Origin of the sequence: Agreia sp. PsM10 (assembly GCF_030433855.1) — a bacterium.
Classification (GTDB): domain Bacteria; phylum Actinomycetota; class Actinomycetes; order Actinomycetales; family Microbacteriaceae; genus Agreia.
In genome coordinates, this window is the sequence record NZ_JARUXC010000004.1 from 284,198 (window position 1) to 332,631 (window position 48,434).

44 protein-coding genes and 1 pseudogene (1 of these 45 cut by a window edge) are annotated in these 48,434 nt (G+C 66.3%); 19 read left to right on the forward strand and 26 right to left on the reverse strand.

Translation table 11 applies throughout. From position 1 onward, the window contains the following. The 4 genes from QCD70_RS07335 to QCD70_RS07350 form a co-directional block, all read right to left on the reverse strand. Positions 1 to 69: the 5' portion of an excinuclease ABC subunit UvrA gene (locus tag QCD70_RS07335; protein WP_301214676.1), read on the reverse strand. Its footprint begins 2,418 nt before the window's first position; 69 of the gene's 2,487 nt are visible here — the first part of the coding sequence; it begins with the start codon at positions 67 to 69; its stop codon lies beyond the left edge, outside the window. Positions 70 to 178: 109 nt separating this feature from the next. Further along, entirely contained in the window at positions 179 to 1,624 is a 1,446-nt protein-coding gene (locus tag QCD70_RS07340) for an MFS transporter (protein ID WP_301214678.1), read from the reverse strand. 203 nt (positions 1,625 to 1,827) lie between these two features. Then, positions 1,828 to 2,376, reverse strand: coding sequence for a nuclear transport factor 2 family protein (locus tag QCD70_RS07345; RefSeq protein ID WP_301214680.1), 549 nt, complete (start codon positions 2,374 to 2,376; stop codon positions 1,828 to 1,830). Then, on the reverse strand, positions 2,366 to 3,385 hold the full coding sequence (locus QCD70_RS07350; protein ID WP_367316704.1) for an SDR family NAD(P)-dependent oxidoreductase: 1,020 nt from the start codon (positions 3,383 to 3,385) through the stop codon (positions 2,366 to 2,368). Before QCD70_RS07350 ends, QCD70_RS07345 begins: the two co-directional genes overlap by 11 nt. 223 nt (positions 3,386 to 3,608) lie before the next feature. On the opposite strand from QCD70_RS07350, the gene QCD70_RS07355 reads away from it, so the two are divergent. Next, positions 3,609 to 4,586, forward strand: a complete 978-nt coding sequence (locus QCD70_RS07355; protein WP_301214682.1) for a cyclase family protein — start codon at positions 3,609 to 3,611, stop codon at positions 4,584 to 4,586. A gap of 160 nt (positions 4,587 to 4,746) precedes the next feature. After that, complete coding sequence (locus tag QCD70_RS07360) at positions 4,747 to 5,229, forward strand: hypothetical protein (RefSeq protein WP_301214684.1); 483 nt, start codon at positions 4,747 to 4,749, stop codon at positions 5,227 to 5,229. A 77-nt stretch (positions 5,230 to 5,306) separates the two neighbouring features. Here the strand turns inward: QCD70_RS07360 and QCD70_RS07365 are convergent, their stop codons facing one another. Beyond that, entirely contained in the window at positions 5,307 to 6,074 is a 768-nt protein-coding gene (locus QCD70_RS07365) for an SDR family NAD(P)-dependent oxidoreductase (protein ID WP_301214687.1), read from the reverse strand. A 36-nt stretch (positions 6,075 to 6,110) separates the two neighbouring features. Further along, positions 6,111 to 7,514, reverse strand: a complete 1,404-nt coding sequence (locus QCD70_RS07370) for an MFS transporter (RefSeq protein ID WP_301214689.1) — start codon at positions 7,512 to 7,514, stop codon at positions 6,111 to 6,113. Positions 7,515 to 7,745: 231 nt separating this feature from the next. Here QCD70_RS07370 and QCD70_RS07375 point away from each other — a divergent pair, with 231 nt between their 5' ends. Continuing rightward, complete coding sequence (locus QCD70_RS07375; protein ID WP_301214691.1) at positions 7,746 to 8,531, forward strand: HpcH/HpaI aldolase family protein; 786 nt, start codon at positions 7,746 to 7,748, stop codon at positions 8,529 to 8,531. Here QCD70_RS07375 and QCD70_RS07380 read toward each other — a convergent pair. After that, positions 8,528 to 9,658 carry a PucR family transcriptional regulator gene (locus QCD70_RS07380; protein WP_301214693.1) on the reverse strand — a complete coding sequence of 377 codons (1,131 nt, stop codon included), beginning with the start codon at positions 9,656 to 9,658 and terminating at the stop codon, positions 8,528 to 8,530. The two genes, QCD70_RS07375 and QCD70_RS07380, sit on opposite strands and share 4 nt — an antisense overlap. A 212-nt stretch (positions 9,659 to 9,870) precedes the next feature. Further along, positions 9,871 to 10,617 (reverse strand): SDR family oxidoreductase, encoded by a 747-nt coding sequence (locus QCD70_RS07385; protein WP_301214695.1) that lies wholly within the window; start codon positions 10,615 to 10,617, stop codon positions 9,871 to 9,873. Between the two features lie 359 nt (positions 10,618 to 10,976). Here QCD70_RS07385 and QCD70_RS07390 point away from each other — a divergent pair, with 359 nt between their 5' ends. Further along, positions 10,977 to 11,465, forward strand: coding sequence for a TetR/AcrR family transcriptional regulator (locus QCD70_RS07390; RefSeq protein ID WP_301214697.1), 489 nt, complete (start codon positions 10,977 to 10,979; stop codon positions 11,463 to 11,465). 29 nt (positions 11,466 to 11,494) lie between these two features. On the opposite strand, the gene QCD70_RS07395 is transcribed toward QCD70_RS07390, so the two are convergent. Continuing rightward, complete coding sequence (locus QCD70_RS07395; RefSeq protein WP_301214699.1) at positions 11,495 to 12,937, reverse strand: XRE family transcriptional regulator; 1,443 nt, start codon at positions 12,935 to 12,937, stop codon at positions 11,495 to 11,497. Between the two features lie 113 nt (positions 12,938 to 13,050). Here QCD70_RS07395 and ppsA point away from each other — a divergent pair, with 113 nt between their 5' ends. Continuing rightward, positions 13,051 to 15,438: a phosphoenolpyruvate synthase gene (gene ppsA / locus QCD70_RS07400; RefSeq protein ID WP_301214701.1), complete on the forward strand. Its 2,388-nt coding sequence runs from the start codon at positions 13,051 to 13,053 to the stop codon at positions 15,436 to 15,438. After that, a complete protein-coding gene (locus tag QCD70_RS07405; RefSeq protein WP_301214703.1) occupies positions 15,435 to 16,190 on the forward strand; it encodes an adenylate kinase in 756 nt (251 codons plus the stop codon). Before ppsA ends, QCD70_RS07405 begins: the two co-directional genes overlap by 4 nt. 51 nt (positions 16,191 to 16,241) lie before the next feature. On the opposite strand, the gene QCD70_RS07410 is transcribed toward QCD70_RS07405, so the two are convergent. The 4 genes and pseudogenes from QCD70_RS07410 to QCD70_RS07425 form a co-directional block, all read right to left on the reverse strand. After that, positions 16,242 to 16,436 (reverse strand): hypothetical protein, encoded by a 195-nt coding sequence (locus QCD70_RS07410; protein WP_301214705.1) that lies wholly within the window; start codon positions 16,434 to 16,436, stop codon positions 16,242 to 16,244. Positions 16,437 to 16,512: 76 nt separating this feature from the next. Beyond that, positions 16,513 to 16,701, reverse strand: a pseudogene (locus tag QCD70_RS07415) (aldehyde dehydrogenase (NADP(+))); the annotation flags it as partial. Between the two features lie 29 nt (positions 16,702 to 16,730). Then, complete coding sequence (locus QCD70_RS07420; RefSeq protein WP_301214707.1) at positions 16,731 to 17,717, reverse strand: aldo/keto reductase; 987 nt, start codon at positions 17,715 to 17,717, stop codon at positions 16,731 to 16,733. 2 nt (positions 17,718 to 17,719) lie between these two features. Next, positions 17,720 to 18,652 carry a helix-turn-helix transcriptional regulator gene (locus QCD70_RS07425; protein ID WP_301214709.1) on the reverse strand — a complete coding sequence of 311 codons (933 nt, stop codon included), beginning with the start codon at positions 18,650 to 18,652 and terminating at the stop codon, positions 17,720 to 17,722. A gap of 153 nt (positions 18,653 to 18,805) precedes the next feature. On the opposite strand from QCD70_RS07425, the gene QCD70_RS07430 reads away from it, so the two are divergent. After that, positions 18,806 to 19,150 carry a carboxymuconolactone decarboxylase family protein gene (locus tag QCD70_RS07430; protein WP_301214711.1) on the forward strand — a complete coding sequence of 115 codons (345 nt, stop codon included), beginning with the start codon at positions 18,806 to 18,808 and terminating at the stop codon, positions 19,148 to 19,150. A gap of 46 nt (positions 19,151 to 19,196) precedes the next feature. Here QCD70_RS07430 and QCD70_RS07435 read toward each other — a convergent pair whose 3' ends face one another. Genes QCD70_RS07435 through QCD70_RS07480 form a run of 10 tightly spaced genes read right to left on the reverse strand, consistent with a single transcriptional unit; the run spans position 19,197 to position 31,270 of the window. Then, positions 19,197 to 20,684 carry an aldehyde dehydrogenase (NADP(+)) gene (locus QCD70_RS07435; RefSeq protein ID WP_301214713.1) on the reverse strand — a complete coding sequence of 496 codons (1,488 nt, stop codon included), beginning with the start codon at positions 20,682 to 20,684 and terminating at the stop codon, positions 19,197 to 19,199. Continuing rightward, positions 20,681 to 21,805 (reverse strand): mandelate racemase/muconate lactonizing enzyme family protein, encoded by a 1,125-nt coding sequence (locus QCD70_RS07440; RefSeq protein ID WP_301214715.1) that lies wholly within the window; start codon positions 21,803 to 21,805, stop codon positions 20,681 to 20,683. Before QCD70_RS07440 ends, QCD70_RS07435 begins: the two co-directional genes overlap by 4 nt. Next, on the reverse strand, positions 21,802 to 22,728 hold the full coding sequence (locus QCD70_RS07445) for a 5-dehydro-4-deoxyglucarate dehydratase (RefSeq protein WP_301214761.1): 927 nt from the start codon (positions 22,726 to 22,728) through the stop codon (positions 21,802 to 21,804). The genes QCD70_RS07440 and QCD70_RS07445 overlap by 4 nt, the downstream gene beginning before the upstream one ends. An 11-nt stretch (positions 22,729 to 22,739) precedes the next feature. After that, positions 22,740 to 23,684, reverse strand: a complete 945-nt coding sequence (locus tag QCD70_RS07450; RefSeq protein ID WP_301214718.1) for an NAD-dependent epimerase/dehydratase family protein — start codon at positions 23,682 to 23,684, stop codon at positions 22,740 to 22,742. Further along, on the reverse strand, positions 23,681 to 24,634 hold the full coding sequence (locus QCD70_RS07455; RefSeq protein ID WP_301214720.1) for a nucleoside hydrolase: 954 nt from the start codon (positions 24,632 to 24,634) through the stop codon (positions 23,681 to 23,683). The genes QCD70_RS07450 and QCD70_RS07455 overlap by 4 nt, the downstream gene beginning before the upstream one ends. After that, positions 24,631 to 27,399 carry an alpha-L-rhamnosidase gene (locus QCD70_RS07460; protein ID WP_301214722.1) on the reverse strand — a complete coding sequence of 923 codons (2,769 nt, stop codon included), beginning with the start codon at positions 27,397 to 27,399 and terminating at the stop codon, positions 24,631 to 24,633. Before QCD70_RS07460 ends, QCD70_RS07455 begins: the two co-directional genes overlap by 4 nt. 3 nt (positions 27,400 to 27,402) lie before the next feature. Beyond that, a complete protein-coding gene (locus tag QCD70_RS07465; protein ID WP_301214724.1) occupies positions 27,403 to 28,038 on the reverse strand; it encodes a hypothetical protein in 636 nt (211 codons plus the stop codon). Positions 28,039 to 28,051: 13 nt separating this feature from the next. After that, on the reverse strand, positions 28,052 to 28,951 hold the full coding sequence (locus tag QCD70_RS07470; protein ID WP_301214726.1) for a carbohydrate ABC transporter permease: 900 nt from the start codon (positions 28,949 to 28,951) through the stop codon (positions 28,052 to 28,054). Next, positions 28,951 to 29,925 (reverse strand): carbohydrate ABC transporter permease, encoded by a 975-nt coding sequence (locus tag QCD70_RS07475; RefSeq protein WP_301214728.1) that lies wholly within the window; start codon positions 29,923 to 29,925, stop codon positions 28,951 to 28,953. The genes QCD70_RS07470 and QCD70_RS07475 overlap by 1 nt, the downstream gene beginning before the upstream one ends. A 43-nt stretch (positions 29,926 to 29,968) precedes the next feature. Next, entirely contained in the window at positions 29,969 to 31,270 is a 1,302-nt protein-coding gene (locus tag QCD70_RS07480; protein ID WP_301214730.1) for an ABC transporter substrate-binding protein, read from the reverse strand. 257 nt (positions 31,271 to 31,527) lie between these two features. On the opposite strand from QCD70_RS07480, the gene QCD70_RS07485 reads away from it, so the two are divergent. The 10 genes from QCD70_RS07485 to QCD70_RS07530 all read left to right on the forward strand — a co-directional run bounded on the left by QCD70_RS07485 (position 31,528) and on the right by QCD70_RS07530 (position 43,499). Further along, on the forward strand, positions 31,528 to 33,195 hold the full coding sequence (locus tag QCD70_RS07485; RefSeq protein WP_301214732.1) for a glycoside hydrolase family 43 protein: 1,668 nt from the start codon (positions 31,528 to 31,530) through the stop codon (positions 33,193 to 33,195). Continuing rightward, positions 33,192 to 34,523, forward strand: a complete 1,332-nt coding sequence (locus QCD70_RS07490; RefSeq protein ID WP_301214734.1) for a Gfo/Idh/MocA family oxidoreductase — start codon at positions 33,192 to 33,194, stop codon at positions 34,521 to 34,523. The genes QCD70_RS07485 and QCD70_RS07490 overlap by 4 nt, the downstream gene beginning before the upstream one ends. Positions 34,524 to 34,611: 88 nt before the next feature. Then, entirely contained in the window at positions 34,612 to 35,667 is a 1,056-nt protein-coding gene (locus tag QCD70_RS07495) for a LacI family DNA-binding transcriptional regulator (protein WP_301214736.1), read from the forward strand. Then, complete coding sequence (locus QCD70_RS07500) at positions 35,664 to 36,770, forward strand: M24 family metallopeptidase (RefSeq protein ID WP_301214738.1); 1,107 nt, start codon at positions 35,664 to 35,666, stop codon at positions 36,768 to 36,770. Before QCD70_RS07495 ends, QCD70_RS07500 begins: the two co-directional genes overlap by 4 nt. Before the next feature lie 164 nt (positions 36,771 to 36,934). Beyond that, the gene (locus QCD70_RS07505) at positions 36,935 to 37,924 is read left to right on the forward strand and encodes an alpha/beta hydrolase (protein WP_301214740.1); all 990 of its coding nucleotides are present in this window, start codon (positions 36,935 to 36,937) and stop codon (positions 37,922 to 37,924) included. A 9-nt stretch (positions 37,925 to 37,933) separates the two neighbouring features. After that, positions 37,934 to 39,679, forward strand: coding sequence for a circularly permuted type 2 ATP-grasp protein (locus tag QCD70_RS07510; protein ID WP_301214742.1), 1,746 nt, complete (start codon positions 37,934 to 37,936; stop codon positions 39,677 to 39,679). After that, positions 39,673 to 40,605: an alpha-E domain-containing protein gene (locus tag QCD70_RS07515; RefSeq protein WP_301214744.1), complete on the forward strand. Its 933-nt coding sequence runs from the start codon at positions 39,673 to 39,675 to the stop codon at positions 40,603 to 40,605. The genes QCD70_RS07510 and QCD70_RS07515 overlap by 7 nt, the downstream gene beginning before the upstream one ends. Next, complete coding sequence (locus QCD70_RS07520; protein ID WP_301214746.1) at positions 40,602 to 41,447, forward strand: transglutaminase family protein; 846 nt, start codon at positions 40,602 to 40,604, stop codon at positions 41,445 to 41,447. Before QCD70_RS07515 ends, QCD70_RS07520 begins: the two co-directional genes overlap by 4 nt. 74 nt (positions 41,448 to 41,521) lie before the next feature. Continuing rightward, complete coding sequence (locus tag QCD70_RS07525; RefSeq protein ID WP_301214748.1) at positions 41,522 to 42,367, forward strand: alpha/beta hydrolase; 846 nt, start codon at positions 41,522 to 41,524, stop codon at positions 42,365 to 42,367. A gap of 82 nt (positions 42,368 to 42,449) precedes the next feature. Then, positions 42,450 to 43,499 (forward strand): lipoate--protein ligase family protein, encoded by a 1,050-nt coding sequence (locus tag QCD70_RS07530; RefSeq protein WP_301214750.1) that lies wholly within the window; start codon positions 42,450 to 42,452, stop codon positions 43,497 to 43,499. A 20-nt stretch (positions 43,500 to 43,519) separates the two neighbouring features. On the opposite strand, the gene QCD70_RS07535 is transcribed toward QCD70_RS07530, so the two are convergent. Next, a complete protein-coding gene (locus QCD70_RS07535) occupies positions 43,520 to 43,804 on the reverse strand; it encodes a GNAT family N-acetyltransferase (protein WP_301214751.1) in 285 nt (94 codons plus the stop codon). Between the two features lie 43 nt (positions 43,805 to 43,847). Here QCD70_RS07535 and QCD70_RS07540 point away from each other — a divergent pair, with 43 nt between their 5' ends. Beyond that, positions 43,848 to 44,726: a DNA-methyltransferase gene (locus QCD70_RS07540; RefSeq protein WP_301214752.1), complete on the forward strand. Its 879-nt coding sequence runs from the start codon at positions 43,848 to 43,850 to the stop codon at positions 44,724 to 44,726. Positions 44,727 to 44,835: 109 nt separating this feature from the next. On the opposite strand, the gene QCD70_RS07545 is transcribed toward QCD70_RS07540, so the two are convergent. Continuing rightward, positions 44,836 to 46,374 (reverse strand): MFS transporter, encoded by a 1,539-nt coding sequence (locus tag QCD70_RS07545; protein ID WP_301214753.1) that lies wholly within the window; start codon positions 46,372 to 46,374, stop codon positions 44,836 to 44,838. Positions 46,375 to 46,510: 136 nt separating this feature from the next. Here QCD70_RS07545 and QCD70_RS07550 point away from each other — a divergent pair, with 136 nt between their 5' ends. Further along, positions 46,511 to 47,155: a TetR/AcrR family transcriptional regulator gene (locus QCD70_RS07550; RefSeq protein WP_301214754.1), complete on the forward strand. Its 645-nt coding sequence runs from the start codon at positions 46,511 to 46,513 to the stop codon at positions 47,153 to 47,155. A 31-nt stretch (positions 47,156 to 47,186) separates the two neighbouring features. Here the strand turns inward: QCD70_RS07550 and QCD70_RS07555 are convergent, their stop codons facing one another. Continuing rightward, positions 47,187 to 48,236 (reverse strand): LacI family DNA-binding transcriptional regulator, encoded by a 1,050-nt coding sequence (locus QCD70_RS07555; protein WP_301214755.1) that lies wholly within the window; start codon positions 48,234 to 48,236, stop codon positions 47,187 to 47,189. Between the last annotated feature and the right edge of the window lie 198 nt (positions 48,237 to 48,434).

A 48,434-nucleotide genomic window follows, 5' to 3' on the forward strand; every position in this document is an offset into this window, starting at 1 on the left:
GTTCAGCGGAAGATCCACGTCGAGGTCGACGAGATTGTTGTGGCGGATGCCTCGCGCTTCGATGGCCAACGGTGGCGGTACTCGAGGGGTTCCGTAGTCACGGACTGCCGAGGGGCTCGTATCACTGGACATGACACCTTCTTCGTTCGTCGCACTCTGGATCAACGTGGGCACGCGCCTACTTCGCTGATGAGGCTCGTTGCACGACCACCGCAATCACGCAGACAATTGCTGCTATTGCCAGCAACACCATGTTCGTTATCAGCGCGGTATGGAGCGCGTCGGACGCCGTCATGCCGTCGTTGAGCTGGCTGATGAAGATAGCGCCGAGAACAGCCGGACCGAGCGCACCGCCATACTGCCGCAAAGCGGTGTTGGCGGCCGATGCCATCCCCGCCTGCTGCCACGGCACCGAGTTGATCGCGACGACGGAGACCGGTGTCAGCATCAGCGATAGAGAAAGACCAAATATGGCAAGCCTCCAGACCAAGTCCCCGAAACTCGTCGTGGTGTCGAATCCCGTAAGGAGGAAGAGCGCAACAGCGCAGAGCGCTAGACCGGACACAAGAATATGGAGCGGCTTGACCTTTGTCATCAGGCGCGCAACCAACGGGTTGGCGACAGCCGTCACCCCGGTCACGAAGAGCAGACGAATGCCGATGTCGAGAATATCGAGGTGCAGCACCGAGCCAAAGAACACACTGAGAAGGAACATCGTTCCCACCACCGAAAACAGGGCCACGAGCGCGGAGAAGCCGGCCGCGGTGAATGCTGCAGACCGGTACAACCTGAGGTCCATCAGCGGCGCTGTCGAGCGTGATTCGACGACGATGAATGCAACGAAGGCAACGGCACCAATGCCGAGACCACTGATGGATTCGATCGAGTCCCAGCCTTTCGACCCACCCTCGATCACGCCGAAAATCGACGATGCGATCGCGATGGTCGCGGTGATCTGACCAGGCCAGTCAAGGTGGCGGCCAGCTGCGTTCTTCGACTCCGGAAGAGTGAAGTAGGCAAGGATGCCCGCGCTGAGAGAGAGGACGATACTCGGAGCAAAGATCCAACCCCAGCCTGCAAAGGAGAGGATCGCGCTTGATACGAGGGGGCCGACGGCGAGTCCGACCGCCATGCCCGTCGCCCACATTCCCACGTATTTTCCACGCTCGTGGGGATCGGGAACGGCGTAGGCGATCAATGCAAGGGTGGTCGGCAGGAGCAGCCCTGCTCCGAGTCCGGAAACGGCCTGACCACCCCATAAGACGTAGATCGCCGAGTCCCCCGTCACACTCGACAAGCCTGAGATCATCGCTCCGACGACGGTGAGTAACATGCCCAGCGAGTAGACCCGACGGCGGCCGTGGATGTCGCCGAAAACTCCCGCGGACAGCACGGCCGCTGCCATAGGGATGACATACGCGTCCGAGATCCACTGAAGATCGGATGTGCTCGCGCCCGTAGCGCCACTGATCGTGCTGAGCGACGCCGCAACTCCGGTGATCGGAACATAGGTGACAAAAACACCCAGGACTGCCAGGCCCATCGTCGCCCCGAGTCTGGCAGATTTTTCGGGTTGTGGCGAAGCATCCGCGTTCGTCGGCGCAGTAGACATTGAACTGCTCATGAAGATTGTCCTTTCGAGACGATACGACACGTGCAGCGCGAACTTCTTCGCGAGGGCACACGTGGTAACGACCGAAGGACCGGTGAGCGGCAGGCACAAAACCCACACGAGTAGATCGCCCCTCTGCGGATCACTTCCTCAGGTACCAGCGATACTAGCTGATCTGGTTGGCGACGCGCACGTGAGTGTCCGGACAGCCCTGCTTACGAACGCAGCCCAAGGTGTTTGAGGAGGCGAAGGGCGGGGTCGTGCTCGTCTCGCGTGACCTGCGCGAACCCCTCCTGCAGCCGCGGTGCCAGTTCGGTGATTTTCATCGCCGACCCTGGAACGACGGCACGGGTCTGGATCGCCCAGCGCCCGTTCTTACGACGGAAGTGGTCGACGTATCGGCCGGAGGACAGTATTTCGAAGGCGCTATCACCGCCGCCAGCGAACATTCCCGACTGCGGCGTGACGCTCTGCCACACCATGACGTAGGTCTCGACGAACGCGTCGTCTTGTCCAGAGAACTCGATCATGATGTTGCCGAGCTGGTGGTTCGAGTATGGAACGTTCTCGTGCCGGTTGCGGGTGAACTCGATGAAGCCGTCTATATCTCCCTTGTATACACCGTGGTCATGGTAGGCGTCATCGTGAAATGCCTCGTGCAGGAGCTCGAGTTCCAGTCGATCGATCGCATGCGCGAATTGTTGGATCCGGTGCTGGATTTCTAGGCGATCCTGCACGCGCGCGAGAGAAAACTCATCGGTCATGATTGCCTCCCTTCGCATCTGCGACCGATAGCTCGGGTGATTCGGGCTCATTGGAGACCTCATAGGGATTCCCCCCGGTGTCTGACGGCTCCCATCCCATGAGCTGGCCGACGATCAACCCTCTTTCGAAAATGGATGTCGGGAAGAGCCAGTCCTGGTCATCCATAACGGATGGGAGCAGATCGTGAACGGCGTCGATGTCTTCTCCCATTCCGAGAACACCGTGAGACTCAGCGAGGGTGATCCGAGCCACGCGTCCTCCTCCGACGGAGAAAAACTGTCCGTTGACCGAGGCGGCCTCGCTGACCAGATAAGCGACCGTGGGTGTGACACGTTCGGGCAGCATCGTCTCGAAGAGCCAGTCCGTGTAGTCCGAGGCCTGCATCCGCTCGGTCATTCGCGTGCGGGCGGTGGGCGCGATCCCGTTTACGAGGATGTTATGTTCGACGCCTTCGAGGGAGAGCGAGTTGACTAAGCCGATATACGCGGCCTTCGCCGTAGCGTAGGACACGGATTGCGGTGTGCCATAGATGCTGTGTGACGAGACCACGACGATGCGTCCGAAATTCTGTTCGATGAAACGCGGCCATGCGGCTTTGACCATCAGGAACGCAGCGTAGATGTTCACTCTGGCAGTGCGGTCAAAGAGTTCCTCGGGCATCTCGTAGAGCGGCACGGCGTCGGGCGAGGTGCTGGCGTTGTGAATGATGCCATCGATTCGACCGAATGCAGCGATGGCTGCCTCGACGGCCCCGATGGCACCCTCGCTGGTCGACAGGTCGCCGTGATACGCGACGGCTGTACCTCCCGCGGCGACGATCTCTGCCACCACATCGTTTGCTGGGCCCTCGTCGGACCCGGTCCCGTTCATTGTTACGCCGCGGTCGGCGACCAGAACCTGGGCACCACGATCGGCCAAAGCCAGAGCGTGTGTCCGTCCCATTCCTCGTCCCGCGCCTGTAACGAGAATGGCCCGCCCGTCGTAGCGTACTCGGCCGGTACTCATCATGACTCCTCCATTGGGTCGTTGCTGTCCGCAGGGCGCCGAAGCGTCCAGCCAACCGTCGTCTGAAGCTATCGGAGCTGACCGGAGGAGGGAGAGCACTGACGTAGCCTGCTCATTCGATTATGGGCTACAGGTGTTCACCGCCCAGGCCCTACATTCAGACCAACAGATCATCCGTGAGCGCCATGCACCCGAGGCGACATGAGTTCAAAGAATTGAGGCACACATGGTCGACCGCAGCGAAGCAGACGCCATCCGTGAGTTAGAGAGCTACCTGGTATCTCTATCGAATTGGGGACGATGGGGAGACCAGGACCGACTCGGCGCCTTGAATCTGGTGACTCCCGAAATTCGAATGCAAGCCATGGCGGCTGTGCGGACCGGGCGCACTGTCTCGCTCGCTCGCAACCTCGATCCCACAGTTCCGGATCCGTTGCATTCCGGTGTGACGAACGTTCAGCGCAAGTCGGTCGTCGGAGAGGTGAAGCATCACTTTGGTGTTCCCGCGCGCTGGGATGCCGTCGGTGAGGAGATCACTCTGAGCCCACACGGAGGAAACGCGCACCTGGACGGCCTCGGCCATTACTACTGGGACGGGAGCTTCTACAACGGTTATCCTGCGTCCGAGTCGAACGACGAAGTCGGTTCTGCGCATCTTGCGGTCAGCGATGCGGCAGATGGCATCATCACGCGGGGTGTTCTTCTTGATATTGCGGGCCTCTTCGGGGTGGAGCACGTCGAGCGTGGATACGCGATCCTGCCCGAGGATCTGCTCGCCGCTGAACGCAGGCAGAACGTGACAGTCCGGGCGGGGGATGCGCTTCTGATCCATACCGGAAACGCTGCGGCGCTCGAAAAATTCGGGCCGCACTACACAGGTGAGTCGCGGGGCATTCTGGATGGCGCGCAGGCAGGTCTCGACATCTCCTGCCTGCCATACCTTCGTGAACGCGACGTCGCAGTGATGGGTGCTGATGGTACTCACGACGTTCAACCATCGCCGTGGGAGAACTTCGATATCGCTCGTCCCATCCATACCGCCTGCCTTGTCTCGATGGGTATATGGCTGATGGACAATCTGGATCTGACTGCGCTTGCGGCCGCGTGTGCCGAGCAGAATCGGTGGGAGTTCCTTTTGACCGCTCTGCCTTGGCGGTTTGTCGGCGCGACCTCGAGCCCGCTCAACCCGGTGGCCGTGCTCTAGTCGCTCAACGGCACTGCGTCACCCTCTGTTATCCAGACTTGGCTTGCGTTTGCGCACGTCGAACGCCCCACACTCGTGACTTTCGTCGAGTCGACGGGCAACCAATGGGAGGCAATAGAGCTTTCCTGATCAATGAAAGCAACCTGAAAGGCAGTGCAAAGTGGCACATCGCATCATTTCTACCCATGACGCTCAGGGCTGGTCGCGCGTCGGCTCTCGAGAAGAGCTTGTCGCAGATACCTCTATCGCGACCAGCGGTGTATTGAATCTCTGGCGCACTCTTCCGAACACGAAGATCCCTGGCCCTGTCGACGCGCCCGATCTCCTGCCCGACATGGGCAACGTTCTGCCCGGCGAGGTTCTCGTCTTCAAATGGACGGTGAACGCGAATACGGCGGCGACAGAGGGCGGCGACGTCCTCGAGTTCACCGACACCGCACGTCCGGGTTTCCACTCCACTGCGACCATCGATGTGCACACCGTGCTGTCCGGCCGGGTGGTCTACCGACTCGACGCGGAAGACGTCGAACTAGACACCGGCGACATTGTCATCATCCGTGGACAATCGCATGCCTGGGCCAACCCCTGGGAGGACGACGCGATAATCATGGTCACCGTGATCGGTGCAGCAGCCGAGGAATAGACAATCGAAGACACGTATGGCCTCTTCGTTCGAAGAACGAAGAGGCCATACGTGTTAACTGTCAGACAACTGAAACGTCAGTGCGTGATCCAACCGCCGTCGATCACGAGCTCTTCGCCCGTGATGTACTTCGCCTCATCAGAAGCGAGGTACACCATTCCGTAGCCGATGTCGTTCGGTTCTCCCACATGCGGCGCGAGGGGGACCTTGTCGGCAAATGACGCTGACATGCTGTCCCAGGTGCGTCCAGCGGCTCTCGCGAGCCCGGTGTACACCGCGCCGGGGTGAATCGAATTCACGCGGATCCCGTCTTTCGCGAACCACTGGGCAGCATGCTTGGTCAGCGACCTCACGGCGCCTTTGGACGCTGAGTACGCCGCGCCGCCCGAGTCTGCATCTCCTCCGATGATCCCTGCAATCGAAGAGATATTCACAATGGATCCGCCACCCTGTGTCTGCATATGGGGAATGACAGACTTCATGCCAAGCCAGACGCCGGTCGTGTTGACCGCCAGCACCCTGTTCCAATCGTCGAGCTCTGCCTCGAGGATGCCCTTTTTTATGTGGATCCCGGCATTGTTGACGAGCACGTCGATCCGACCAAAGTGAGTTACTGCACGGTCGACGACCGTAGCCCATGATTCAGCAGTCGAGACATCGTGCACGAGTGCGAGGACCTCTCCGCCCTCTTTCGTGATCTGCTCTGCAGTAGCATTCAGTGCTTCCTCGGCCACGTCGGTCATGACCACCGATGCTCCCTCGCGCGCGAAGAGCTGCGCCCCTGCCAGCCCCATCCCGCTTGCCGCGCCGGTGATGATCGCGATCTTTCCCTCGAGTCGACCCATGAGATATTCCGTTCCTTTCCTTGATGCCCAGAAGGCTCAGTGTGATTGTTCAGTGGTTGCTGCAGAAGAAAGAGCGTCGGCCGCGATCGCCTCGAGCGAGCGGTTGGTGGTTCGCACTCCGAAAATGAACAAAGTAGCTCCGGTCAAGACGAAGAGGGCTGCGAGCATGAGGTACAGAACCTGAAATCCCCATGCGGTATAGACGGCCGCCACGACGACTCCTGACAGCACGCCGGCCACACGCCCGACGCCGTTCACCATCCCGACACCGATGCCCCGGAGGGCGGTCGGGAACACTTCGGGAATGTAGGTGTAGAACGGCGTCGTCATGCCTGTCGACGCAAGGTGCGCCACGGACGCAGCAATGAGGGTCACCACCGGGTCACCTGTCAGTGCGAACACGCACAGCGCTGCCGCTGTCACGATCGTTCCCACGAGAATGACGCTCTTGCGTTCGATTCTGTCTGCCAGCGGGTAGAGGATGAGGGGTCCGATTATCTGCGCGATCGACATGATGGTCACGAATTGCAGCGCGGCCGGCTGGCTCATGCCCCGATCCACCAAGATGGTCGGAACCCATGAGTAGAACCCGTAGAGACAGAACAGGTATGCGAAGAACGTGCCGGATGTGACGACAAGCCGTCTGAGCGCTTCGCCGCGGAACAGATCACGCAGGCGAGGGCGAACAGGGTTGCTGTCTTGTTCGGGCACCTCCTCGGGCACGGGCAGCTTCGTCCCTTTTCGTTCGGCGAGATTCTCAAGTGCCTCGACTGTTCGCGATGCAGCGTCGAGCCGTCCATGCGACACCTGCCACCGCACTGTCTCGGGAAGGAACCAAGCGATCAGCGCCGCGACGATGACCCCTGACGCGCCGATCACGAAGACCCACCGCCATGCACCTGGCGCAAGGGGAACGATGTTGAGAGCGATGACAGCGGTCACGGGGCTGCTCATAAAACCGATCATCGTGAGGACAGCGAAAAACCGCCCCCGAGCGAGGCGGGGAAACATCTCACTCACGACGACCATCAAAACGCCGACGGCAGCCTGCATGCCGAAACCCGTCACAATGCGCGAAAGAGCCAGCAGTTCCCACGTCGGTGCGATGGCTGAGACCAATGATCCAACAGAGAACACCAAGCAGGCGGCGATGAGAATCGGCTTACGCCCGATCTTGTCGGATAGACGACCGCCGAGAATCGCGCCGAACAGTGCGCCGACGAAGACCGACGAAATGATGAGGCCTATCTGGGGGATGTCCAGTTCGAACTCGGCCCGCACTGCTGGGGCCAGGAGGGAGAACGAGACGTTGTCGAAAATTTCGATGAAGTAGGCAGCGCCAAGAATGACGATCCACAGGATGTGGCGGCTGGTGACGGGAACTTTATCGAGGCGCGCATCCAGCGCGCGCGCTTCGTGGTCGGTCAGCTGTGCAGTCATCTTGTCCTCCTTGACGGTGATGCATCTGTTCTTCAACGTTAACGAGCGGCCTGGATTCGCAGCGCTACGACAGTCGCCCGTCTCAACGAAAGCGCGCGACGGTCGTCTGCGCGGGCAGCGGTGCTTCGCGCCTAAATTCGTCGTGTCCAAAGTTCTCAGTGCAGTGAGGGCAAGCCAACCAGTGACTCGCCGGCATCCGGTGGGGTTATCGAACACGGGAAAGATGAACTGATGTCCCCTCGTCGAGCACGATCCACATTCGAAAAGCTGATCTCTCGCGGGCAACGACCGACAGGTGTTTTTGTCATGTCGACCGACTCAGCCACAACAGGCATCTTCGGCGCCTCCGGTTACGACTGGGTATTGATCGACCGAGAGCACGGGGTGATGGACAACAGCGATATGCGCGCGCACCTTATGGCGGCCGAAGCTCATGGTCTCGTGTCGGCGGTGCGAGTGCTGGAGAACAATGCGGCCATGATCCAGCAGGCGCTGGACGCAGGCGCGCAAGCAATCATGGTCCCGAAGGTGGATTCGGCTGAGAGTGCCCGTCGGGCCGTCGTCGCCTCCCAGTACAAAGCCGGCGGACGTGGGATGTGCCCCGTGGTGCCAGCCACCAATTTCTCGGGCGCGCAGTGGGGCGAGTACGCCGCCGAACTGAACGACAACGTCCTCATCATTCCCTTGATCGAGACGATGAAAGGAGTTGAGAATATTGCCGAAATTTGCGCGGTCGACGGTGTCGACTACATCTTCTTTGGACTAGCCGACCTGTCACAAGATCTGGGGATCGACATGACGTTAGACATCGACCGACTGGTAGAGCTGTGGAAAGTCGTGGCGACGACCGCGCGCTCGAAGGGGGTCCGCGCAGGAGCACCCTTGGGATACGGGTTCGACGATCTGGCCGACTTCGGAACTCTCGACAGCGACCTCATGACACTCCGCGCGGCTGCAGAAGAAGCATTGGCCGATTTCAAGAAATCCATCCTGGGTGGTGCACAAGCGGCCGGCTAATCGGCCGCGACCGTCACACCTGAGAGGCTTGCGAGCCGCAAGCCAAGAACCGTCGACAGGCGATCGTCTGGATCTTCCCAGTCGAGCTTGAATTCGACCTGAATCTTGCGGAGCCGCGAGTACAGCGTCGTTCGATGCATATGAAATTCGTTCGCAACGTCGTCACTGCCTTTTCCTGGTTCAAGGTGCATCCGAATCATGCGTAAAGTCTGTTCATCTTGGTTCGCGATCAGTCGCGCGACCCGGGCGTCGGTCAGTTCTGCGCCCTCTGTCTGGTCGATCGCAAGGAGCATGCGCCACGGCCCGAGTTCGTCCCATACGAGCGGGTTGGTCGCGGGGAGGAAGGCTGGGTCGCGCGCCAGGCGAAGGGCGCGGATGGCGTCGGTGGATGAACGTGAAATATCGGTCAGCTGGGCCACTTTTCTTCCCACCGCGGCCCTCTGGCCCGCGCCGATCGATCGACCACGACGCTCCAATGCGGCAATGCTGTCGTCTTCGCTCGGCATGATGAAGATGACCGACTGCTCTACGGTCGCCCACGGATTGCGATAACCGAGCTCGCGAATCCACGGGGATACGTATACGCCGGACTTCCTCTCGACAGCGACGGCTCGGACATCTCCGTCGAATCTCTTACCGAATTTGTTGCCGATGTGAGTGGCCGCCCGCCGGCGCTTGTCGGCACTGCCGCTCGCCAACAGAATACGTACCGAGTCCTCGATCTGTGGGCGCGAAAAGAGCTCGAGCTCTAGTTGAAGCGCTACTTCGTCGAATTCGTCCCGAAATCCGTCCAAGGCGTGATCGTCGACCCGATGATCGGGGTCGATGAGGTACAGATATCCGACGACTCCTGACGGCACAGCCAAGGGCACGATCAGCCGTTCGAGCATGTTCGAGCCCGCAGGTGGAATGAAGCGAGTGATTGCAGCATGCTTGTGCGCGAGGACGTTGACGAGCTGCGAACCAGTGCCTGCCTCTCGAGCAAGCACAGTCTCTCTTCGCACCGAATCCGTCAGGCGGGTCGGCTGCGCGGAAAAAGCGATCAGGCGCTCATGAGCATCCGACAGGGTGACGGGGGTTTCAAACGCCTTATAGATTCCGTCAACAAGTTCTTGGTATCCCATCATTGCGATTCCCCGTTCGAAGCCGTGCCCGATCGCGAGTGCATTCCGACGGATACGGCTGTAGAAGGTGTAGTCCTCAACTCTTCACGGACGGACGGGCGTGAGCGGGCCCGGCTGATCAGTGTCGCCCACAGTCTACGATGAGCCAGGCCGCCCATGCCGGATCTCTCGAAAGGAGGAGAAGGCCTGAGCTGCTCCGCCTCCCGAGACATCGCTCAGGACTGTTCGATAGCCGCAGACTCTCCGGCGGTCTGGCCGCCGTCGATGACGAGCTCGGCTCCGGTGTGGAAGCTGGATTCGTCGCTGGCGAGGTAGACGATGAGGTTGGAGACCTCTTCGGGCTCGCCCACGCGGTGCAGGGCGCCGAGGTGGTCGCCGAGCTCGAGACCGGCGGTCATCGGGGTTCGGATGGCCCCGGGATGCACGGAGTTCGCTCTGATGTTGTGCACGCCGAGTTCGAGTGCCACGGACTTCGTCAACCCGCGAACGGCGAACTTGGAGGCGACGTACCCGTGCATGGCCACTGTGCCGACCAGCCCGGCCGTCGAGGATATGTTCACAATCGACGACGGAGCAGAGGCGATGAGCGCATCCTTTGCCGCACTGATGCCCAGGAACGGCCCGGTCGCGTTGATGTTCATGATCAGGTTCCACTGGTCGCGCGTATAGTCGCCGAGCTGACCGAAATTCACGATTCCCGCATTGTTGACGAGGACGTTCAGCCCGCCGAATGCAGACACGGCGAGGTCGACAGCCTTCTTCCAATCCTCGGGCGATGTCACATCGAGGTGTGTATAAACTGCCGCTTCACCGAGTTCTGCAGCGAGGGCGGCGCCGTCGTCGTCGAGGAGGTCGCCAATGACGACCTTGCCGCCTTCCGCCACGATCGCCCTGACATGCGATGCCCCCATGCCGCGAGATCCGCCGCTGACCAGCGCGATTTTTCCTTCAAGCCTTGCCATGATGTTTTCCTTCTTGTGGTTGAACAGCGCCCGGGAGGGCGTTGAAACGACCAGATGGTGCCATCTCAGGTGAGATGGCGCATCGTGTTCGGTCGTCGTTGACCTGAGTACGTTGCGGAGGCTCGCGGTCACGACAGCGTGACGGGATCGAGCCGCGCAATAATGGTGAACCTGACGGTCCGTGCTCAGCGCGAACGCAAGCCTACGCCTGATAGACACTTTCCACGAGGAGGATCATGCCCGGGCGACAAGCGAATCGTCGAATCGAGCTTCGCGAAACAGCAGATGTTCGAGCGAAGCACACGCGGGATCGGCTTGTGGATGCCTATCGGTCATCGGTCCTGGCCGCGTCGGAGTCCGTGAGCGTGCTTGCTGTGTGTCGCACTGCCGGTGTGGCGCGAAGTACCTTCTACTCTCATTTTGCGACGCTCGAAGACCTTGCGGTCGCGACCGTCGCTGATGCGTTCACGGCCGCGTCTCCAGCCGATGTACGGCGCCGTACCGCGCACGAGACGAGCAGCGCGGACATCACCCGGGAGAGCGTGACCCAGATGATCGTCACGCTCGAGGATCTGCGAACAGTTGTCCTGATGACGACCCGGATGGCGTCGCGAGCGGCTGTCGTCGAGCGACTCATCGCCGCGATGACCGAGGCGGTTCGTTCCGCGATCGAAGTCGAAGATTCTGACCTGGAGGAGCCAGCGTTGGCCTTGACTGCAGACTTTGTCGCGGCAGGCACTGTGTATGCAACCCTGCGATGGCTTGAGCAGGACGAGCGCGACCGACAGGCGATCATCGATCACCTCATGAACCTGTTACCTGCCGTCCTCGTTGGAGGCGCTCGCTGAGATCCTTGCGTGAGACCTGGTCGGTTCGGCTAGGAGCGGGAGTGTCTTTCGAGGTAGTTGTATATTTCGGTCTCATCGACGCCGGGGAAGCGTCCCGTCGGCAGGGAGGCCAAAATTTGAGCGTGAAGGCGCGCGCTTGGCCAGGCCCGTCCAGCCCATTGGGCTTCGAGGTCGCGCGGTGGGCGTCGACAGCACGCGGGGTCAGGGCACGTTGAGGTCTGCCGATTGGCGGTCTCTCTGCCCCGGAAGAAGCGGGCGTCGTCGAAGGGCACGCCGAAGGTAATGGAGAACGGACCCCCAGATGAATGTCCTGTCTGGGTCGAGCTCCAGAAGGTGCCCGCGTGGGTGTCCGTGTATTGCCAGAATTCAGTCGTGCGATGTGCCACTTCCACCGCTCGCCGTGCGCCCCATTTTCGGCAGACGATCTGTCCCTCTACTGCGCCCGTCACATCGACGGGGAGGGGCAGGTTGTTGTTCTCGTATGCCTTGAGGACTTCGCCATCGGGTCCAACTCGGAGGAAGTGGACGCCGATGCCGAAGTGCTGCGTCATGAGATTCGTCATCCGCAAGGCAGCGGCTTCGTGAGTCGTTCCGAACGCATCGCGAAAGTCTTCGACGGCGAGGTCACGGGCTTGCTTGCGAGCTCCGAGAAATTCGACTGATTGGCGTTGCGGCATCAGGCACGCGGCGGCAAAGTAATTGATCTGAAGTCGCTGGTGCAGAAAGTCAGCGTACGACTTTGGTGGGGTGTGCTCGAGCAAACGGTGCGCCACGGCTTGAAGGGCGATGGAACGTAAGCCGTGTCCACCCGGGATGGAGGCCGGCGGTAGGTAGATGCGCCCGTTCTCCAGGTCGGTGATACTCCGGGTGGAGTGCGGAAGGTCGTCGACGTACACCACCTCCAAGCCGAGTTGTTCAACCATGAGGTGAACTTCGCGGTGGGTCAAAGCTCCAGCCTCATGACCGATGCGCTTCAGCTGCTCTTCGGCAATAGCCTCGATGTCTGGCAGGTAGTTGTTCTTGGATCGCATCATGGCGCGTTGTTCCGTGTTTCGTAGCCGCGCTTCCTCCGGAGTCGCCGACGCTGTGGTGGCGCGTCGCTCCAGTTCCCGATGCAACCCGACGAGCAGCCCAAGAACGTCGTCGGACATGCCGCGGCCGATCTTGACCTTGGGAAGGCCGAGGCTGGCGAACACGGGCGAAGCTTGCATACGCCGCAGCTCGAGCTCTTCGCTCGCCCTCTCGTTCGGCGCCGTGAGCACGAGCAAGTCTTCGACCGATACCCCGAGTGCGCGAGCGAATGTGGGCAGCTCCGAAGGGCGCGGCTCTCGGTGGCCGTTCTCTATCAAAGAGATTCGGCTTGGACTTGTTCCCAGTGCCGATGCCAGATCGTCGAGAGTCATTCGTGCCAGCCCTCGAAAATGGCGTAGTCGAGCGCCGAGCAGGTGCGCGTAGGAAACGTCATCGGTCATATTTTGACGATAACGCAAGAATCAACTTTCTTGCGGCCTTATTCTTCGGGAATTCCACCTCTCTTGATGGAGCATCGGAATATCGCATTTGATCTAATCCTGAAGGGCTCGCCATGTCGATCATTCCCCGCGCAGAGGTCAGTACCTATGTCAACGTTCTTCCCTTTGAAGCGGTACGGCTCGTGGATCTGCCTGAAGTGGGTGGTAAGAACGCTTCCTTAGGCGAGATGATCGCCACCCTCACGTCGGCCGGAGTCCGCGTTCCTGGCGGTTTCGCCACAACAGCATCGGCCTTTCGCCGACATTTTCACGTGTCGGGCCTCGCTGATTGGATCGCCCAGCAACTCGCGGTCCTCGACGTCGAGGATCTTGTTGCGTTGGCTCAGACAGGAGCACGCATCCGTGCCCGCATAGAAGCCGTTCCCCTGGAAGGTGAGCTGGCCGAGTCGATTCGGAAGGCCTACCGCGATCTTGGCGTCGACTCAGAGGGCGCCAGTGTCGCTGTTCGTTCCAGCGCGACGGCCGAAGATCTGCCGGACGCCTCCTTCGCAGGCCAGCAGGAGACGTTTTTGAACATTCGTGGGATCGACAACGTCCTCGACGCAACCCGACGGGTTTACGCCTCGCTGTTCACCGATCGAGCCATCTCCTACCGCGTGCACCAAGGCTTCGGTGAGACGGACATCGCCATATCGGTCGGGGTGCAGCGGATGGTCCGTTCAGACCTGGCCGCCTCCGGCGTCATGTTCACTCTCGATACGGAGTCCGGTTACGACGGCGCCGTTTTCGTCACCAGCGCGTATGGCCTCGGCGAAGGAGTCGTTCAAGGAGCAGTCGACCCGGATGAGTTCACGGTGCACAAGCAGACAATGAGTGAAGGGCGCCCCGCCATTCTCTCCCGCCGGGTCGGCTCGAAGGCGCTCCGGATGGTCTTCACAGACGACCCCGCAGTGGGGCGCACCACGGCCTTCGTCGAGACTGACCCGGTCGATCAAAAGCGATTCTCTCTCGTCGACGCGGAGGTCACCGAACTCGCCCAATCTGCCATCGCAATTGAGCGCCACTACGGACGACCCATGGATATCGAATGGGGCAAGGACGCTCTCGATGGCAGGCTGTACATCTTGCAAGCCCGTCCCGAGACGGTCATCTCTCGCCGACCGGTCGGCATCATCGAACGGCATCGACTCCTGGGAACGGCTCCGGTCCTCATCGAGGGCAGAGCGATTGGCCAGAGAATCGGCTCTGGTCGCGTTCGTATCCTCGCCTCGCCTGACCAGATGAGCGACTTTCAGGCAGGTGAGGTTCTCGTCGCAGACATGACTGATCCCGACTGGGAACCGATCATGAAGAAAGCGTCCGCGATCGTCACCAACCGAGGCGGCCGTACGTGCCACGCGGCCATCATCGCCCGCGAACTTGGTGTGCCCGCGGTCGTGGGCACAGGGAATGCGACCGATCTCCTCCTCGACGGTCAAGAGGTGACCGTCTCCTGTGCGGAGGGGGAAACCGGAGTCGTGCTGGCCGGAATCCAGGATGTCAGTGTCGAGCGCATCGAGCTCGACGCACTCCCGGAACTCCCAGGGAAGATCATGCTCAATGTCGGCAACCCTGAGTCCGCATTCGCGCTGTCCGCGCTGCCGAACGATGGGGTCGGATTGGCGCGGATGGAATTCGTGATCTCGCGCCAGATCGGCGTGCATCCACGCGCCCTGCTCGAACTCGAAAATCAGCCGGATGACATCCGTCATGAAATCGAAGAGCGTATCGCTGCGTACGACAGCCCGGCCGACTTCTTCGTGCGGCGCCTCGCGGAAGGCGTCGCCACCCTCGCCGCAGCGTTCACCCCGAAGCCTGTCATTGTGCGGCTCTCGGACTTCAAGTCCAATGAATACGCGGGGCTGCTCGGCGGACGCCCATACGAACCGGTCGAAGAGAATCCGATGATCGGGTTCCGAGGTGCGGCCCGTTACCTCTCGACGGAGTTCTCGGCCGCGTTCGCACTGGAGTGCGAGGCGATTCGGTACGTCCGCGACGAGATGGGTCTGCGCAACGTCACGGTGATGATTCCGTTCGTCCGTACGGTAGCCGAAGCGCGCGCAGTCGTAGAAAAGCTCGCCGATAACGGCCTGCGTCGAGGCGATAACGGTCTCGAAGTCATCATGATGTGCGAAATCCCGTCCAACGCCCTCCTGGCCGATCAATTCCTCGACCACGTCGACGGCTTCTCCATCGGGTCCAATGACCTCACCCAGCTCACCCTGGGGATCGACCGAGACTCCGCACTCGTTGCTGACAGCTTCGACGAGCGGAACCCGGCAGTCATGCAACTCATCGACCTCGCCATCGATGCATGCCGCAAACGGGGACGATATGTCGGCATCTGTGGTCAGGCCCCGAGCGACCACCCGGAACTCGCTCGATACCTCTTCGACCGGGGAATCTCATCCCTTTCGCTCAATCCCGACACGGTTGTCGAGACGTGGAGCAGTTTCGCATGAACCGGATCGTGATCATGGGTCCTCCCGGCGCAGGAAAAGGAACGCAGGGGGCCGTCCTCGCCGCAGCGCTCGGCGTTCCACACATCACGACGGGCGGTCTCTTCAGGGACGAGGTCACCCGCGGAACGCCCTTGGGCGCGAAAGTCGCCCAGATCCTCCAATCCGGCCGCTACGTCGACGATGTCCTCGCGACAACGCTTCTGAAGGGAAGGCTCGAGAGGCAGGATGCTGGCGTCGGTTTCATCCTCGACGGCTACCCGCGCACTATCGAGCAGGCCGAGTCCCTTGACGCGCTCCTCGAAGCGACGAACAAGAAGGTCGACCTTGTCGTTGTGCTCGATGCCGATGAGGCGACGCTATTGAACCGCCTATCGAACCGATCAGAAGACCGTGCCGACGACCGTCCTGAGGTCATTCGTGAGCGACTTGCGAGATACCACGAGGTCACGAATCCTGTCGCAGAACACTACAACGCGCGCGGGCTGCTACAACGCGTAGACGGTGCGCGCTCAGCGAAGCTGGTGGGCGAGGCAATCATCGCGGCCATTCTTGTAGCTCCCGCTGCGGTTCCCACAGGAGAATCACACCACGTCCTCCACAAGAACGACGAGAGGCGTGGGTCAGAGCCATCGCCACACGATGTCCCATTCCCGAGCGTCACCGGAACGCTGGATCAGGCCGTGGATGTGCAGATTTCGACGAGTCCATGGGAGGGCTGGTGGTCGATCACCGAACCCTCGCAACCGCGGTAGCGGGTTCGTCTGGGCTGTGTCGTCGTCACGATCGGATCGACACGGGGCCGGCTACGAGGCAGGCACCTCGTACACCCCGTCGACGCGGCGTGGAATGCCCAGCGGGTTCGACTCCTTCAGCGCATCGGGCAGCGCGCGCTCCGGGGCGTCCTGGTAGGCGACGGCCAGGGGCCTCCGTGCCCTGCGTGAGCATCGCGCCCGAGCCGAGGTGCCGACCGCCGTGTCGAATACGCCATTCGCGGACAAGAGGACCACACCAGGGCTTGGTGCAGACCTGGCCGAAGCCATCGTGAATGACGACGCGAGGCCCGAGGCGCTTCGGGTGCCCCGGGTGCGTCTTCACGATCACCGGGCAGCCCACCGCGAGGGCCGACGCGGTGTCGCCGCCCACGATCGAGAACGCGAACAGAAAGTTCGAGGCCGCGAACACGGCTACGGGCCCGAGCGGGCGAAGCGGGCGCCGGATGTCTGCGTGCGGCGGGATCGCGGATGCGTCGGCATGGTCGGTGATGGTCCGTTTCGGATGTGGATCGGGTGGTGTCAGCGGTTGATGTAGCCCATGTGGACCTCGTTGTAGCGGTCACCGTGCACGCCGACTCTCTGGGCGAGGGTGTCGAGGTCGGCGACCTCGTCGGCGGAGAGACCGACGGATGCGGATGCCGCGTTCTCCTGGATGCGGGACGCGCGGCGGGTGCCGGGGATGGGGACGATCCAGGGCTGCTGGGCAAGGAGCCAAGCCAGGGCTATCTGCCCGGAGGTCACACCCTTCTCGGAGGCCAGCGTCTTCACCTGGTCGACGAGTGCCTGATTGGCGGCGAGGTTGTCCTGCTCGAATCGGGGAACGCGGCGTCGGATGTCGTCGTCGGAGAGCGTCGTGCTGGCATCGACGGTGCCCGTCAGGAACCCCTTGCCCAGCGGGCTGAAGGGAACGAATCCGATACCCAGCTCGGCGAGAGCAGGAAGAACCTCGGCCTCGGGGTCCCGCGTCCACAGTGAGTACTCGCTCTGCACCGCGGTGACCGGATGCACGGCGTGGGCGCTGCGGATCGTCTGTGCCGACGGCTCCGACAGGCCGAAGTGGCGCACCTTGCCCTCGGCGACGAGCTCGCCCACCGTGCCGGCGACGTCTTCGATGGGAACGTCAGGGTCGACGCGGTGCTGGTAGAACAGATCGATCACGTCGGTGCGGAGGCGTTTCAGGGATGCCTCTGCGACGCGGCGGATCTGCTCGGGGCTGCTGTCGAGGCCGACGCTCTGACCGTTCTCGATGCGCCATCCGAACTTCGTGGCTATCTGCACCCGGTCGCGGATCGGTTCGAGAGCCTCGCCGACGAGTTCCTCATTGACGTAGGGGCCGTAGACCTCGGCGGTGTCGAAGAATGTGACGCCGTGGTCGACGGCGGATCGGAGAACGCCGATCATCTCATCGCGGTCTCCCGGATTCGGGCCGTAGCTCTGGGACATGCCCATGCAGCCCAGCCCGATGGCTGAGACCTGAAAGCCCTGGCCGAGAGTTCGTGTGTGCATGATCAAGCCTCCGTTGTCGAGTCGATGTCGGGTGAGGTGCGGTCGTCGGTGTCAGGAGCGTCGTTCCGTGCGTGAACCGAGGCCGCGGTGTCGGACGTGACGGCAAGGCTCGCCAGCAGCCGAAGTCGCTCGTCGCTGGGCGAGCCGACTTCGGCCGTGTAGATGAGCAGCGACAGGCCGGGTTTGGCGACCAGTTCCAATCCTTCGTAGCTGAGGGTCAGCTCCCCGACAGCGTGATGGTGGAACGTCTTGGTTCCCGTGCTGTGCTGGCGCACGTTGTGGGCGCCCCATCGAGTGCGGAACTCGTCGCTTCGGGTCGAGAGCTCTCCGACGAGATCGTGCAGGCCACGGTCGTGAGGGTCGCGTCCGGCTTCTGTGCGGAGAATCGCGACGGTGATATCGGCGGCGGCCGGCCAGTCGGGGTAGAAGCTCGTGGCCCGTTCGTCGAGGAACGCGTACCGAGCGATGTTGCCGCCCCCGGGACCATCGAACGCCTCGTCGTAGAAGATCCGCCCGAGGCTGTTGGTGGCAAGGATGTCCATTCGACCGTTTCGCACGAATGCGGGTCCGCCGGTGATGGCGTCCATTGCCCGTTGCAATCCTGCACGAGGCGCCCATCCCCGAGGGCGTCGGCGCGGCGTGGTGAGAGCCGGACCGGTGGCCGTCCGTGCGAGATCGGCCAGATGGGCGCGTTCTGCGGAGTCCAGCTGCAGGGCGCGGGCGATCGCATCCAGCACGCTGTCGGAGGTGCCGACAAGATTGCCGCGTTCGATCTTCGCGTAGTACTCCACGCTCACCCCCGCGAGCTGGGCGACCTCGCCCCGGCGCAGCCCGGGCACCCGTCGAGTGCCGCCCTGAACGATGCCGGCCTGCTCCGGGGTGATCCGCGCGCGGCGAGAGGTCAGGAACTCGCGTACTTCGTCTCGATTGTCCACACAACGACCGTACGACGACACGGCACGTCGAAGGGTGCCCTGTCAGTACACGTTCCCGTGGAGACTCCCTCTGCCGGGCGAATCGGCGAACCATGGGAACGGCGGCCGCACACCCACGCGGGTGACGCCGCTGACAGACAAGGAGCCGAATTCATGACTGGCAACACTCCCCACACGGGGTGGACGGGCGGACAGAACGCGTTCGGGGACTTCGCCCCCGCTCTCGCCCACTACACCGACCGGATTCTCTTCGACGAGGTATGGGAGAGGCCGGGCCTGTCCAAACGTGACCGCAGCCTGGCCACGGTCACGGCTCTGATCGCCATGGGCAACATCGACCAGCTGAACTTTCACCTGCCGTTCGCCCGAGACAACGGAGTGACCGAGCAGGAACTGGTGGAGACGATCACCCACCTCGCCTTCTACACGGGCTGGCCCAAGGCCATGAGCGCGATGACGCTCGCCAAGAATCTCTTCGCGGACGACCACGAGAACTGACCCGCACGCCCGAGCCGAACCCGATGTCTCTCGGAAGCGGGGGGACTCAGGACCGGGCCGGCACCTCGTAGACCCCGTCGACTCGGCGCGGAATGCCCAGCGGGTTCGACTCCTTCAGGGCGTCGGGCAGCGCGCGCTCCGGGGCGTCCTGGTAGGCGACGGGGCGCAGCCACCGGCGAACCGCCGTGGCGCCGACCGAGGTGAACAGCGATGAGGTCGTCGACGGCCACGGGCCACCGTGCTGCTGCGACCACGTCACCCCGACGCCGGTCGGCCAGCCCGAGAACAGCACGCGCCCGGCGATCGATTCGAGCGCCGAGACCAGCGGACCGACCTCCTCCGATTCTCCGGCGTGCAGAGTGGCCGTCAGCGTTCCCTCGACCGCGCCGACCGCGGCCAGCGCCTCGTCGGGCGTGGAGTACGACACGAGCAGCGTGGTCGGCCCGAAATGCTCCTCGAGCAGTGCCGTCGGGTCGGCGAGCACAGCGGCCGCGGTCGTGCGCAGCACGGTGGTCGATCCTGAGCCCGATGACGCCGACGAGGGAGCGGCCGCCAGAACCTCCACGTCATCCCGAGCCGCCAGCGACGAGATTCCCGAGGCGAACGCATCCGCCATGCCCTGCGTGAGCATCGTGCCCGAGCCGGGAGCGCCGACGGCGGCGACGAGCGCGTCGTCGAACGCGCCATCATCGGGCACGAACACCACGCCCGGCTTCGTGCAGAACTGCCCGACGCCCATCGTGAACGACGAAGCGAGGCCGGCGGCGAGCGAATCGCCCCGCTCTGAGACGGCAGAAGCCGTGATCACCACGGGGTTGATGCTGCCCAGCTCGCCATAGAACGGGATGGGCGACGGCCGGTTGACGGCCAGGTCGTAGAGGGCCCGCCCGCCGCGCACAGAGCCGGTGAATCCGACGGCGGTGATCGCGGGGTGCACCACGAGGGCGAGGCCTTCCTCGAAGCCCTCGACGAGCGCGAACGTTCCCGCGGGCGCTCCCGCGTCGGCCAGGGCGGACACCACGAGCGACGACGCGAGGCGCGACAGCTTCGGATGCCCCGGGTGCGCCTTCACGATCACCGGGCAGCCCACGGCGAGTGCGGATGCGGTATCGCCGCCGGCCACCGAGAACGCGAACGGAAAGTTCGACGCCGCGAACACGGCCACCGGCCCGAGCGGGCGCAGCAGGCGCCGGATGTCTGCGTGCGGCGGGGTCGCGGATGCGTCGGCGTGGTCGATGGTCGCCTCGAGATAGGCGCCCTCGCGCACGACCGTGGAGAACAGCCGCAGCTGTGCGGTCGTGCGGGCCAGCTCTCCGGTGAGGCGCGGGGTGCCGAGGTGGCTCTCCTCGTCGGCCAGCGCGATCAGTTCGGCGGCGTTCGCATCGAGTCGGTCGGCGACGGCCTCGAGCCAGCCGGCGCGCTGCTCGCCCGATGCCGCGGAGAGCACGGGCGCGGCGGAAACTGCTGCTGCTGCGAGGTCATCGAGAGTGTTCGACGAGGTCGAGGTGGTCGAGGCGGGAGCAGTGCTGGTCATGATTCCTCCGAGATAAGAGAAGCAGAAGTGGTCGGGCCGATGCCGGTGGAGACGAAGTCGAGGCCGAGACCGGGCCGCGCGTTCTCGCGCAACCTGGCCCGGGCATCCACGATCTCGACGGGCGACGGCGAGGTGACGAGGCCGAGAGATGAGAAGGACGCCTCCTCGACGTCTTCGACGGCGGTCTCGGCGCCCACGGCGAGGGCGAGCTGGCCCGACAGATCGATGAGCAGGTGCGGCGCGAGCGACGCAGAACTCTCGGTAGAGATGAACGAGGCGATCTCGAGGAACGGAGTGATGCCGCCCACCCGGATGACGTTGGGCTGCAGCACGTCGGCGTACCCGGCGTCGACGATGTCCTGGAACCGCTGCAGCGTGTGGATGTTCTCGCCCAGTGCGATCGGAACGCCCGTGCGCTCGCGGAGGGCGCGGTAGCCGCGGGTGTCCTCGGCGCGCAGGGGCTCCTCGATCCAGCCGAGGTCGAAGCGGCCGAGGGCGTCGAGGGCGGTGCTCGCCTGCTCGAGCGTCCAGCGCTGGTTGGCGTCGATCAGCAGGGTGCGGTCGGGTCCGATGGCCTCGCGCACCGCGCCGACCCGCTCGATGTCGACGGCGAGCGACGGCCCGCCGACCTTGATCTTCACCGTGTCGTAGCCCGACGCGACCCAGCGCGAAGCCTGCGCCACGAGCTCGTCGAGCGGGTAGTGCAGGTTCACGCCGCTGCCGTACACGGGCACGGATGCGCGCTGCTCGCCGAGCAGGGACGCGAGGGGCAGGGCGGCCCGCTGTCCCGCGAGATCCCAGAGCGCGGTGTCGAGTCCGGCGAGAGCGATCGTGGTGATTCCGGCACCGCCCGCCTCGTGCAGCCGCAGCCAGAGGGCGGGCCACAACGCCTGCGGATCGGTCGTGCGGCCGACGGCGAAGGGCGCGATCTCGGTGTCGATCATGGCCTGTACGGCGGCGGCTCCGATCGTCGGTGTCCACGAGAAGCCGGTGCCGACGAGGCCGTCCGAGTCCTCGACCTCGACGATCACGAGGTGCAGGTGCGGTTCGTCGGGAACCCAGGGCCGCGGCATCCGGGCACTGAGCCGGCGCGTGCGCACGGCCGCGATCGTGGCGGTCACGCGACCAGCGACGGCGCGTACTCGTCGGCGAGCGAGTCGCCCACGGCGAGGATGCGCTCGAGCTCGGCGAGCTGCGCCGGGTTCGGGTCGACGAGAGGCGCGCGCACCGATCCCACGGGCAGGCCGCGCTGGCGGATTCCGGCCTTGATCAGCGAGACGCCGAAGCCCGGAACCTGGTCGCGCAGTCGCACGAGGGGAACGTAGAACTCCCGCAGCAGTCGCAGTCGCGTCTGCTCGTCTCCCGAGACGTAGGCGCGGTAGTGCGCGGTGGCGAGCTCGGGGATCATGGCGAACGCGGCCGACGAGTAGAGCGGAATTCCGAGGCCGCGGTACGCGCCCTGAGTGAGCTCGGCGGTCAGCAGCCCGTTGAAGAACTGGAAGTCGCCGCGGCCGGATTCGCCGACCGCGAGCACGATCTCCTGCGCGAGGCCCACGTCGCCGATGCCGTCTTTGAGGCCGATCACCTTCGGGTTCGCGGCCAGCCGGCGCATGGCGGCCGGAGTGAAGCGAGCCGTGCCGCGGTGGTACACGATCACGGGCAGGCTGCTGGCCGCGGCGACCTGCTCGACATACGAGATGAGGCCCTCTACGGGTCCGCCCACGAGGTAGGGAGGAAGCGCGAGCAGGGCGTCGGCTCCGGCCGCCTCGGCGCGGCGGGCGAGCTCGATGGCCTGGCCGAGGGGTCCGCCGGTTCCGGAGATCACGGGCACGCGACCGCCGACGACCTCGACCGTGGCGCCGACGACGGCCGAGATCTCGTCGCCGGTCAGGGCGTGGAACTCGCCCGTGCCGCACGCCGGGAACACGCCACCGGGGGAGTGCTCCAGCCGCGACGAGACGTGCTCGCGGAGCAGTCCGAGCTCGACGGCGCCCTGCTCATCGAACGGGGTGACGGGAAAGAACAGCACGCCGTCGAAGGCGATGGGGGCGGTGGTCATGGCACTCTCACTTCGGTCGGGAGGGATGAGGGATCGGGTTCAGCTCGCGCTTCGGGCGCCTCCTGCACCAGCTCGGTGCGCCAGCTGTAGCGCGGCTCCCAGCCGAGCAGCTCGCGCGCCTTGGCCGACGAGAAGGCGGGGCTCGTGCCGGTGAGGCCGTCCGCGAGCCCGGATGCCTCCGGCAGGTATCGCGGGATCAGCTCGGCGAGCGGCTCCCGGGCCAGCGCGTCGGCCGCGCCGACGAAGAAGACCGAGCCGTTCGGGGCGAGCTGCGCGCGCTCGAGCCAGACACGCACGAACTCGGCGGCATCCCGCGCATCGAGGTAGTTGAACAGCGAGACGGCGGCCAGCGACGGGTCGTCGAGCCGGTCGGCGACGGTGTGTCCCTGCTGCGTCGGTGCGCCCGCCCACTCCTCGGGCGGAATGACGAAGCACGGCCGGAAGACCCCGAAGGTGACGTGATCGCTGTTGCGCACGAAGCGCTCGACGACGTTCTCGATGACCTGCTTCGAGAGGGCGTAGGCGTTCCAGGGCTCGACCGGATGCGTCTCGTCGAGCGGCAGGAAACGCGGCGCCCAGCCCTGAGGGTTGCCGTAGCCGAGCACGGTGGGGCTCGAGGCGGCGAGCACCAGTCGGGCACCGGATGCGACGGCCGCGTCGACCACGGAGAAGGCCAGCGCCGTGTTGACGTTGAGGATCGTGGCCTCGGGGGCGCTGAAGGGCACGGAGATCGCGGCGAGGTGCACGACCGCTTCGGGGGCGATCGCGATGAAGAGGGTGCGGGTCGCGTCGGCGTCGGTGAGGTCGGCCTGCAGCTGGGTTCCGGGCAGGCCGGCCACGCCTTCGCGGTCGATCGAGGTCACGTCGTGACCGGCTTCGCAGAGACCGCGGACCACGCTCTGGCCGAGCCGGCCGGAGCCGCCCGTGACGACGACCCTCACGATGTCGCCCCGTCAGCGTCGGGGGTGCCCGTCGAAGCGATGTCTTCTGCGAATTCCGCCAGTTTGGCGAACATGTCCTCGAGAAGAAAGCGGGTGTCGACGGTCTCGAGCACGAGGATGTCGCCACCCCGGCCCTCGACATAGCTGCCGTCGGGCGCGAAGCGCACGGGCTTCTGCCGGCGGAAGACGCCGCTCCACGGTTCGAGCATGAGGCCGATCGCGGGGGAGTCGCCGAGCGAGCGGCTCTCGATCGGAACCTTGTGATGCGCGTCGTTGAACTCCACGATCTGCTGCACGAGGTACCGGCCGAGCTCGCCGTGCGGCTCGACCTTGCGGCGCAGCTCGGCGTAACCGACGCTCAGCAGACGGTAGATCGTCGACGGTACCTGCCAGACGGTGATTCCCGAGTCGAAGACCACGTTGGCCGCGGCGATGTCGTTCTTGAGGTTGAACTCGGGCGACGATCCGAGCGGAACCACGTCGGGGTCGTAGGCGCCCCCGCCGATCCAGATCACGACGACGTCGCGATCGACGATCGAGGGCTCCAGCAGAATGGCCGAGGCCATGTCGGTGAGCGGGCCGAGGAATCCGATGAAGAGGGGGCCGTCGCCGTCGGCCAGCGCCTCCGAGATGATGACCCGGGCGCCGTCGGAGTCGACGGGAGTCTGCTCGTCGGGCAGCGCGTGGGCGCCGCCGTTCGCGACCGTCACCCGGCCCTCCTGGCCGAGCATCCCGATCAGCAGATCGATCTCGTCGCGCGACTCCAGCATGCTCGTCTGCGTGCGCTGCGTGCCGAAATGCGCCGCGACCAGGCCGCGCACATCCAGCGTCGGCGACAGCAGCGCGTGCACGATGGCGAACTGATCGTCGGCCTCGTTGCGGGCGTCGGTGTCGACGATCACTCGCCGTCGCCGGGAGAGTGCGGAGGCGGTGCGTTCGGGGGGAGTCATACGATTCCTTCGCTGACGAGGTGGGCGCGGGAGGAGGAGGAAGAAGAGGAGGCGGGTTCGTACGGGCACACGAAGTCGTACCTGCCGGAGCCGATGCGCAGCAGCACTCCGTCGCCGGTCTCGCCGAGCAGCTCGACGCCGGGCGCGTCCGACGCGGGCACGCCGCCCTCGGTGACATTCGACGCGAGTCGTGTCGGCAGCGACACCTGGGCCGTGGAGCCGGGGGGAACGGTCAGCTCGAGCCGGAAGAGCCCGGCCGCGTCGAGCATCCAGGCGCTGCGGGTCGCCCCGCGGGCCGTCTGCTGCGAGGCCGCGGCCCAGCGCATCGCGCGGCTGGGGCGGGGCCGGATGGCGAGCCGCTCGAAGGCGACCGACCCGGGTGCCTGGTCGATGCCGCCGACCGTTCCATAGAGCCATTCGCCCACGGCGCCGAGGCTGTAGTGGTTGAACGAGTTCATGTTCGCGCTCTGGAATCCGCCCTCGGGGGTCCAGCCGTCCCAGCGCTCCCAGATGGTGGTGGCGCCGGCCTCGACCGAGAACAGCCAGCTGGGGTACTCGGTCTGCATGAGCAGCGCGTGCGCGATGTCGTCGTAGCCCCAGCGGCTCAAAACGGGACACAGCTTGGAGACGCCGATGAACCCGGTCGAGAGGCGCATGCCGTTGTCACGAACGAGCTCGGCGAGGCGCGCTGCGGCGTCCTCTTCGAACTCGGCCGGCAGCAACCCGTAGTCGAGCGCGAGCAGGTAGCCGGTCTGGGTGTCGCCCGCGATGCGGCCGTCGGCCGACACGAATTCGCGCTGAAAGGCATCCCGGATGTCGTCGGCCAACGCCGAGAATCGCGTCGCGTCTTCGTCATGGCCGAGCAGCGAGGCAGCGCGTGAGACGAGTCGCGCCGAGTTCGCGAAGTACGCGGTGGCGACGAGGTCCTTCGGGGTCTCGGGGCCGGCCTGCAACCAATCGCCGTAGTTGCGGCCCACGCGCGACCGCCACAGCAGCGACGGGTTCTCACGCCGCACATGCTCGATCCAGCGCACCATCGGCGCGTAGGCCGTCTCGACCACGCGCAGGTCGCCGTAGATGTCGTACAGCGCCAGGGGAATGATCACTCCGCCGTCTCCCCAGGCGGGAGCGCCATCACCCGACCAGCTGGCCACGGGTGCGATATCGGGGAAGGCGCCGTCGGCGTTCTGGCCCACGATCACGTCGTCCATCCAGCTGGCGAAGAACGTGCCGACGGTGGCGTTGCGCGCCGCGGTCGGCAGGAAGACCTGCGCGTCGGCGAGCCAGCCGAGGCGCTCGTCGCGCTGCGGACAGTCGGTGGGAACCGAGAGGAAGTTGCTGCGCTGGCTCCACCGGATGTTGGATTCGAGCTGCATCACGGCGGGGTCCCCGCAGTCGAAGCTGCCCGACTCCTCGAGGTCGCTCGACACGACCCGGGCGGTCAGGTCGTCGACGGTGAGGCCCGCGCGCAGGCCTGCTACGCGAACGTAACGGAAGCCGTGGAACGTGAAGTCGGGCTCGAAGATGTCGTCGTCGATGCCGGCCGGGTAGAAGATGTCTCGCGCCTCGGCGCGGCGCAGGTTCTCGAGGTAGAGCTCGCCCGTGTCGTCGAGGGTCTCGGCGTGCAGCAGTTCGATGAGGTCTCCGGCAGAGGCCCCGCGCACCCTGAGGCGTACGTGGCCCACGAGGTTCTGGCCGAGGTCGACGATGTATGCCCCATCGGGCATGGAGGTCACCGAGCGCGGGGGAACGGTGCGCACGATCCGCATCGGCGGCGAGACGGCGGCTGTTACGAGAGAGGTGTCGCGCCCGAGAACGCGCGCGGCGATCCAGCGCGAGTCGTCGAACGCCGGCTCTGTCCAGCCCGCGACCTCGTTGCGCGCATCCTGGCCTTCGCCCATGAGCAGGTCGGCGTAGAGCCAGCGGCCCCGCGACTCGCGCCAGGCCTCGTCTGTGGCGACGACCTCGGTCGAACCGTCGTCGTAGCTGAGGTGCAGCTCGGCGAGCAGCGCGGGGGCGTTGCCGTAGAGCTTTCCGGCGCGGCGCGGGTCGTAGCCCACGAAGCCGCTCCACCAGCCGTCGGCGAGCGTGAAGGCGAGGGCGTTGCCACCGTCGCGCAGCAGCTCGGTGACGTCGTGGCTCTGGTAGAGGATGCGACTGGTGTAGTCGGTCCAGCCCGGGGCGAGCTGCTCGTCGCTGACCTGCTCGCCGTTGATCCAGGCGCGGTACAGGCCCTGGGCGGTCACGTGCAGGCGCGCCCGCAGCAGCGTCTTCTCGATCGCCAGTTCACGGCGCAGCAGCGACGGCGGCTGCAGCATGCGCGAGTTGAGGGTGAAGTCGTCGTTGGCGGGCGGCAGCAGGGCGGGGCGGTCGCGCGTGTCGCGTCCGATCCACATCGCGCGCCAGCTGGAGGGGTCGACCAGGCCGGTCTCGAAGAAGGCCGAGCGCGTCGCCGACTCGCGCCCGTGTTCGTCGGTGACCGTCAGCATCCAGTCGTATCTCGTGGTGCGCTCGAGCGCCTCGCCCGTGTACTCGACGCCCAGCTGGGCGGTGGATGCGACGGTGCCCGTCGACCAGACGCGTCGCCTGGCGCCGTCGGGCGCGACGGCATCCACCTCGATGCGATACGCGACCTGCGCGGCGCCGCGACGGGTCGACACGAGGCGCCACGAGAAGCGGGGGGTGGGCGTCTCGATCGCGAGCGGCGAGTCGAGGTACTCGGTCTGCAGGTCGTAGGGGTCGAGGGGCGCGGTGGTGGTGGTCACGGACTAATCCTGTCGGGCCGGGGTGGTGCGGCCCAGCCTCGTGTCGATGGCGACGGCGCCGAGCACGAGCGGGCCGAGGCAGACGATGGTGAGCATGGGGGTGAAGAGCGCGAGAGCGATCGAGGTGGCCAGGGCGCCGAGCAGCAGGAGGCTGCCGCTGGCGTCTTCGCCGAGGGCGCGGAACGCGTTCTGCAGGGTGGGAACCCAATGCTGGCCGGGGCGCCAGGCGGCGGCGGCGCGGATGCCGAGAACAGCGACGACGGCACTCACGACCCCGAGGGCGATCCACATCACGGGGTTCTCGCCGAGACCGGCGTAGAGCGCGAAGAGGTCGACGACGAGCAGCACGCCGAGGGCCGCGGGGATCAGGACGACTCCCGCCGAGGAACGCAGGGCCGCGCGGAATTCACGCCAGAAGGCGGCCGGGGTAATTTTTCCTTCGCCCCGGGTGCGTGCGCGCAGGATGGCGCATCCGGCCACGAAGCCGGCGAAACCGGTGACGAGCGGGATGAACGTCAGCAGCACCATGATGCCCACGACAAGGCAGTCGGCGAACGAGGAGATCGGTCCTTCGTAGCGCTGCAGGAATGCCTGCTTCTGCGGGCGTGAACGGGTGCGGTCTCTTTCTGCGGTGCTCATGGCGGCCCGGCCCCTAACCCTTGAGTCCGGAGGTCGCCACGCCGTCGACGAGGTAGCGCTGGAACACCGCGAAGAAGATCACGACGGGCAGGATCGCGAGCACACTCATGGCGAACATCGGCCCGAAGCTCGAGGCGGAGGTCTGGTCGACGAACAGGCGCAGGCCGAGCTGCAGCGTGTAGGTCTCGGGGTTGTTCAGGTAGATGAGCTGGCTGAAGAAGTCGTCCCAGCTCCAGATGAACGAGAAGATCGTGGTCGTGATGAGCGCCGGCGTGAGCAGGGGCAGGATGACGTAGCCGAAGGTGCGGTACGGGCCGGCGCCGTCGATCGTGGCCGCCTCGTCGAGCTCGCGGGGGATGCCCTTGATGAACTGCACGATGAGGAAGACGAAGAACGCCTCGGTGGCCAGGAACTTCGGCAGCACGAGCGGAAGGAACGTGCCGATCATGCCGAGCTGCTGGAAGATGATGAACTGCGGAATGAGCACCACGTGCATCGGCAGCATGATCGTCACGAGCATAAAAGCGAAGAACGGGCGGCGCATTCTGAAGCGCAGGCGGGCGAACGCGTAGGCCGCGAGTGTGCACGAGAACACGTTGCCCACCACGGCGAGCGTCGAGATCAGCATGGAGTTGCCGAGCATCGTCCAGAAGCTCAGGCCGCCGACGCCCTCGAACACCGTGGCGTAGTTGTCGAAGGTGAACGCGTCGGGCAGCACGTTCATGTTCGTCAGGATCTCGGTTCCCGGCTTGAACGACGAGCCGAGCAGCCAGGCCACCGGGTAGAGCAGCAGGGCGAGCAGCGCGAGGCAGAAGACGTGCCAGACGATGGATGCCGCGCGCGAGCGTCCGGTCTGGGCGCGTTGGGCGGGTCGCGGCGTTCGGGGCCGGCGCCTCTCGATGATCGTGGCCATTATTTCTCCTCCCCGGAGTAGAAGACCCAGGCCCTCGACGAGCGGAAGATCAGCGCGGTGACGATGCCGATGGCGACGAGCAGCACCCAGGCCATGGCCGAGGCGTAGCCCATGTCGAAGGCGGTGAATGCGCGGTCGTAGAGGTAGAGGGTGAAGAACAGGGTCGAATCGATCGGGCCGCCGCGGCCGCCCGAGATGATGTACGACGCGGTGAACGCCTGGAACGCGTTGATCACCTCGAGCACGAGGTTGAAGAAGATCACCGGCGAGAGCATGGGGATCGTGACCGACCAGAAGGTGCGCAGCTTGCCGGCGCCGTCGACGGCCGAGGCGTCGTAGAGGTCCTGCGGAATCTGCTTGAGGCCGGCGAGGAAGATCACCATGGGGGCGCCGAACTGCCAGATCGCGAGGATCACGAGCACGTAGAGCGAGAGCTTCGGATTCGAGATCCAGCCGCCGCCGTCGATGCCGACGGTCGACAGGCCGGTGTCGACGACTCCGTCGTTGGCGAAGAGCGTGCGCCAGACGAGGGCGACGGCCACGCTCGCACCCAGCAGCGAGGGCGCATAGAAGGCGGAGCGGTAGAAGCCCTGGCCGCGGCGCGCCTTGTTGAGCAGCAGGGCCACGGCGAGCGCGGCGAGCAGCTTGAGCGGCGCGGCGACGAGCACGTAGTTCAGCGTGACGCCGACCGCGCTCCAGAACCGCGGGTCCTCGACCATGCGCTGGTAGTTCGCGATGCCGATGAACTCGGGCGCCGAGAACAGGTCGTAGTCGGTGAACGAGAGATACAGCGAGGCGATCATCGGGCCGACCGTGAGGAGGGCGGCGCCGATGAGCCAGGGAGTCAGGAAGACGTAGGCCGCACCATTCTTACCGGTCCGCCCGGTGCGGGGTCTCTGCCGGGATGCTTTCGCCGGGGGTTGGGCTGGGGCAGTGAGGGCACTGTCCGTCGGTCGATCGACTGCAACGGTCATGGGTGTGGCCTACGTCTTCCTGTGTTCGCGGGTTCGGTGGTGCCTAGGAGATGGCCGACGTGATCGAGGCGACCGTGGCCTTCGCCGCGTCCTTCAACTCCGTCTGGCCGAAGATGATCTGCTCGTAGGCGAGCGTGAAGTCGGCCGGAATGGTGCTGGCACCGGCCGGCGCGAGCGGCGCAGGAGGCTGGAACGTGTCCTGGTACTCGGAGACGAAGTCGCTCACCGTCTTGTTGCCGCCCTCGAGTGTCGGCGAGATCGCCTCGTAGGTGGCCGAGTTGGTCGGGATTCCGCGCGACAGGCCGAGGATCTTGCCGGCCTCTGAGTCGTTGATGATGAAGTCGAGCAGCTTCGCGGCGGCGTCCGGGTGCTTGGACTTCGACGAGACCGCGGCGACGTTCGTGCCGTTGAGCGTCATGCCCGACTCGTCGGTGTCGGTCGGGAACGGCGCGATCGCGATGTTCTCGGCGCCGAGCGTGTCGGAGTACGCGCCGGTCAGCGACGCGGCCGAGAACTCGGCGGCGCTGATTCCGCGGGCGAGGCCCGAGTTCTGCATGCTCTGGTCGATGGTCGACGTGGTCTCGGCGTCGGTCGTCGTTCCGTCTTCGCGCAGTTCGCCGGCGAGGGTCCACCAGTCGGCGAGGTCCTTCTCGGTGAAACCGACTTCGCCGTCTTCGGTGAAGAGGTGCTTGCCGTTCTGCAGCAGGTACATCTCGAAGTAGGCGATCTGTCCGCCCGGGTCGCTGAGAGCCGCGGTCTTGCCGTCCGACGCCGCGCGGATCTTCTCGCCGGCAGCCTTCAGATCGTCCCAGGTGAAGCCGGCACCCGGAGCCTCCGCTCCAGCCGCAGCCCAGACCGTCGGGTTGTAGACCATCGCGTTGTTCGCGAGTCCGAGGGTGAGGCCCATGACGGTGTCGTCGATGGTGCCGACCTTCAGCGCCTCCTCCGTGATGTCCTCGGTGCGGATCGTGCCGTCGTCGATGTAGTCGGTGAGCGGGGTGAGCGCGTTCTTCGACGAGTACTCGCGCACGCTCTCCATGGGAATGAGGAAGAGGTCGGGAGCTCCGCCGCCGGCGATCTGCGTGGCGAGCTTGGGGATGTACGCGTCGATCGTGGAGAACGACGACTTCACGGTGATGTCGGGGTTGGCCTCTTCGAACAGGTCGATCGCCTGTTCGGTGAGCGCGGCCCGCTCGTCGTTGCCCCACCACGTGAAGCTGATGGTGACGGGGCCGGACTCGGCCGTGTCTTCTGTCGATCCCGAGCTGCAGGCGGTTGCGCCCACCAGTGTCAGGGCCGCGATTCCGGCGAGTGCGATGACTCCCGGTCGTGTGCGTCGTGGCATGGGTTTCTCCTCTTTGAGTCTCCGGTCACACGCGGCGCCGGTGCCTGGGTTGTGGTCGGTACACTCTGTCATAGGAAACCGGTTTCCCGCAATAACCGATTGTTCACGATCATCTTGGGATGATTGTGGCCTGAATTAGAGCCGATCTGGGAGCGTTGCGTGACCAGGCGACTTCCGTCGCCTGCTGAAACCGCTATACAGTGAGGAACCGGTTTCTACCTCCGACCGTCCGCAGACCCATGCAGAAGGAGCGAGCAATGTCGCTCACGCCCCGCCCCGCCGATGGCCTCGGCTACGCCAATCCGATCCTCGACGCCGACTGGCCCGACCCCGATGTCACCCGTGTCGGCGAGCGGTACGTGCTCGTCGCATCCAGTTTCAATCGCTCGCCCGGCCTGCCCGTTCTCGTCTCCGACGACCTCGTGCACTGGAGCATCGCCTCGCACGCCCTCGACCGCATCCACCCGGTGGAGCACTTCGAACTTCCGCGGCACGGACAGGGGGTGTGGGCGCCGGCGATCCGGTTCCACGATGGGCTGCTGCGCATCTACTACCCCGACCCCGATCGCGGCATCTTCGTGGTGACGGCGCCCGCTCCCGAGGGGCCCTGGAGTGAGCCCGTCGCCGTGCTCGAGGGCCTCGGCCTGATCGACCCCTGCCCGCTGTTCGACGGCGAGCACGTCTACCTCGTGCACGGCTGGGCCGCATCCCGCAGCGGTCGCTCGAACGAGCTCACCGTGATCGAGCTCGACGCGTCGGGAATGCGGGCAGTCGGCATTCCGCGCACCGTGATCGACGGCGACCGGGTGCCGGGATGCACCACGCTCGAGGGGCCCAAGTTCTATCGCCGCGGCGAGCACTACTACGTCTTCGCGCCGGCCGGCGGTGTGGCCACAGGGTGGCAGCTGGCCTTCCGCTCGACGTCTCCGTGGGGTCCGTACGAGTCGCGCATCGTGCTCGAACAGGGCGAGACCGGCGTCAACGGCCCGCATCAGGGAGGCTGGGTCACGGCGAACGACGGCAGCGACTGGTTCGTGCACTTTCAGGACACCGGGGCCTTCGGGCGAGTGGTGCACCTCCAGCCCATGACCTGGCACGACGACTGGCCGGTCATGGGTGAGCCGCGCGAGGGCCTGCCGGGTCAACCCGTGGCTGGGATGCGCTGGTCGAGCAGCCGCGCGACGACACAGCCGGCGCATCGAGACCACCACCGCTTCGCCTCACCCGCGGCGGGCGTTCCGGCTCGCAGCGACGACTTCACCGGAACCTCCCTCTCGCCGCAGTGGCACTGGCAGGCCAACCCGCGCCCCGGCCAGGTGACGCTTCAGGGGGATGGAACGCTCGTATTGCCGCTTCGGAGCAACGATTCCGGCAACATCCGCACCCTGCCCCAGGTTCTCTCGCAGCAGCTGCCGCAGTCGCCGACCACGGTGACGACCTCGCTGCGTCTCGACAGCCGGGTAGAAGGAGCCCGCGCGGGCCTCACCGTGCTCGGAAGCGAGTACGCGTGGATCGGCCTCGCGGTCATCGGCGGCCGTGTGCAGGTGACCGGCGGAGTCGGGCCCGGCCATCGCGGCGACCGGGCATTCGTCGAGTCGGCGCCCGTCGCATCCGGTGCCCCTGTTGACCTGCGGCTGCGTTCGCGCAGCGACGCCCGCGTCGACTTCGCGTGGCGGGAGGGAGACGGGGAGTGGACCGGGGCGCTGCTGCCGTTCCGGGCGAAGCAGGGAACGTGGATCGGCGCCGAGATCGGACTCTTCTCGGCGGCGCCCTACGGTTCTGGCGACACCGGCGAGGCTGTGTTCGGACCTGTGGAGGTGGCCCCCGCCGCAACTCAGGAAGAACCGCACCGCCGAGGACGAGAAGCAGCCGTATCGTCGAAACTTCCTTACTTAGAGCAGCCCCACGAAGGGAACCGCGCATGAGCCGCGAACGCTATGGAATGGTCGGCACCGGGCACCGGGCCGAGATGTACATCGACGCCCTGATCGGGCCGCATTCCGATGTGGCCGAGCTCGTGGCCTGGAGCGACTCGAACCCGGGCCGCCTCGACTACTACGCCGACAAGGTGCGCGCGGCCGGGTTCGCCGACCCTGTTCGCTTCGACCCCGCCGCCCTCGCCGACACCGTGCGCGCGCAGCGGCTCGACCGGATCATCGTCACCACCCCCGACTTCACGCACGCCGAGTTCGTGTCGGCAGCGCTCATCGCCGGCGCCGACGTGGTCGTAGAGAAGCCGCTCACCATCGACCGCGAGGGCCTCGACACGATCCGCGTCGCCGTCGAGCAGTCCGGTCGGAGCGTCGTGACCACGTTCAACTACCGGTACAGCCCCCGCAACAGCGCACTGCGCACGCTGATCGCTGAGGGCTCGATCGGTCAGGTCACCTCGGTGCACTTCGAGTGGGCGCTCGACACCATGCACGGCGCCGACTACTTCCGCCGCTGGCACCGCGACAAGGCCAACTCGGGCGGCCTGCTCGTGCACAAGTCGTCGCACCACTTCGACCTCGTCAACTGGTGGATCGACTCCTCGCCCGTGCGCGTCTTCGCCAGCGGCGGCCTGCGCTTCTACGGAGAGGACAATGCTCAGCTTCGCCGCGGTGGTCTCGATACGGCCGCGGGCGGCCTACTCGACCAGCGCGGGGCCGCCGACCCCTTCGCCCTCGACATCGCCGCGGACCCCCGACTCAAGGCCCTCTACGTCGACACCGTCGCCCACGACGGCTACCACCGCGACCAGAACGTCTTCGGCCCGGGAATCACCATCGAGGACAACCTCGCCGTGCTCGTCGACTACGCGTCCGGCGCGACGATGTCGTACTCCCTCAACGCGCACAGCCCGTGGGAGGGCTACCGCGTCACTGTCAACGGCACAGAGGGCCGCGCCGAACTCGAGGTCGTCGAACGCAGCTCGGTGCTTCTGGATGCCGACGGCCGGGCCGTGCTCGACCCCAGCGCGAATCCCGTGGCCGGCCCCGCCGACACGGTGCGTCCGATGACGGAACGCCTCGTGCTGCAGCGGCACTGGGAGTCCGCGCGCGAGGTGCCCATCCCCGAGGGCGTCGGCGGTCACGGTGGTGGCGACGCGTTTCTTCTCGAGCACCTCTTCACCCGCGTCGAATCGGATGCGCCGCTCGGCCGCGTGGCCGGCTTCGACGACGGCGTGCGCGCGGTCTCTGTCGGCATCGCGGGCAACGAGTCGCTGCGCACGGGCCTTCCCGTCATCCTGCCCTTCGCTCCGCATCGCTAGGCGGGCCTTCCATGGGATCATCGATCACGGGCAGCGGCGACGACGCCGCACGCTCCGCATTCCGACACCGCGACCGGCTGGAGCTCGAATGACACGCGATCCCTCCGCGCCCACGACACCCGGCGCATCCACCCCGGCCACCATCGCGCAGGTCGCGACGGCCGCCGGGGTCTCGCGGGCGACCGTCTCGCGGGTCATGAACGGTCGCGCGACGGTCGCCCCGGTCATCGCCGAGCGCGTGCGACAGGCGGTTCGCGACCTCGACTACACGCCCTCGACCGTTGCCCGAAGCCTCTCGCTCGGCCGCACGAACACCGTCGCCCTCGTCGTTCCCGACCTCGCCAACCCGATGTTCCAGCAGGTGCTGCGCGGGGTCACCCAGGCCGCGGCCGTCGACGGCTACCGGGTTCTGGTCGCCGACTCGGCAGAGAACGTCGATGAGGAGAGGCTGCTCGCGATCGAGGCGCGCATGCGCTGCGACGCCCTCGTGCTGTGTGCGCCCCGTATGCCGATCGCGCAGCTCACCGAGCTGCTGCCCCGGGTCTCGCCGACCGTCGTCATCAACCGCGACCTCGGGGCGCTCGCGGCGCCCGCTCTGTCGATCGACTACGCGTCGGGCATCAAGGGGCTCATGGCGCACCTGCTGTCGCTCGGGCACACGCGCTTCCTGTTCCTCGGCGGGCCCGGGCAGAGCGCCTCGAACCAGGAGCGCCTCGAGGGGCTGCGCGAGGTCGCCGCCTCGCATCCGGGAATCACGATCGACACCGTCACCTGCGGCGCAGCGATCGAAGACGGGTACGCCGCGGCAGAGGCCGTGCTCTCGAACGGGGCCACGGCCGTGCTCGCGTTCAACGACCTCGTCGCGGTGGGGTTGCTGGGGCGGCTCGCCGAACTCGAGGTCTCGGTTCCGGGCCGGGTCTCCGTGACCGGCTTCGACGACATCCAGTTCGCCCGCTTCGCCACACCCTCGCTCACGACCATGTCGGTGCCGCAGATGGAACTCGGCCGCCAGGCCTGGGCCCAGCTGCGCGAGCTGCTCGAGGGCGGGCAGCCCGAGCACGCAGTGTTCTTCCGGCCGCGGCTCGAGGTGCGCTCGAGCACGGGGCCCGTGCCGGATGCCGTGGGCCCGGTGCCCGGCGCATGACCGGTTCGAGCGCACCCTCGGCCGCCGACCGGGCGGTGAAGCGCGCCAGGCTGCTCGCGATCCTCGAGGAGCGCGATGCCGAGAGCCTCGTGCTGTCGAGCCACGGCGCCCTGGCCTGGTACCTCGATGGGGCCCGCACGCACACGAGCCTCATGGGCGACCCCGTTCTGCAGGTGCGGGTCGATCGCGACGGAGACCGGGTATCGGCGTTCTCGAACGAGGCCGCGCGGCTGCTCGCCGAGGAGCTTCCATCAGGAATCGAGGTGTCGACCGTGCCGTGGTTCGGCGCGCTGGGCGACGGGTTCGCGGATTCTGCTGGTGCTGGTGAAGCGGGCTCTGGCGTTGCAGGGCCGCGCTCGCTCGTCGAGTCCGACATCGCGGCCGAGCTGCGCGCGGCGCGCGCATCCCTTCTTCCTGCAGAACTCGCCCGCTACCGCGCCCTCTGCAGCGACGCGGCCGAGGTGATGACCGACGCTCTGGCGGCCGCCTCGCCGGTACAGCCCGAGCGGGCGCTCGCGGCATCCGTCGGCGCAGGGCTCCTGGAGCGCGGAGCCGACCCGCTCGTGCTCATGGTGTCGGGATCCGCTCGAGCCGGCTACCGGCATCCGCTGCCCCGCGACGAGCCGGTCGGCTCGCGGGCCATGGTCGTGGCCTGCGCCAGGCGGCACGGAATGATCGCGAACATCACGCGCTGGGTGAGCTTCGGGGCACCGGCCGCCGATGCGTTCGCCGACGCGGGCGCGCGCATCCTCGAGGTCGAGGCCGCCTACTTCGACGCGACGACCGCGGGCGCGACCCTGAGGTCGGCGTTCGAGGCCGGATGCGCGGCGTACGGCGAGGCGGGATTCGCGGCTGACGAATGGCGCAACCACCACCAGGGCGGGGCGGCCGGGTACAACGGACGCGACCCTCGGGCGACGTCGCGGGTGCCCGACCTGGTCCAGCTCAACCAGGCCTTCGCGTGGAACCCGTCTGCGCCCGGGGTCAAGATCGAAGACACGGTGCTGCTCGGCTCGTCCGGAATCGAGTCGCTCACCGTCGACCCACGCTGGCCCACGGTGCAGCACGCGGGCCGCGCCCGCCCCGCCGAACTGCGCCTGTAGCCCGGCTCTACGCGTAACTAATTCAGGAGGAGCGGCCGGCCGGCGCCACTATCCACACGGCGACGCGCTCCTCCTGAATTGGTCGCGCGCTCCGCCGCGTCCACCTCGCCACTACTCTGATCTGAAACGCTTCAACCGGCCGCACGAACATAGGAGTTCCCGCCATGCCCATCGATCCGCACATCGCCGAGCGCATCCACCTGCTCGAGGGCATTCCCGACTGGGGCTCCGGTCGCACCGACGCCGAGCACGCTGCCGCCTTCGCCGAATTCGCCGTCGACCCGGAGCCCTACGACCTCCCCGCAGACATCGAGATCGGCGACGACGTCGTCGCCGGCCCGCACGGCCCCATCCCCGTTCGCGTCTACCGCCCATCCGGCGCAACCGGCCGGCTGCCGGCCCTGCTGTGGAACCACGGCGGCGGCTTCGTCGGCGGCGACCTCGACATGAACGAGTCCCACGTCACGAGCGCCGAACTCGCCCACCGCGCCCAGGCGCTCGTCGTCGCGGTCGACTACCGGCTGGCGAATGACGGGGTTCAGTATCCGGTTCCGGTCGACGACGTCGAGGCCGCGTGGCTCTGGCTGATGTCGAACGCGCCGGCGCTGGGGGTGGATGCCCGCCGCATCGCGATCGGCGGCGCGAGCGCGGGGGCCAACCTGGCCGCCGCGACGGTCGTGCGGCTCGTCGCGACGGGCGGCATTCTGCCGTCGAGGCTGCTGTTGGCCTACCCGGCGCTGCATTTTCCGTTCCCTGCCCTCCCCGACGAGGTGCAGGCCGTGATGGCGACGCTTCCAAGCATGATCCGCTTCCACCCCGAGGGCTCCCGCCGCATGCTGCTGAACTACGCCGGCACAAGCGTGGATCTGCCGCCCGAGGTGATGCCCGGACACGCGCCGCTCGCGGGGTTCCCGGCCACGCGCATCCTGATCAGCGAGTTCGACGACTTCAGGCCGTCGGGCGAGCTGTTCGCCGAGCAGCTGGCCGAGGTGGCCGTGCCCGTGGAGACCCGGCTGGCGACAGGAATGCTGCACGGGCACCTGAACCGCACGCCGACGCTGCCGGAGGTCTCCCGATCGCTGGACTTCTTCGCGGAGGCGCTGTCCGAGACCACACGCAGCGTCCGAAACACCCCGGCAACACCGCCGCACTAGGCTCGGGTCATGGTTGACCTGTTCGCCGGCTACGGCGCCACACTCACCCCCCGTTCGTCGCGAGGGTCCGCGAGTGCCTGGGACGAGATGTTCCCCGAACCCAGCTCCCTGGCCCCCGTCGAGGCGCGCGCCGCCTATAAAGACGTGTACCAGGCGCTGGCCCGCATGACGCAGGAGGAACTGCGCGGGCGCACCGACGCCCTGGCCAGTTCGTACCTCGCCCAGGGCGTGACGTTCGACTTCGCCGGCGAGGAGAGGCCCTTCCCCCTCGACGCCGTTCCGAGGGTGATCGAGCAGAAGGAGTGGGTGACCGTCGAGGCGGGAATCAAGCAGCGCGTGCGCGCGCTCGAGGCCTTCCTCGCCGACATCTACGGCCCCCAGCACGCGGTGCGCGACGGCGTCATCCCCGCAGGCCTGATCAGCTCGTCGAGCCACTTCCACCGCCAGGCCGCGGGCATCGTCTCGGCCAACAACGTGCGCATCCAGGTGTCGGGCATCGACCTGATCCGCGATGAAAAGGGCGCCTGGCGGGTGCTCGAAGACAACGTTCGTGTTCCGAGCGGCGTCAGCTACGTCATCTCCAACCGCCGGGTCATGGCGCAGACGCTGCCCGAACTCTTTGTCAGCATGCGCGTGCGCCCCGTGGGCGACTACCCCAACAAGCTCCTCCAGGCATTGCGCGCGTCCGCGCCCGCCGGCGTCGACGACCCCAACGTGGTCGTGCTCACCCCCGGCGTCTACAACTCCGCCTACTTCGAGCACACCCTGCTGGCCCGACTCATGGGCGTCGAGCTCGTCGAGGGCCGCGACCTGTTCTGCTCGGGCGGCAGGGTCTGGATGCGCACCACGGCCGGTCCGATGCGCGTCGACGTGATCTATCGCCGGGTCGACGACGAGTACCTCGACCCGCTGCAGTTCCGCGCCGACAGCCAGCTCGGCTCGCCCGGCATCATGATGGCGGCGCGGCTCGGAAACGTGACGATCGCGAACGCGGTCGGCAACGGCGTGGCCGACGACAAGCTCGTCTACACCTACCTGCCCGACCTCATCCAGTACTACCTGGGCGAGAAGCCGATCATCCCGAACGTCGACACGTGGCGCCTCGAAGACCCGGCCTCGCTCGAGGAGGTGCTCGACCGCCTCGACGAACTCGTCGTGAAGCCCGTCGACGGATCGGGCGGCAAGGGCCTCGTCGTCGGACCCGCGGCATCCAAGACCGAGCTCGAGACGCTGCGCAAGCGGCTTCTCCAAGACCCGCGCGGCTGGATCGCGCAGCCGGTCGTGCAGCTCTCGACGATCCCGACGCTGGTCGAAGACGGCATGAGGCCGCGGCACGCCGACCTGCGCCCGTTCGCGGTCAACGACGGCAGCGACATCTGGGTTCTGCCCGGCGGACTCACGCGGGTGGCGCTGCCCGAGGGCGAGCTCGTCGTGAACTCGAGCCAGGGCGGCGGATCGAAGGACACGTGGGTCATCGGCCTCGAGCCCGATTTCTTCCACGAGTCCTCGGCCCGCAACATCCAGGGTCTCGTGGCCGACCAGGCGGCGAACACGCAGTCGATTCCGATCGTCGGCAAGCACGCCGTCGACCACTCTCCTCAAGACAAGCCCAACAACGACCAGCAGCAGCAGCAGCAACAGGCGCGCTGGAGCCCGGGGCACCCGCCCCTGCCGACGCCCCGTTCCCTGAGCCTGTCGAAGGGAGCCCGTCTCGACAGGCTCGACGAACGGAATGAAGGAGGAGACGAATGCTGAGCCGCATCGCCGAGAGCCTCTTCTGGATCGGGCGCTATATCGAGCGCAGCGACGGCACCGCCCGCATCCTCGACGTGCACCTGCAGCTCCTGCTCGAAGACCCGTGGATCGAAGAAGACCTAGCCTGCCGCTCGCTTCTTGCGCTCATGGGCAGCGAGGTCCCCGGACCCGAGCGTGAACTGACGCGACAGGACGTGCTTGCGACCCTCGCGGTAGACCGCACCCATCCCGCATCCATCGCCTATTCGCTCGGAGCGGCCCGCGAGAACGCCCGTCGGGCGCGCGAGATCGTCTCGACCGAGCTGTGGGAGTGCCTCAACACGACCAGGGCGAAGATGCCGCGCAAGGTCGCGGGCGAGAAGACGCACGAGTTCTTCGGCTGGGTGCGCGAACGCGCGGCGCTCGCCGTGGGCATCGTCGAGTCGGGAACCAGTCGTGACGAGGCCTGGCACTTCTTCAACCTCGGACGCTCGCTCGAGCAGGCCGACATGACGGCCCGCCTGCTGGCGACGAGAAGCCTCACCGAGGCATCCGGCCCGAGCTGGACGACCATTCTGCGATCGTGCGGCGCCTACGAGACCTACCTGCGCACCTACCGGGGCGTGCCGTCGGCGCGCAACGCGGCCGAGTTCCTGCTGCTCGACCGCCTGTTCCCGCGGTCGATCATCTTCTCGGTCTCGCGGGCGGAGGAATCGCTGCGCGCGATCGAACCCCGCAACGACCGGGTCGGTGTCACCGACAGGGCGCAGCGGCTGCTCGGCCAGATCCGCAGCCAGCTCGAGTACCGCCCGATCATGGACATCCTGCACGAGCTGCCGAAGCACATGGACAGCGTGCAGGATGCGACGTCGACGGCATCCGAGGCGATCCGGCAGCGCTACTTCCCCACCAACGCTGCCCCTTCCTGGACGGGAGAGAACACATGAACCGGCTTCGCATCCGGCACGTGACCGGTTACCGCTACGAGGGCGAGGTGGCGGCCTCCTACAACGAGGCGCGCATGCTCCCGGTCTCGAGCTCCGACCAGTTCGTGCTGTACTCCAACCTCGAGATCGCTCCCGTGTCGAGCAACCACAACTACCTCGACTACTGGGGCACCAGGGTCTCGAGCTTCGAGGTGCTGACCCCCCACAAAGAGCTGTCCTTGACCGCGAACAGCCTCGTCGAGGTGCGCCCGCGCGCGCACCAGCCGCACAAGGTCGGTTGGGAGACGCTGGCCGACGCGGCCGCCAAGGCCACCTCGTACGTCGAGCATTCGAAGCAGACCCGCCTCACCGATCCGGCCGACGACATCGTCGAGCTCGCCAACGAGATCGCGTCGCGCTACGACAGCCCGTGCGAGGCCGCCCTCGAGATCTGCTCGGCGATCGGCGACCAGATGCAGTACGTGCAGGGCGTCACCCATGTGCACTCGACGGCCAAGGACTCCTGGGCCGACAAGCGCGGCGTCTGCCAGGACATCGCGCACATCGCCCTCGGCGCGCTGCGCTCGGTCGGCATCCCCGCACGCTACGTCTCGGGCTACCTGCACCCGAAGCCGAACGCCGAGATCGGCGAGACGGTCGCGGGGGAGTCGCACGCCTGGGTCGAGTGGTTCTGCGGCGACTGGCGCGGCTTCGACCCCACGAACTCGATCGACATCGGAGACCGCCACGTGACGGTGGGCCGTGGCCGCGACTACAACGACGTGGCCCCGCTGCGCGGCGTCTACGCCGGGCCGTTCGGGTCGAGCCTCTTCGTGACCGTGGAGATCACCCGCGAGAGCTGAGCCTGTCGTTCCCTGAGCTTTGCCTGCGGGCGGTTCCCTTCGACAAGCTCAGGGAACGGCGACACAATGGGCACGTGCCCCAGTTTCTCAGCGACCACGGCGTCGCGATCCACTACTCCGCCTGGCCCATCGAGAACCCGCGCGGCATCGTGCAGATCGTGCACGGCCTCGGCGAGCACTCGGGGCGGTACGCCGAGCTCGCCGGCCGGCTAAACGCATCCGGATACGCCGTCTACGCGCACGACCTGCGCGGCCACGGCGAGACGGCGCGGCTGCCCGGCGGCGAGACGCGACCCGGCCATCGCATGGGCCCTGACGGAGTGCGCACGGCCGAGGCCGACATCCTGCGTTTCACCAGGCTGCTGCGCGACGAGGTGCCCGGCGTTCCCCTGGTGGCACTCGGCCACAGTCTCGGGTCGCTGCTGCTGCAGCGGGTCGTCAACACCCGATCGACGGCGTTCGACGGCCTCGTGCTCACGGGCACGGCGCTGCGCATGCCGGGGTCGATGGATGGCGGCGACCTGACGCGGCGGCACCGCCCGGCCCGCGGCCAGGGTACGGGGTTCGAATGGCTGAGCCGCGACGTGGCCATGCAGCAGAAGGCCGCCGACGACGCCTACATGTTCGAGGCGAAGGCGCTGAAGGAGCTCGGCGTGCGCGACGGGCTGCGGCTGTTCGGCGTGCCCTCTCGTCGTATCCGGCGCGATCTGCCGGTGCTGATCATGGGGGGCTCCGACGACATCCTGGGCGGCACCGCCAGCATGCGCCGGCTGGCCAAGGCCTACACGCAGCGCTCGAAGCTTTCCGACGTCGAGGTCGTGGTGTTTCCGGATGCCCGGCACGAGGTCTTCAACGAGACGAACCGTGCCGACGTGGCCGACCGCCTCGTCGACTGGCTCGACCACCACAGGGCGTTCTAACTCAGGAGAATCGCGGTAGCCACGGGCGAATCGGGCCTTTCCGGCCCGATTTTCCTGCGCTGCAGCGGCGTAGGCTGGCTGCATGCATGGTGAGTATAAGGTTCCCGGCGGCAAACTCGTGGTCGTCGACCTCGACCAGGTCGATGGTCGTATCGCGAACTTCCGACTGGCGGGTGACTTCTTCCTCGAGCCCGACGACGCGCTGCCGCTGATCAACGCGGCCGTCGAGGGCCTCCCGGTCGAGAGCGATGCCGCCACCATCGCCACAGCGGTCAAGGCCGCCCTGCCCGAGGGCGCGCAGCTGCTGGGCTTCACACCCGAGGCCGTCGCCGTCGCCGTGCGCCGCTCGCTCGCCAAGGCCACCGGATGGCGCGACTACGACTGGCAGGTCATCCACTCGAAGGCCGTTCCGCCGGTCGAGCAGATGGCCCTCGACGAGGTGCTCGCGGTCGAGGTCGGCGAGGGGCGCCGACAGCCCACGATGCGCATCTGGGAGTGGGAGTCGCCGGCCGTGGTGATCGGCAGCTTCCAGTCGCTGAAGAACGAGGTCGACCTCGAGAACGCCGAGAAGTACGGCTTCGACGTCGTGCGTCGCATCTCGGGAGGCGGCGCCATGTTCATGGAGGCCGGCTCGGTGATCACGTACTCCATCTACGTTCCCGCGGCCCTCGTCTCGGGCATGACGTTCGCCGACTCCTACGCCTTCCTCGACGAGTGGGTCATCATCGCCCTCAAGTCGCTCGGCATCGACGCCCACTATGCGCCGCTCAACGACATCACGAGCCCCACAGGCAAGATCGGCGGGGCCGCGCAGAAGCGCCTCGGCAACGGAGCGGTCGTGCACCACGTCACCATGAGCTACGACATGGACGGCGAGAAGATGGTGCAGGTGCTGCGCATCGGGCGCGAGAAGATGAGCGACAAGGGAACCAAGTCGGCGGCCAAGCGCGTCGACCCGCTGCGCAGCCAGACAGGCCTGTCGCGCGCCGACATCATCGACAAGATGATCGCCACGTTCACCGGGCTCTACGGCGCGACGCCCGGAGACATCACCGACGACGAGTACGCCAAGGCCGAAGAGCTGGTGCGCACCAAGTTCAGCACGCCGGAGTGGATCGCCCGCGTTCCGTAGGAGAGAGGTCGACGAGCGGCTCACCGGGTCGTGAGCGGCTGGTACTCCTCGTGGTTGTCGATGTAGGTCGCGACGAAGGGGCACGCGGGGATCACGCGCTGCGTTCCCGCGGCGATCTGGTCGAGCACGCCCTGCACGAGAACACTGCCGAGACCGCCGTGCTGCTTGCTCGGATCGATCTCGGTGTGGGTGATGGCGATGGCGTCGCCCCGCAGTTCGTAGTCCGCGAGTCCCACCTGTTCATCGTCGACCCAGAGGGTGTAGCGGCTGGCATCGGGCTCGTGGCGCACTTCGCGGCTCTGCATCCAACGAACGATACGCCCACTCCAGACCTGCCACAATTGCAGGATGCCCGACCATCCGATCGATCCGGCGTCCGCTCCGGGCGTCAGCCGGGTCATCCAGGGCGACAACCTGCCTGTTCTCGCGAGCCTGCCCGACGAGACCTTCACACTGATCTACCTCGACCCGCCCTTCAACACGGGCCGGGTGCAGAAGAGGCAGTCCACGACGTCGGTCCGCACCGCGGCGGGGGTCGGCTCGATAACGGGGTTCAAGGGCCGCAGCTACGAGCGCATCAAGGGCGATCTGCTCGCCTACGACGACGCGTTCGAGAACTACTGGGAGTTCATCGAGCCGCGCCTCCTCGAGGCCTGGCGCCTGCTCGCGCCCGACGGGACGCTGTACCTTCATCTCGACTACCGCGAGGCGCACTACGCGAAGGTGCTGCTCGACGCGCTGTTCGGCCGGGAGAGCTTTCTCAACGAGATCATCTGGGCCTACGACTACGGGGCGAAGTCGAAGAGCCGCTGGCCCGCCAAGCACGACACGATCCTCGTCTACGTGAAGGACCCGGCGCGCTACTACTTCGACTCGTCGAGCGTCGACCGCGAGCCGTACATGGCTCCGGGGCTGGTGACGGCCGAGAAGGTCGCCCGCGGCAAGCTGCCCACCGATGTGTGGTGGCACACGATCGTGTCGCCGACCGGCCGCGAGAAGACCGGCTATCCCACCCAGAAGCCCGAGGGCATCCTGCGTCGCATCGTGCAGGCATCGAGCCGCGAGGGCGACTGGGTTCTCGACTTCTTCGCCGGTAGCGGCACCACCGGCGCCGTCGCCCAGGCCCTGGGCCGTCGCTTCGTGCTGGTCGACCAGAACCCCGAGGCCATCCAGGTGATGCGCGATCGCCTTCCCGGCGTGCCGGTGGTGAGCGCCCCGCCGGTCTAGCCGACGGCCGCCGCGCGGGAACACGTGCGCGCCCGGCCGGCGCATCCGCCACCGGTCGAAGGGCAGCGGATGCGCCGAGCGGGCGCGGACGATGGTGGTGCGGGCGGGGCTAGTGCACGGGCATCGGCACGGCGTCTGCCGAATCGGATGCGCCGGCCCCGGCGGGCGCGGCACCGTGGCTCAGCGACAGGCCCTGGCCGCGGCGGCGGAACAGCAGGGCTGCGACCACGGCGCCGAAGGCGAAGAAGCCGGCACCCCACCAGTAGGCGGTGGCATAGCTGGCGATGGCGGCGTTCGCGGCGACCTCGGCGGTGACCGGGGCGTTCGACGCGAGGTAGTCGGCGGCCGCGGTGGCGGCGAGCGTATTCATCAGTGCCACGCCGATCGAGCCTCCGACCTGCTGGCTCGTGTTGACCATGGCTGAGGCGACGCCCGCGAATTCGCGGTCGACGCCGAGGGTGGCGGTCTGCATCGAGGCGGGCATGATCGTGCCCATTCCGAAGCCCATGATCATGAGCGCGGGCAGCACGTTGGCCGCGTAGCTGCTGTCGAGGTCGAGCCTCGTGAGCATGACCATCGCGATCATGGCGATGATCATTCCGGCGGGCACCATGATCTTCGGGCCGAAGCGCGGAACGAAGAGGTTGGTGCCGAGCTGGGCGGCCAGAACGAGCATCGCGATCATCGGCAGGAACGACAGGCCGGTCTGGATGGGGGAGAAGCCCAGCGAGGCCTGCAGGTAGTAGGTGACGAAGAGGAAGATGCCGAACATGCCGGCGCCCGCGATGAGCACGGAGGCGTAGGCCGCGCCGCGGTTGCGGTCGAGGACGATCTTCAGCGGAAGCAGGGGATGTGCCGCCCGGCGCTGCCAGAGGACGAAGGCGACCAGCAGCACGGCGGCGCCCGCGAGCATGCCCCACGTGAGGGGAGAGTCCCAGCCGTCGGTCTCGGCGTTCGCGAAGCCGTAGACCAGGCCGAAGAGGCCGCCCGAGATGAGTACGGTGCCCGGGATGTCGAGCTTCGGACGGGGGCCCGTGCGCTTCGACTCGGAGAGGTAGACGGCCGCGCCGATGACGCCGATGACAGCGATGAAGACGTTGATGTACAGGTTCCAGCGCCAGTCGAAGCGCTCCGTGAGGAATCCGCCGAGCAGCAGGCCGACGGCTCCACCGGCACCGGCGATCGCGCCGAAGATCCCGAATGCGCGGGCGCGCTCCTTCGGAATGGTGAAGGTGGTGGTGAGCACCGCGAGGGCGGTGGGAGCGAGCAGCGCGCCGAACACGCCCTGCAGCGCGCGGGCCGCGACGAGGGTTCCGAAGCTCTCGGCGGCTCCGCCCAGCGCCGAGGCGACGGCGAATCCGATGAGGCCGATGATGAAGGTGCGCTTGCGGCCGATCAGGTCGGAGACGCGGCCGCCGAGCAGCAGGAGGCTTCCGAAGGCGAGGGAGTAGGCCGTGACGACCCACTGGCGGTCGCCGTCGCTGAAGCCGAGGTCGGCCTGGGCGGCGGGGAGGGCGATGTTGACGACGGTCGAGTCGAGAACGACCATGAGCTGGGCGAGGGCGACGACGGTGAGCGTCAGCCAACGGCGTGAAGAGACCTTCGCAGCGTCGGCGACGCTCGAGGGCGAGAGAGAGGTCTGAGTCATGTGGTCAGCATATACGAAACTCAACAGTTCCGGATAGCCTCAGTTCCGAATTTATCCAGTTCCGACTCTTAACAGTTCCCTAATTGATAGAGTAGGTGCTGCAGCACATCGCGGACAACAGAAGGAGACGAGCGCAATGACGCAGCTCGACGACGTTCACACGAGCAGTGACGCCCCCAAACTCGGCCGCAGGCGAGACCCGGCCAAAGACCAGCAGATCCTGGATGCGGCGGTCGAGGTTCTCGCCGAGACCGGCTTCGACGGCATGACGATCGACATGGTCGCCTCCCGCGCCGGTGCGGGCAAGGCCACGGTCTACCGCCGGTGGACTTCGAAGAACGAGCTCGTGCTCGACGCGGTGGCCTGCATGAAGAAGGGCGACCTCGACTCGCTCGCCATTCCCGACACGGGCACCCTGCGCGGCGATCTGGTCGCCATGATCCGCCCGCCGTCGATTCACGACGCCGAGCGCAAGCTCAAGGTGATGGCCGGCCTCGCGTCGATGCTGTCATCGGCCCCCGAGCTCGCCGACGCGGCCAACGAGGCCATCGTCGAACCGCGCGCGCGCATCAACCGCATGCTGCTGACCCGGGCCATCGAGCGCGGCGAGATCGCATCCGACACCGACATCCAGCTCATCTCGCTGATCTCGCCGTCGATGGTGGCGTACCGATCGCTCATCCTGCGCAAGCCGGTCGACCGCGAGTTCCTGATCACCATCATCGATGGAGTCATCCTGCCCGCCGTCGGCCTCGGCCAGACGGCCCCCGCGCGCCCGTAGCGGCGTTCCCTGAGCTTTGCCTGCGGTCGGCCTACGCGGTCGGCGCGGCCTCCGACGACTCGCGGACCACCAGTGTGGTCGACATGATCTGCGCGTGCTCGATCGTCTCGCCCGCGATCAGCCGCACGAGGGCGTCGGCCATGCCCGCTCCGAGCTCCGACGAGGGCTGGTGCACCGTCGTGAGCGTCGGGCTCAGGGCCGTGCCGAGTGGATCGTCGTCGAACCCTGCCACGGCGATGTCGCCGGGAATCGTCAGTCCCCGTTCGCGCAGCACCGGGTAGGCCCCCGCCGCCATCTGGTCGTTCGCGAAGAACACCGCGTCGATCGACGCGTCACGGTCGAGCAGCCGACCGATCGCATCCGCCCCCGACGCGGGCGAGAAGCCGCCGATCTCGACGAGGTCGTCGGCGAGCCCTGCGGCATCCATGGCTTCTCGCCAGCCGCGCAGCCGATCGACGCCGGGCGGCATGTCCTGGGGTCCGGCCACGGTGGCGATGCGGGTGCGGCCGAGGGCGATGAGGTGCTCCGTCGCCGAGCGCGCGGCGGCCACGTTGTCGACGTCGACGAAGTAGCTGTCGTCGAGCTCGGGCGTCAGGGGCCGCCCTCCGAATACGATCGGAAGCTTCTGGCCGAGGCGGGTGTAGGAGTGGTCGCCGGAGTGGTGCGACACCACGAGCGCGCCGTCGACGTTTCCGCCGAGCAGATAGCGCCGGGTCTTGTCGCTCGACGACTCCGAAGCGATGAGCAGGTTGAGTGTGTAGTCGGTGTCGTTGAGGTAGACGGCCACGCCCTGGATGACGGCGGCGAAGAAGGGGTCGCTGAACACGGTCGACGTCTGCTCGGGAACGATGAGCGCGATCACGTTCGTGCGCCTGCTCGCGAGCGAACGCGCGGCGCGATTGGGCACGTAGTTCAGCTTCTCGATCGCGGCGTTCACCAGGGCGGTCACCTGCGGGGTGACCGCGGTCGAGCCGTTGACGACGCGCGACACCGTGGCGCGAGAGACTCCGGCGACGTGCGCGACCATCTCGAGTGTGGGCGCCTGCGGGGTGGTCGCCTGCTCGGAGTGGTCGATCGTCATTGACGGGGCCCTTCTGATAGGAGGGTCCCATTCTAGAAGCGCGAACCTCGGCCGCCGCGACCGGCACCATCGACACGGCGGATCGCCTCAGTGAGGTGCGGGAAAGTGTCGCTTCAGTGGCCGGCAGAGTCATATGGTCGTTGCAACGCTCTGATTGATCGGAGTGTTGATGTCGACGAAGAAGTATGGCGTTCGGTA

Excerpts from the sequence above, each read along its gene's own strand:
- QCD70_RS07340 (WP_301214678.1), bottom strand. The coding sequence starts at position 1,624 with ATGAGCAGTTCAATGTCTACTGCGCCGACGAACGCGGATGCTTCGCCA.
- QCD70_RS07345 (WP_301214680.1), bottom strand. The coding sequence starts at position 2,376 with ATGACCGATGAGTTTTCTCTCGCGCGCGTGCAGGATCGCCTAGAAATC.
- QCD70_RS07350 (WP_367316704.1), bottom strand. The coding sequence starts at position 3,385 with ATGATGAGTACCGGCCGAGTACGCTACGACGGGCGGGCCATTCTCGTT.
- QCD70_RS07355 (WP_301214682.1), top strand. The coding sequence starts at position 3,609 with ATGGTCGACCGCAGCGAAGCAGACGCCATCCGTGAGTTAGAGAGCTAC.
- QCD70_RS07365 (WP_301214687.1), bottom strand. The coding sequence starts at position 6,074 with ATGGGTCGACTCGAGGGAAAGATCGCGATCATCACCGGCGCGGCAAGC.
- QCD70_RS07370 (WP_301214689.1), bottom strand. The coding sequence starts at position 7,514 with ATGACTGCACAGCTGACCGACCACGAAGCGCGCGCGCTGGATGCGCGC.
- QCD70_RS07375 (WP_301214691.1), top strand. The coding sequence starts at position 7,746 with ATGTCCCCTCGTCGAGCACGATCCACATTCGAAAAGCTGATCTCTCGC.
- QCD70_RS07380 (WP_301214693.1), bottom strand. The coding sequence starts at position 9,658 with ATGATGGGATACCAAGAACTTGTTGACGGAATCTATAAGGCGTTTGAA.
- QCD70_RS07385 (WP_301214695.1), bottom strand. The coding sequence starts at position 10,617 with ATGGCAAGGCTTGAAGGAAAAATCGCGCTGGTCAGCGGCGGATCTCGC.
- QCD70_RS07395 (WP_301214699.1), bottom strand. The coding sequence starts at position 12,937 with ATGACCGATGACGTTTCCTACGCGCACCTGCTCGGCGCTCGACTACGC.
- ppsA (WP_301214701.1), top strand. The coding sequence starts at position 13,051 with ATGTCGATCATTCCCCGCGCAGAGGTCAGTACCTATGTCAACGTTCTT.
- QCD70_RS07405 (WP_301214703.1), top strand. The coding sequence starts at position 15,435 with ATGAACCGGATCGTGATCATGGGTCCTCCCGGCGCAGGAAAAGGAACG.
- QCD70_RS07420 (WP_301214707.1), bottom strand. The coding sequence starts at position 17,717 with ATGCACACACGAACTCTCGGCCAGGGCTTTCAGGTCTCAGCCATCGGG.
- QCD70_RS07430 (WP_301214711.1), top strand. The coding sequence starts at position 18,806 with ATGACTGGCAACACTCCCCACACGGGGTGGACGGGCGGACAGAACGCG.
- QCD70_RS07435 (WP_301214713.1), bottom strand. The coding sequence starts at position 20,684 with ATGACCAGCACTGCTCCCGCCTCGACCACCTCGACCTCGTCGAACACT.
- QCD70_RS07455 (WP_301214720.1), bottom strand. The coding sequence starts at position 24,634 with ATGACTCCCCCCGAACGCACCGCCTCCGCACTCTCCCGGCGACGGCGA.
- QCD70_RS07465 (WP_301214724.1), bottom strand. The coding sequence starts at position 28,038 with ATGAGCACCGCAGAAAGAGACCGCACCCGTTCACGCCCGCAGAAGCAG.
- QCD70_RS07470 (WP_301214726.1), bottom strand. The coding sequence starts at position 28,951 with ATGGCCACGATCATCGAGAGGCGCCGGCCCCGAACGCCGCGACCCGCC.
- QCD70_RS07475 (WP_301214728.1), bottom strand. The coding sequence starts at position 29,925 with ATGACCGTTGCAGTCGATCGACCGACGGACAGTGCCCTCACTGCCCCA.
- QCD70_RS07480 (WP_301214730.1), bottom strand. The coding sequence starts at position 31,270 with ATGCCACGACGCACACGACCGGGAGTCATCGCACTCGCCGGAATCGCG.
- QCD70_RS07485 (WP_301214732.1), top strand. The coding sequence starts at position 31,528 with ATGTCGCTCACGCCCCGCCCCGCCGATGGCCTCGGCTACGCCAATCCG.
- QCD70_RS07490 (WP_301214734.1), top strand. The coding sequence starts at position 33,192 with ATGAGCCGCGAACGCTATGGAATGGTCGGCACCGGGCACCGGGCCGAG.
- QCD70_RS07495 (WP_301214736.1), top strand. The coding sequence starts at position 34,612 with ATGACACGCGATCCCTCCGCGCCCACGACACCCGGCGCATCCACCCCG.
- QCD70_RS07500 (WP_301214738.1), top strand. The coding sequence starts at position 35,664 with ATGACCGGTTCGAGCGCACCCTCGGCCGCCGACCGGGCGGTGAAGCGC.
- QCD70_RS07505 (WP_301214740.1), top strand. The coding sequence starts at position 36,935 with ATGCCCATCGATCCGCACATCGCCGAGCGCATCCACCTGCTCGAGGGC.
- QCD70_RS07510 (WP_301214742.1), top strand. The coding sequence starts at position 37,934 with ATGGTTGACCTGTTCGCCGGCTACGGCGCCACACTCACCCCCCGTTCG.
- QCD70_RS07515 (WP_301214744.1), top strand. The coding sequence starts at position 39,673 with ATGCTGAGCCGCATCGCCGAGAGCCTCTTCTGGATCGGGCGCTATATC.
- QCD70_RS07520 (WP_301214746.1), top strand. The coding sequence starts at position 40,602 with ATGAACCGGCTTCGCATCCGGCACGTGACCGGTTACCGCTACGAGGGC.
- QCD70_RS07530 (WP_301214750.1), top strand. The coding sequence starts at position 42,450 with ATGCATGGTGAGTATAAGGTTCCCGGCGGCAAACTCGTGGTCGTCGAC.
- QCD70_RS07535 (WP_301214751.1), bottom strand. The coding sequence starts at position 43,804 with ATGCAGAGCCGCGAAGTGCGCCACGAGCCCGATGCCAGCCGCTACACC.
- QCD70_RS07540 (WP_301214752.1), top strand. The coding sequence starts at position 43,848 with ATGCCCGACCATCCGATCGATCCGGCGTCCGCTCCGGGCGTCAGCCGG.
- QCD70_RS07545 (WP_301214753.1), bottom strand. The coding sequence starts at position 46,374 with ATGACTCAGACCTCTCTCTCGCCCTCGAGCGTCGCCGACGCTGCGAAG.
- QCD70_RS07550 (WP_301214754.1), top strand. The coding sequence starts at position 46,511 with ATGACGCAGCTCGACGACGTTCACACGAGCAGTGACGCCCCCAAACTC.
- QCD70_RS07555 (WP_301214755.1), bottom strand. The coding sequence starts at position 48,236 with ATGACGATCGACCACTCCGAGCAGGCGACCACCCCGCAGGCGCCCACA.